The organism is Streptomyces sp. NPDC058375 (assembly GCF_042723425.1).
Lineage (GTDB): Bacteria > Actinomycetota > Actinomycetes > Streptomycetales > Streptomycetaceae > Streptomyces > Streptomyces durocortorensis.
The window spans coordinates 1-45867 of record NZ_JBHXJG010000025.1 but is presented as its reverse complement, the minus strand read 5'-3'; the positions used below and the strand labels follow the sequence as shown (position 1 = coordinate 45867).

The 45867-nt window shown below is 72.7% G+C and carries 43 protein-coding genes, 1 tRNA gene and 1 pseudogene; 30 read left to right on the top strand and 15 right to left on the bottom strand.

The window, feature by feature from the left end:
- Positions 1–90: 90 nt before the first annotated feature.
- Positions 91–819 carry a DUF461 domain-containing protein gene (locus tag ACFWM7_RS07040; protein WP_383256067.1) on the bottom strand — a complete coding sequence of 243 codons (729 nt, stop codon included), beginning with the start codon at positions 817–819 and terminating at the stop codon, positions 91–93.
- A 698-nt stretch (positions 820–1517) separates the two neighbouring features.
- Between ACFWM7_RS07040 and ACFWM7_RS07035 the strand changes: the two genes are divergently transcribed.
- The 11 genes from ACFWM7_RS07035 to ACFWM7_RS06985 all read left to right on the top strand — a co-directional run bounded on the left by ACFWM7_RS07035 (position 1518) and on the right by ACFWM7_RS06985 (position 14131).
- Positions 1518–2000, top strand: a complete 483-nt coding sequence (locus ACFWM7_RS07035; RefSeq protein WP_003953493.1) for a CarD family transcriptional regulator — start codon at positions 1518–1520, stop codon at positions 1998–2000.
- Between the two features lie 354 nt (positions 2001–2354).
- A complete protein-coding gene (ispD, locus tag ACFWM7_RS07030; RefSeq protein WP_383256065.1) occupies positions 2355–3122 on the top strand; it encodes a 2-C-methyl-D-erythritol 4-phosphate cytidylyltransferase in 768 nt (255 codons plus the stop codon).
- Positions 3112–3630: a 2-C-methyl-D-erythritol 2,4-cyclodiphosphate synthase gene (gene ispF / locus ACFWM7_RS07025; RefSeq protein ID WP_383256063.1), complete on the top strand. Its 519-nt coding sequence runs from the start codon at positions 3112–3114 to the stop codon at positions 3628–3630. The genes ispD and ispF overlap by 11 nt, the downstream gene beginning before the upstream one ends.
- Before the next feature lie 112 nt (positions 3631–3742).
- Positions 3743–4360 carry a GNAT family N-acetyltransferase gene (locus ACFWM7_RS07020; protein ID WP_383256071.1) on the top strand — a complete coding sequence of 206 codons (618 nt, stop codon included), beginning with the start codon at positions 3743–3745 and terminating at the stop codon, positions 4358–4360.
- A 31-nt stretch (positions 4361–4391) separates the two neighbouring features.
- Positions 4392–5915, top strand: a complete 1524-nt coding sequence (locus ACFWM7_RS07015) for an ABC transporter substrate-binding protein (protein ID WP_383256061.1) — start codon at positions 4392–4394, stop codon at positions 5913–5915.
- A gap of 4 nt (positions 5916–5919) precedes the next feature.
- Positions 5920–7650, top strand: coding sequence for an ABC transporter permease subunit (locus tag ACFWM7_RS07010; RefSeq protein ID WP_383256058.1), 1731 nt, complete (start codon positions 5920–5922; stop codon positions 7648–7650).
- Positions 7647–9146: an MDR family MFS transporter gene (locus ACFWM7_RS07005; RefSeq protein WP_383256056.1), complete on the top strand. Its 1500-nt coding sequence runs from the start codon at positions 7647–7649 to the stop codon at positions 9144–9146. Before ACFWM7_RS07010 ends, ACFWM7_RS07005 begins: the two co-directional genes overlap by 4 nt.
- Positions 9147–9287: 141 nt before the next feature.
- Positions 9288–9692, top strand: coding sequence for a PPOX class F420-dependent oxidoreductase (locus ACFWM7_RS07000; RefSeq protein WP_367572663.1), 405 nt, complete (start codon positions 9288–9290; stop codon positions 9690–9692).
- Between the two features lie 166 nt (positions 9693–9858).
- Positions 9859–11259 carry a cysteine--tRNA ligase gene (cysS, locus tag ACFWM7_RS06995; protein WP_383256054.1) on the top strand — a complete coding sequence of 467 codons (1401 nt, stop codon included), beginning with the start codon at positions 9859–9861 and terminating at the stop codon, positions 11257–11259.
- Positions 11260–11357: 98 nt separating this feature from the next.
- Positions 11358–12314: a 23S rRNA (guanosine(2251)-2'-O)-methyltransferase RlmB gene (rlmB, locus tag ACFWM7_RS06990; protein WP_383256052.1), complete on the top strand. Its 957-nt coding sequence runs from the start codon at positions 11358–11360 to the stop codon at positions 12312–12314.
- Between the two features lie 173 nt (positions 12315–12487).
- Positions 12488–14131 (top strand): DoxX family membrane protein, encoded by a 1644-nt coding sequence (locus ACFWM7_RS06985; protein ID WP_383256050.1) that lies wholly within the window; start codon positions 12488–12490, stop codon positions 14129–14131.
- Positions 14132–14277: 146 nt separating this feature from the next.
- Here ACFWM7_RS06985 and ACFWM7_RS06980 read toward each other — a convergent pair whose 3' ends face one another.
- The 3 genes from ACFWM7_RS06980 to ACFWM7_RS06970 all read right to left on the bottom strand — a co-directional run bounded on the left by ACFWM7_RS06980 (position 14278) and on the right by ACFWM7_RS06970 (position 16854).
- Positions 14278–14994 carry an NDP-sugar synthase gene (locus ACFWM7_RS06980; protein WP_383256048.1) on the bottom strand — a complete coding sequence of 239 codons (717 nt, stop codon included), beginning with the start codon at positions 14992–14994 and terminating at the stop codon, positions 14278–14280.
- Positions 14995–15071: 77 nt separating this feature from the next.
- The gene (locus tag ACFWM7_RS06975) at positions 15072–15485 is read right to left on the bottom strand and encodes a hypothetical protein (RefSeq protein WP_383256045.1); all 414 of its coding nucleotides are present in this window, start codon (positions 15483–15485) and stop codon (positions 15072–15074) included.
- 232 nt (positions 15486–15717) lie between these two features.
- Positions 15718–16854, bottom strand: coding sequence for an ABC transporter ATP-binding protein (locus ACFWM7_RS06970; RefSeq protein WP_383256042.1), 1137 nt, complete (start codon positions 16852–16854; stop codon positions 15718–15720).
- Positions 16855–17091: 237 nt separating this feature from the next.
- Here ACFWM7_RS06970 and ACFWM7_RS06965 point away from each other — a divergent pair.
- Together ACFWM7_RS06965 and ACFWM7_RS06960 are read left to right on the top strand one after the other, a co-directional pair.
- Positions 17092–17165, top strand: a tRNA-Thr gene (locus tag ACFWM7_RS06965).
- A gap of 152 nt (positions 17166–17317) precedes the next feature.
- The gene (locus ACFWM7_RS06960; protein ID WP_383256040.1) at positions 17318–18343 is read left to right on the top strand and encodes a MarR family transcriptional regulator; all 1026 of its coding nucleotides are present in this window, start codon (positions 17318–17320) and stop codon (positions 18341–18343) included.
- A 38-nt stretch (positions 18344–18381) separates the two neighbouring features.
- On the opposite strand, the gene ACFWM7_RS06955 is transcribed toward ACFWM7_RS06960, so the two are convergent.
- Positions 18382–18702, bottom strand: coding sequence for a hypothetical protein (locus tag ACFWM7_RS06955; protein WP_383256037.1), 321 nt, complete (start codon positions 18700–18702; stop codon positions 18382–18384).
- Between the two features lie 323 nt (positions 18703–19025).
- Here ACFWM7_RS06955 and ACFWM7_RS06950 point away from each other — a divergent pair, with 323 nt between their 5' ends.
- From ACFWM7_RS06950 to ACFWM7_RS06925, 6 genes are all read left to right on the top strand, one after another.
- Positions 19026–19550 (top strand): toxin-antitoxin system HicB family antitoxin, encoded by a 525-nt coding sequence (locus ACFWM7_RS06950; RefSeq protein WP_383256035.1) that lies wholly within the window; start codon positions 19026–19028, stop codon positions 19548–19550.
- Positions 19551–19686: 136 nt separating this feature from the next.
- A complete protein-coding gene (locus ACFWM7_RS06945) occupies positions 19687–20577 on the top strand; it encodes a DUF4097 domain-containing protein (RefSeq protein WP_383256033.1) in 891 nt (296 codons plus the stop codon).
- Positions 20578–20771: 194 nt separating this feature from the next.
- Complete coding sequence (locus ACFWM7_RS06940; protein ID WP_383256031.1) at positions 20772–21773, top strand: ATP-binding cassette domain-containing protein; 1002 nt, start codon at positions 20772–20774, stop codon at positions 21771–21773.
- Positions 21770–22561: an ABC transporter permease gene (locus tag ACFWM7_RS06935; RefSeq protein WP_383256029.1), complete on the top strand. Its 792-nt coding sequence runs from the start codon at positions 21770–21772 to the stop codon at positions 22559–22561. Before ACFWM7_RS06940 ends, ACFWM7_RS06935 begins: the two co-directional genes overlap by 4 nt.
- A 225-nt stretch (positions 22562–22786) precedes the next feature.
- Positions 22787–23701, top strand: a complete 915-nt coding sequence (locus ACFWM7_RS06930) for a diiron oxygenase (protein WP_383256027.1) — start codon at positions 22787–22789, stop codon at positions 23699–23701.
- 9 nt (positions 23702–23710) lie between these two features.
- Complete coding sequence (locus ACFWM7_RS06925; protein WP_383256025.1) at positions 23711–25387, top strand: FAD-dependent oxidoreductase; 1677 nt, start codon at positions 23711–23713, stop codon at positions 25385–25387.
- A gap of 124 nt (positions 25388–25511) precedes the next feature.
- Here ACFWM7_RS06925 and ACFWM7_RS06920 read toward each other — a convergent pair whose 3' ends face one another.
- Positions 25512–26993 carry an MFS transporter gene (locus ACFWM7_RS06920; protein WP_383256019.1) on the bottom strand — a complete coding sequence of 494 codons (1482 nt, stop codon included), beginning with the start codon at positions 26991–26993 and terminating at the stop codon, positions 25512–25514.
- Positions 26994–27156: 163 nt separating this feature from the next.
- Between ACFWM7_RS06920 and ACFWM7_RS06915 the strand changes: the two genes are divergently transcribed.
- Positions 27157–27603: a MarR family winged helix-turn-helix transcriptional regulator gene (locus ACFWM7_RS06915; RefSeq protein ID WP_383256015.1), complete on the top strand. Its 447-nt coding sequence runs from the start codon at positions 27157–27159 to the stop codon at positions 27601–27603.
- A gap of 69 nt (positions 27604–27672) precedes the next feature.
- A complete protein-coding gene (locus ACFWM7_RS06910) occupies positions 27673–28302 on the top strand; it encodes a class E sortase (protein WP_383256013.1) in 630 nt (209 codons plus the stop codon).
- A gap of 15 nt (positions 28303–28317) precedes the next feature.
- Here the strand turns inward: ACFWM7_RS06910 and ACFWM7_RS06905 are convergent, their stop codons facing one another.
- Positions 28318–29718 (bottom strand): NAD(P)/FAD-dependent oxidoreductase, encoded by a 1401-nt coding sequence (locus tag ACFWM7_RS06905; protein ID WP_383256011.1) that lies wholly within the window; start codon positions 29716–29718, stop codon positions 28318–28320.
- Positions 29719–29872: 154 nt separating this feature from the next.
- Here ACFWM7_RS06905 and ACFWM7_RS06900 point away from each other — a divergent pair, with 154 nt between their 5' ends.
- Entirely contained in the window at positions 29873–30787 is a 915-nt protein-coding gene (locus ACFWM7_RS06900; RefSeq protein WP_383256009.1) for an aminoglycoside phosphotransferase family protein, read from the top strand.
- Between the two features lie 164 nt (positions 30788–30951).
- Positions 30952–31440 carry a GNAT family N-acetyltransferase gene (locus tag ACFWM7_RS06895; protein ID WP_383256007.1) on the top strand — a complete coding sequence of 163 codons (489 nt, stop codon included), beginning with the start codon at positions 30952–30954 and terminating at the stop codon, positions 31438–31440.
- A 1-nt stretch (position 31441) separates the two neighbouring features.
- Here ACFWM7_RS06895 and ACFWM7_RS06890 read toward each other — a convergent pair whose 3' ends face one another.
- Together ACFWM7_RS06890 and ACFWM7_RS06885 are read right to left on the bottom strand one after the other, a co-directional pair.
- A complete protein-coding gene (locus ACFWM7_RS06890; protein ID WP_383256005.1) occupies positions 31442–32443 on the bottom strand; it encodes a zinc-binding dehydrogenase in 1002 nt (333 codons plus the stop codon).
- A gap of 72 nt (positions 32444–32515) precedes the next feature.
- Entirely contained in the window at positions 32516–33754 is a 1239-nt protein-coding gene (locus tag ACFWM7_RS06885) for an FAD-dependent oxidoreductase (protein ID WP_383256002.1), read from the bottom strand.
- A 103-nt stretch (positions 33755–33857) separates the two neighbouring features.
- Between ACFWM7_RS06885 and ACFWM7_RS06880 the strand changes: the two genes are divergently transcribed.
- A complete protein-coding gene (locus ACFWM7_RS06880; protein ID WP_383256000.1) occupies positions 33858–34553 on the top strand; it encodes a pentapeptide repeat-containing protein in 696 nt (231 codons plus the stop codon).
- Positions 34554–34568: 15 nt separating this feature from the next.
- Here ACFWM7_RS06880 and ACFWM7_RS06875 read toward each other — a convergent pair whose 3' ends face one another.
- A complete protein-coding gene (locus tag ACFWM7_RS06875; RefSeq protein WP_383255999.1) occupies positions 34569–35066 on the bottom strand; it encodes a hypothetical protein in 498 nt (165 codons plus the stop codon).
- A 217-nt stretch (positions 35067–35283) separates the two neighbouring features.
- Between ACFWM7_RS06875 and ACFWM7_RS06870 the strand changes: the two genes are divergently transcribed.
- Together ACFWM7_RS06870 and ACFWM7_RS06865 are read left to right on the top strand one after the other, a co-directional pair.
- On the top strand, positions 35284–35433 hold the full coding sequence (locus tag ACFWM7_RS06870; RefSeq protein ID WP_383255998.1) for a hypothetical protein: 150 nt from the start codon (positions 35284–35286) through the stop codon (positions 35431–35433).
- Positions 35434–35469: 36 nt separating this feature from the next.
- Positions 35470–36051 (top strand): hypothetical protein, encoded by a 582-nt coding sequence (locus ACFWM7_RS06865; RefSeq protein ID WP_383255996.1) that lies wholly within the window; start codon positions 35470–35472, stop codon positions 36049–36051.
- Between the two features lie 33 nt (positions 36052–36084).
- Here the strand turns inward: ACFWM7_RS06865 and ACFWM7_RS06860 are convergent, their stop codons facing one another.
- From ACFWM7_RS06860 to ACFWM7_RS06845, 4 genes are all read right to left on the bottom strand, one after another.
- Positions 36085–37143: a methyltransferase gene (locus ACFWM7_RS06860; RefSeq protein ID WP_383255994.1), complete on the bottom strand. Its 1059-nt coding sequence runs from the start codon at positions 37141–37143 to the stop codon at positions 36085–36087.
- A 108-nt stretch (positions 37144–37251) separates the two neighbouring features.
- A complete protein-coding gene (locus tag ACFWM7_RS06855; protein WP_383255992.1) occupies positions 37252–38079 on the bottom strand; it encodes a helix-turn-helix domain-containing protein in 828 nt (275 codons plus the stop codon).
- Positions 38080–38186: 107 nt separating this feature from the next.
- Positions 38187–38831 carry a response regulator transcription factor gene (locus ACFWM7_RS06850; RefSeq protein ID WP_030808711.1) on the bottom strand — a complete coding sequence of 215 codons (645 nt, stop codon included), beginning with the start codon at positions 38829–38831 and terminating at the stop codon, positions 38187–38189.
- Positions 38828–40189, bottom strand: coding sequence for a sensor histidine kinase (locus ACFWM7_RS06845; protein WP_383255989.1), 1362 nt, complete (start codon positions 40187–40189; stop codon positions 38828–38830). The genes ACFWM7_RS06850 and ACFWM7_RS06845 overlap by 4 nt, the downstream gene beginning before the upstream one ends.
- Before the next feature lie 245 nt (positions 40190–40434).
- Between ACFWM7_RS06845 and ACFWM7_RS06840 the strand changes: the two genes are divergently transcribed.
- The 4 genes and pseudogenes from ACFWM7_RS06840 (at position 40435) to ACFWM7_RS06825 (ending at position 44014) form a co-directional block, all read left to right on the top strand.
- Positions 40435–40989, top strand: a complete 555-nt coding sequence (locus tag ACFWM7_RS06840) for a heme-binding protein (protein ID WP_383255987.1) — start codon at positions 40435–40437, stop codon at positions 40987–40989.
- 32 nt (positions 40990–41021) lie between these two features.
- A pseudogene (locus ACFWM7_RS06835) lies at positions 41022–41333 on the top strand (ankyrin repeat domain-containing protein); the annotation flags it as partial.
- Positions 41307–42542 (top strand): hypothetical protein, encoded by a 1236-nt coding sequence (locus tag ACFWM7_RS06830; protein ID WP_383256069.1) that lies wholly within the window; start codon positions 41307–41309, stop codon positions 42540–42542. The pseudogene ACFWM7_RS06835 and the gene ACFWM7_RS06830, both read left to right, overlap by 27 nt.
- 71 nt (positions 42543–42613) lie before the next feature.
- The gene (locus tag ACFWM7_RS06825; protein ID WP_383255985.1) at positions 42614–44014 is read left to right on the top strand and encodes a M1 family metallopeptidase; all 1401 of its coding nucleotides are present in this window, start codon (positions 42614–42616) and stop codon (positions 44012–44014) included.
- Positions 44015–44043: 29 nt separating this feature from the next.
- On the opposite strand, the gene ACFWM7_RS06820 is transcribed toward ACFWM7_RS06825, so the two are convergent.
- Positions 44044–45657 carry a M4 family metallopeptidase gene (locus tag ACFWM7_RS06820; protein ID WP_383255983.1) on the bottom strand — a complete coding sequence of 538 codons (1614 nt, stop codon included), beginning with the start codon at positions 45655–45657 and terminating at the stop codon, positions 44044–44046.
- Between the last annotated feature and the right edge of the window lie 210 nt (positions 45658–45867).

Below are 45867 nucleotides of genomic sequence, written 5' to 3'. Positions count from 1 at the left end.
GCCGGGAAGCGCCCCCTTCGGCGTACGTGGTGCGTGCCGCTGTGCCGGTGTGTGCGCCGGCGTTACGGGGCCGGAGCCCCGAGCGGCGGGTCAGTCGGCCGCGGGCACCGAAGCGGCGTCGCCCGTGCCCTGCGTGGCCGCATCGCCCTGCGCGCCCGTCTCACCCTGGCCCGTGGCGCCCTCGGCGGTCGCGCCGTCCGCCGGCGTGCCGCCCGTCGCGCCCTCGGCCGCACCGGGGGTCTCCGCGTCGCCGGTCGCGCTGCCGGACGGCGTCGGGGTCGGCTCGGGGGCGGGAGCCTCGGCCTGCGGGCTGGGGCCGAAGTCCTTGAAGAAGCCCTCGGCCGGGAAGACGCTCGCGCCGAGGCCGACGTCGCCGGTCCGGCTGAGCTTGAAGACGACCTGCTGGACATCGCCGTTGCGCGCGGCCTCGCCGCTGTTCTCGATCACGGCGGCGGCGTTGCCCTTGCCGCCGATGATGACCTGACCGCCGGCCGGGACCACGATGGGGCCCTTGCCGCCGGCCGCCTGGAGCTTCACCTCGACGTCGCTGCCGGGCAGCGTGATCGCCTCCAGCACCTCGCGCTCGGTGCCGGCGTTGAACAGCGTCGCGGCCACGACGGCGGGGCCGTCCGCGCCGGCGCCGGGCTGCGTGATCACGTTGGCGTTCTGGACCTTGATGTCGCCCACCGTCGTGGCCGGGTTGTCCGGGCGGATCTTGAGCGTCTCGGCGTTGTTGCCCGCCGCACAGGCGGACAGGGAGAAGATCGAGAGCGCGGTGGCGGTGGCGGCGAGAGCGCCGTGTCGAAGGCTGCGGCTCACGGCGGCGGCAACTCCTTGAACGTTCGGACTGCGGGCTTCGGACGTCGGGCGTCGAGCGGTGGTGTAAAGCCGCCCTAAGGGTGTGTCAGCGGCCTTAGGCTACCGAGCCGCCGCGCCCGCCCTGCACCCGACCCGCCTCTTGGCGGGGTCTCGTCCCGCCTGCAGGGGCAGTCTCGTCGATCAAGGGCGGGTCCGCGCCGCCTGCCGGGTGTTCTACCGGTCGGTAGGTCGTGTGCCGTTCACATAATCCGCGTGATCAATTCTTCCGGACGTCCCGCCGCTTCTCCCATTCCTGCTTACCTTCCCTGCTTCGCTTCCCCGCTGTGCGGCTTCTTCGCCTTCGTCTTCGCGGCGGAAAGCGCCGTCCGGTGCGTGGCTTGATCAATTTCATTGCGTCCGGGCAGTTGCGTCCGTACGGGTGAGCGGTCACCGAACGGAGTACGGAATGATCGCCATCTTGAAACCGACAAAACGGGACTTTCGCCCTCTTCTGTAGGGCTTCCGGGCCGTGTGACGTGGATGTTTCGCTCCGGGTGCACAGTGGCTCCGACCTGCGAATACCGTCTTCCGGAAGCCTTCCGCAGCACGTTCGTGTTGCTGTTGTCAAGCCCCGAGATATGCCCTGACCTGCGAAAACGCCATTCAGGAGATGCAGTTCTCGTGTTACTCTGGATAGCCACGGAAGGGGTACCTGTCACATGACGTTCAAGGTTGGCGACACCGTGGTCTATCCCCATCACGGGGCCGCGCTGATCGAGGCTATCGAAACTCGCCAGATCAAAGGCGTGGACAAGACCTACTTGGTGCTCAAGGTCGCCCAGGGCGACTTGACGGTTCGTGTGCCGGCGGACAATGCGGAGTTCGTGGGCGTGCGCGACGTGGTCGGGCAGGACGGGCTGGACCGGGTCTTCGAGGTGCTGCGCGCACCGTATGCCGAAGAGCCGACGAACTGGTCCCGGCGTTACAAGGCAAATCTCGAAAAGCTCGCCTCCGGCGATGTCATCAAGGTCGCGGAAGTCGTCCGTGACCTGTGGCGTCGGGAGCGCGAGCGCGGTCTCTCCGCCGGAGAGAAGCGCATGCTCGCCAAGGCCCGCCAGATCCTGGTGAGCGAGCTCGCCCTCGCGGAGAACACGAACGAGGACAAGGCCGAGGCTCTGCTCGACGAGGTCCTCGCGTCCTGAAACCGGATCACCCGGTCGTATGAATGTGCCGCGGTGCCCGCTGACCAGTCGTTTTCACGCTGTGTCGTCGGGCGCTGCGGCATGTTCGGACCCGAATCCGGTGCCCGACTGCCGGTAACCCCGTGCCCGCGGTGGTGATTCCGCGTACGTGGTGGCCGCCGGTGAGGCGACCCCCGGTGCTGCGTTGAGCATCGGTGTTGCGTGAGCGCGCGTTGCGACCTGTGCTCGACCGGGCGGGCGGTCACGGAAGGGGCCCGGTGCGAGTCAGGGCGTCACGCCCGGCTCGCTGGGCCTCTACCCATGTCGGTCGTGGAAACAAACCTGCCGAACCTTCGGACCTTCGGAGTGCAACCGATGTCATCGACGCCACCCCCGACCGACCGGCCGCGCCCTCCCCGTACCGCCGCGGTGATCCCCGCGGCCGGGCGGGGCGTGCGGCTCGGGCCGGGCGCGCCCAAGGCCCTCCGGGTGCTCGGCGGGACGCCCATCCTGATCCACGCCATCCGCGCCATGGCCGCGTCCCGCGCCGTCTCCCTCGTCGTGGTCGTCGCCCCGCCGGACGGCGCGCCCGAGGTGAAGCACCTGCTCGACGAGCACTCGCTGCCCGAGCGCACCGACTATCTGGTGGTGCCGGGCGGCGAAACCCGCCAGGAGTCCGTGAGCCTGGGCCTCGACGCGCTGCCCGAGGACGTCGCCGTCGTCCTGGTCCACGACGCCGCCCGCCCGCTGGTGCCGGTCGACACGGTCGACGCCGTCGCCGCCGCCGTACGGGACGGAGCGCCCGCCGTCGTCCCCGCGCTGCCCCTCGCCGACACCGTCAAGGAGGTCGAGCCCGCCAGAACGCCCGGGGAACCGGAGCCGGTGCTCGCCACCCCCGTACGGGCCAGGCTGCGCGCGGTGCAGACGCCGCAGGGCTTCGACCGGGACACGCTGGTACGGGCGCACGCCGAGGTCGCGGTCGACGGCGAGGGTGCCACGGACGACGCGGGCATGGTGGAACGCCTCGGCGCGCCGGTCGTCGTCGTCCCCGGCCACGAGGAGGCGTTCAAGGTGACCCGCCCGCTCGACCTGGTGCTGGCCGAAGCGGTACTCGCCCGCAGGAGGGCCAACGATGGTTTCTGAGATCCCCGGCGCGGGAAGCCCCGCGGTCCCCGTCATCCCGCTCGTCGGGATCGGCACCGACATCCACGCCTTCGAGGAAGGCCGCGAGCTGTGGTGCGCGGGCCTGAAGTGGGAGGGCGAGGGCCCCGGCCTCGCCGGCCACTCGGACGCCGACGTCGTCGCGCACGCCGCCTGCAACGCGCTCTTCTCCGCCGCCGGTCTCGGCGACCTCGGGCAGCACTTCGGCACCGGTCGCCCCGAGTGGTCCGGGGCCGCGGGCATCACGCTGCTCACCGAGGCCGCCCGGATCGTCCGCGCCGAAGGTTTCGAGATCGGGAACGTCGCCGTCCAGGTCGTCGGCCTCCGCCCGAAGATCGGCAAGCGGCGCGAGGAGGCGCAGAAGGTGCTGTCCGCCGCGGTGGGCGCCCCGGTCTCGCTCTCCGCCGCCACCTCCGACGGCCTCGGCTTCACCGGTCGCGGCGAGGGCGTCGCCGGCATCGCGACCGCCCTGGTCTACCGGACCCGCTAGCCGTACGCCGTACGGCCGCCGCCTGCTGCACATCACTTGCACGTACGCTGAAGGTGCAAGCGATGTGCGGTACGAGGCGGGAGTGGCACCGGTGACCAGCGCGACCACGGTGATGACGGGGACGACGGTCGACCGGACAGTCGGCCGGGCCGATGCCGGCAGCGGTCACGGGGGCGCCGGGTACGCCCTGCGCACCGCCACCGCCGACGACCTCGGCGGGGCGCGGGCCGTGATGCTCGACACCGTCTACCGCGACCTGAAGTCCGGCTACGTACCCCGCTGGCACGCCGACATCATCGACCCCGAGACCGCCTACCTCCGCCCGGAACGCTGCACCCTGCTCGTCGTCGAGCACCTCGGCGAGATCGTCGCCACCGGGGCCGTACGCGACCGGGGGCCGCAGGCGCCGCCCAATCCGCAGTGGGTCGCCGACCGCTTCCCCTCCGGGACCACCGCGCAGCTCTGCCGGATCTATGTGCGCCCCGAGCACCGCAGGCACGGGCTCGCCCGGCAACTGGTGCGCGAGCTGGGGGGGTTCGCGGCGCGAGCGGGCGGCTACACGGCCCTGTACCTGCACACCGACCCCGCCGTGCCGGGCGCCGAGCCCTTCTGGCGCTCGCTGGCCCGTGAGGTGTGCGACGAGCGGACGCTGCCCGGGGGCGGGCAGGGGATCGTCCACTTCGAGCTGCCGATGCCGCTCCTGGGCGCCGCCCGCACCCCCGCCCAATAGATGACAATCGTTTTCATATAAGGTCGCTCCCATGCTCACGCCCCGCCGCCTCCACCGCGCCGCCCTGCCGCTGGCCGCGACCGCGCTCCTCGCCGCCGCCACCGCCTGCACCTCGTCGGGAGGGCCCAGCGGCTCCGGCGGCGACGAGCGGCTGAAGGTGGCCCTGGCCTTCCCGCCCGCCCAGGCCATGTCCCCGTACGGCGACGACGCCGTCATCCTGAGCCGGCTCGCCGTCGTCGAGGGCCTCACCCGGCTCGACGAGAACGGCGAGGCCAAGCCCGCGCTGGCGACGGCCTGGAAGCGCGACGGCGACCGGGCCTGGGAGTTCACCGTCCGCGGGAACACCGTCTTCCAGGACGGCAGCAAGCTCGACCCCACCGCCGTGGCCCGCTCGCTGACCGCCGCGCAGACGGCGTCCCCAAAGCCCCGGGTGCTCTCCGACACCACCCTCACCGCCACGGCCGAGGGCGCGGACACCGTACGGATCACGACGAAGGACGCCGACCCGCTGCTGCCCCAGCGGCTCGCCAACCCCTCGCTGAGCATCCTGTCCGCCGCCGCGTACGGGAAGGGCGGCGACAAGGCCAACCCCGCCGGGCACGCCACCGGACCCTTCACCCTCGCCAAGGTCAACGGCGCGGTCAGCGCCACCCTGGAGCGCAACGACACCTACTGGGGCGCCAAGGCGAAAGCTCCCGGCGCCGACGTGAAGTTCGTCGCCGACGGCACCGCCCGCGCCAACGCGCTGCGCACCAAGGACGTCGACGTCGCCGAGTACGTCCCGATCTCGCAGGCCTCGCTGCTCGGCGACGGCATGGTCCACGAGTTCCCCTCCGCCCGCACCAACGGCCTCTCCCTCAACACCGAGCGCGGCGTCTTCGCCGACCCGGCGATGCGCGCCGCCGCCCGCGAGGCCATCGACTCGGGGGCGCTGGTCGACGGCGTCTACGAGGGCCGCGCCGACACCGCACAGGGGCTGCTCGGCCCCGGCGTCCCCTGGGCCGCCGACCTGCGCACCGCCCCCGCCGGCCGCGCGAAGGCCGCAGCCCCGGCCGAGGTGAGGAAGACGCAGCAGATCGTGCTCGCCACCTACACCAACCGGCCCGAGCTGCCCGAGGCCGCCACCGTCGTCCAGCAGCAGCTGGAGAAGCGCGGCTTCACCGTCAAGCAGGTCGTCCGCGACTACGCGCAGATGGAGGCCGACGCGCTCGCCGGGAAGTACGACGCGTTCATCCAGGCCCGCAACACCCTCCTGGACACCGCCGACCCGGTCTCCTACCTGGCCTCCGACTTCACCTGCGACGGCAGCTTCAACATCACCCAGCTCTGCGCGAAGCCCGTCGACACCGCCGTCGGCAAGGCCGCGGCCCTCGCCGACACCGACGCCCGCCACCGCGCCGAGATGACCGCCGAGGCCGCGATCCTCGGCTCCGACGCCCTCGTCCCGCTCGTCCACGAACGCTTCGTGCAGGGCTACGACGAGGCCCGCGTCCAGGGCGTCGCCCTCGACCCCATGGAGCGCACCCTCATCACCGCCGACACCCGCATCGGGTGACCGCGTGAAGTACCTCGCCGGACGGCTCGGCACGCTGTTCGCCGTCGTCGCGGTGATCGGGCTGCTGCCCCGGCTGACCCGGACCGACCCCGCCCGCACGATCCTGCACGCCCGGTACGCCGACGGGGCCCCCACCCCCGAGGCCCTCGCCGCGATCCGCGCCGAGACCGGACTCGACGGCGGGCCGCTCCAGGTCCTGGGCGACTGGCTCGGCGGGCTCGTACGCGGTGACCTCGGCACGTCCTGGGTCTCCGGAGAGCCCGTCGGGCCGGACATCACGGCCGCCCTCGGCAACTCCCTCACCCTGATGGGCGTCTCGCTCGCCGTCGCCGCCCTGCTCGCCCTGGCGCTGAGCGCGGCCACCCTGCGGCGCGGGGCCGCGCGCCGGATCGTGCGCGTGCGCGCCGGAGTGGGCGCGGCGGTGCTCGCCGCACTGCCGGAGTTCCTGCTCGCCGCCGTGCTGGCCACGGTGTTCGCCGTGCACCTCGGGTGGCTCCCGGCGCTCGGCTGGGGCGCGCCCGACCAGCTCGTGCTGCCCGCGCTCGCCATGGGCGTACCGGCGGGGGCGCTGCTCGGCCGGCTGCTGGACGACGCCCTGCCCGGCGCGTTCGCCGAACCCTGGGCCCGGGCCGCCGCCGCGAGCGGGATGCCGCCCCGGCTCGTCGCCCGCCACGCCCTGCGCCGTACGCTGCCGGGCCTGCTGCCCCAGCTCGGCCTGGTCGCGGTCGGGCTGACCGGCGGGGCGGTCGCCGTCGAGACGCTGTACGCGATCCCCGGCCTCGGCGGTACGGCGCTGGCCGCCGCCCTCGCCCAGGACCTGCCCGTCCTTCAGGCGGCCGTGCTGGTGCTCCTGCTCCTCGGGGTCGCCGCGGGCCTGGCCTCCCGCCTCGCCGCCCGCGTCCTGCTCGGCCCCGCGCTCACCGACCGCGCGCTCCCCGCCCTTGTCGCGCCCCGCCTCCCCGGCCGCCGCGCACTCACCGTCGCCGCCCTCGTGCTCGGCGGCCTGCTCATGGCGGTCACCGTCGCGGGCCTCCTGCGCGACCCGCTCCACGTCGACACGGCCGCCCGCCTCGCGGGCCCGTCCGCCGGGCACCCCTTCGGCACCGACAACCTCGGCCGCGACGTCCTCGCCCGCCTCGGCCACGGCGCCGCCCGCACCGCGCTGGCCGCCGTGGCGGTCGGGGCCGTCACCCTGGTGCTCGGCCTGCTGCTCGGAGCCCTGCGCGCCGGGGCGCTCACCGAGACCGCGAACGCGCTCCCCGCCGTCCTCGCCGGACTCGTCGTCGCGGGCATCGCCGGACCGGGCCCCTGGGGCACCGCCGCAGCCGTGGCCGCCGTCGCCTGGGCCCCGCTCGCCGCGCACACCGCCGCCCTGTACACCCAGGAGAAGGCGGCCCCGCACCTCGCCGCCGCCGTCGCCCTCGGCGCGGACCGGGCCCACCTGCTGCGCCGCCACGTCCTGCCCGGCGTCCTGCCGCCGGTCGCCCGCCACGCCCTGCTCCGCATCCCCGCCATCGCGCTGGCCCTGGCCTCCCTCGGCTTCCTCGGCCTCGGCACACAGGCGCCCGCGCCGGAGTGGGGCCGGATGCTGTCGGAGAACATGCCGTACGCGGAACGCGCCCCCTGGGCCGTCCTCGCCCCGGCCGCAGCCCTCGCCGTCCTCGGCGCGCTGGCGGTCCTGACCTCGGCGGCCGTGCGCGGGCGCACCCCGGCGGGCCTGAGGGGCCTGAAGTGAACCGGCCCGCGTCCGCGCCCGCGCACAGTGACACACCCGCCGAAAGCCGCCGGTTCCGCCCCCGGCTCGCGAGCGCCCCCACCCCCTACCTCCGGCTCCTCACCGCCACCCAGTTCGCCTTCAACATCGGCTTCTACGCCGTCCTGCCCTACCTGGCCACCCACCTCGGCAGCGGCCTCGGCATGGCGGGCTGGCTCGTCGGACTCGTCCTCGGGCTGCGCACCTTCAGCCAGCAGGGCCTGTTCGTCGTCGGCGGCGCGCTCACCGACCGGTACGGCCCCCGGCCCGTCGTGCTCGTGGGCTGCGCCCTGCGGATCGCCGGGTTCGGCTGGCTCGCCTTCGCCGGATCCACGGCCACCGTCATCGCCGCCGTCCTCCTCATCGGCTTCGCCGCCGCGCTGTTCTCCCCGGCCGTCGAGTCCGAGGCCGCCCGCGAGGCCGTCCGGCACGAACGCGACACCGGCGCCCCGCGCGCCCATGTCCTCGCCCTGTTCTCCGCCGCCGGACAGGCCGGGGCGTTCCTCGGGCCGCTGCTCGGCTCGCTGCTCCTGCTGCTCGGCGGCGGCTTCCGGGCCGCTTGTCTCGCCGGGGCCCTCGTCTTCGTCGGCGTACTGGCCGGGCACGCCCACCTGATGCCGCGCGCGGAGCGCGTACCGGAACGGGCCCCGGAAGCCGACCGCGTACCGGAACGGGCCCCGGAAGCCGACCGCGTACCGGAACGGGCCCCGGAAGCCGACCGCGTACGGGAACAGGCACAGGCACCCGACGCCCGCACCCGTACGGCTCAACCGGGGCGGTCGTCCTGGCGCGCGGTGTTCACCAACCGGGCGTTCCTGCTGCTCTGCCTCGCGTACAGCAGCTATCTCGTCGCCTACAACCAGCTCTACCTCTCGTTGCCCGTCGAGGTGGAGCGGGCCACCGGGTCGCAGGCGGCGCTCGGCTGGCTCTTCGCGCTGTCCTCGCTGCTCGTCGTCGCCGCCCAGCTGCCGCTGACCCGCTGGTCCGCCCGCCGGATCGCGCCGCGCACCGCGCTCGTCACCGGCCTCGCGGTCGTGGCCGCCGGGTTCGCCGCCGTACCGCTCACACCCGGCGGGCCCGGCGGACTGCTGCCCGGCGCCGCGCTCGTCGTCCTGCTGACCCTGGGCCAGATGCTCCTGGTCCCCGCCGCCCGGGGCCTCGTCCCGGACCTGGTCGAGGACCGGCAGCTCGGGCTGGCCACCGGGGCGCTCTCCTCCGTCTCCGGGATCGCCGTGCTCGGGGGCAGCGCGGCGACCGGCGCCCTGCTGGAGGCGCCCGCGCCCGTGCGGTGGGCGGTGCTCGCGGCGGTCCCGCTGGCCGGGGCGGCGCTCGGGGGTGTCTTGCCGATCAGGGCCGGGTCCACGACGTCTGGCACGGCACCTCGCGGCGTTGCCGAAACGCCCGAATCGCTCCGCGATGAGGACGTTCCAGCGCCTTGCGATGCACCGCACCAGACGCCGCGGCCTATCCGACCCTGACCGGCAAGACACCCCCTGGCGTTCACCCTTCCGGCGGGACGCGGAGGGAAGGAACCGGGAGCGCGGGCGGTTGCCGGGTAGGAGCAGCATCGGAACACCGGACAGCTCCGACCGAACCGCAGCGCACAGGAGGACGTACGCATGACCGCCCCACTCTCCACCGAGCTCAAGAACCTGCTCGACACCCCCGTGTTCGTCAACATCGCCACCATCCAGCCCGACGGCAGCCCCCAGGTCTCCCCGGTCTGGGTCAAGCGCGACGGTGACGACGTCCTCATCTCCACCACCGTCGGCCGGCGCAAGGAGAAGAACCTCCGCCGCGACCCGCGCGTCACCGTGGTCGTCCAGCCCTTCGACGCCCCGTACAGCTACGCCGAGATCCGTGGCGAGGCGACGCTGACGACGGACGGCGGGCAGGAGCTGATCGACGAGCTCTCGGTGAAGTACACCGGCAAGCCGTACGCGGAGTTCAACCCGAACTCCGGCGCCGACGACCCCCGCGTGGTCGTCCGGATCTCGCCGCGCAAGGTCGTCGGCAGCATCTGAGGCGCGGACGAGGGGCGTCCCGGACGGTCCGTATGGCCCGTCCGAGGCCTCCCGTACCGCCGGAGACCGCTCTCCGGACCGGTCCGGGCCATCCCGGTACCAGAAAGTTGTCCCCGCGATCCCCAAGGGTCGCGGGGCACTGCTGCGGGCCTACTACCCTTGAGGCGTGACTATTCGCCTGCACGACACCAACGCCCGGCAGATCCGTGACTTCGTACCGCTCACCGCGGGCTGTGTCTCGATCTACCTCTGTGGCGCCACTGTCCAGGCAGCACCGCACATCGGCCACATCCGCTCGGGCCTGAACTTCGACATCATGCGCCGCTGGTTCACCTACCGCGGCTACGACGTCACGTTCATCCGGAACGTCACCGACATCGACGACAAGATCATCGCGAAGTCCGCCGAGCAGGGCCGCCCCTGGTGGTCGATCGGCTACGAGAACGAGCGCGCGTTCAACGACGGCTACGACGTGCTCGGCTGCCTGCCGCCCACCTACGAGCCGCGCGCCACCGGCCACATCCCCGAAATGATCGAGATGATGCGCGGCCTGGTCGAGCGCGGTCACGCCTACGAGGCCGACGGCAACGTCTACTTCGACGTGCGCTCCCTCCCCGGCTACCTGTCGCTCTCCAACCAGGAGCTGGACGACCTGCGCCAGCCCTCCGGCGAGGGCGAGACCGGCAAGCGCGACCAGCGCGACTTCGCCATGTGGAAGGCCGCGAAGCCCGGCGAGCCCAGCTGGGAGACGCCCTGGGGTCGCGGCCGGCCCGGCTGGCACCTGGAGTGCTCCGCGATGGCCCACAAGTACCTGGGCTCCGCCTTCGACATCCACGGCGGCGGCATCGACCTGATCTTCCCCCACCACGAGAACGAGATCGCCCAGGCCAAGGCCTACGGAGACGAGTTCGCCAACTACTGGGTGCACAACGGCTGGGTCACCATGTCCGGCGAGAAGATGTCGAAGTCGCTCGGCAACTCCGTCCTCGTCAGCGAGATGGTCAAGCACTGGCGCCCGATCGTCCTGCGCTACTACCTGGGCACCCCGCACTACCGGTCGATGATCGAGTACAGCGAGGAGGCCCTGCGCGAGGCCGAGTCCGCGTTCGCGCGGATCGAGGGCTTCGTCCAGCGCGTCACCGAGAAGGCGGGGGAGCCCGTCGCCCCCGCCGCCGAGGTGCCGCCCGCCTTCGCCGAGGCGATGGACGAGGACCTGGGCGTGCCGCAGGCGCTGGCGATCATCCACACCACCGTCCGCCAGGGCAACAGCGCGCTCGCCGCCGACGACAAGGAAGCCGCCGTCGCCCGCCTCGCCGAGGTCCGGGCCATGCTCGGCGTCCTCGGCCTCGACCCGCTCGACCCGCACTGGGCGGGCGAGAGCGACCGGGGCGAGGATCTGCACGGCGTCGTCGACACCCTCGTCCGCCTCGTCCTCGACCAGCGGCAGTCGGCCCGCGCCCGCAAGGACTGGGCCGCCGCCGACGCCATCCGTGACCAGCTGGGCCAGTCCGGCCTCGTCATCGAGGACAGCCCCACCGGCCCCCGGTGGACGCTGGGACCGCGCTGAGCACCCGCTCCGAGCAGCGAGATGGTGCCGCCCGACGATCCGGGCGGCACACTTTCCTTATACGTACGTACGTCTGAAAGCAACGAAACAGGTAGATCATGGCCGGGAACAGCCAGCGCAGGAACCGCCGCACGTCCAACAAGAAGGGCATGCAGGTCGGCAGCGGTGGCCAGCGACGCCGTGGTCTCGAAGGCAAGGGACCGACGCCGCCCGCCTCCGCCCGTAAGGGACACAAGAAGAACCGGGTCGCCAACGCCCAGGCCAAGCAGGCCGCGGCCCGCCGCCCCGCGCCACGGCGCGGCGGCGTCAAGGGCACCTCGGAGATGGTCGTCGGCCGCAACCCGGTCTACGAGGCCCTGCGCGACGGCGTGCCCGCGACCACGCTGTACGTCCAGCAGTACATCGACAACGACGAGCGCGTCCGCGACGCCCTCAAGCTCGCGGGCGAGCGCGGCAACATCAACCTGATGGAGGCCCCGCGCCCCGAGCTGGACCGGATGACGAACGGCCTGAACCACCAGGGCCTCGTCCTCCAGGTCCCGCCGTACGAGTACGCGCACCCGGAGGACCTCACCGCCGCCGCGTACGACAACAACGAGGACCCGCTGATCGTCGCCCTCGACGGGGTGACCGACCCGCGCAACCTCGGCGCCATCGTCCGCTCGGTCTCCGCGTTCGGCGGCCACGGCGTCGTCGTCCCCGAGCGCCGCGCGGCCGGCATGACCGCGGGCGCCTGGAAGTCCTCGGCCGGCACGGCGGCCCGCACGCCCGTCTCCCGGGTCACCAACCTCACCCGCGCACTGGAGGGCTACCAGAAGGCGGGCCTCACGGTCGTCGGCCTGGCCGCCGACGGCGAGCACACCGTGGAGGACCTCCAGGAGCTGGCGGGCCCGGTCGTCATCGTCATCGGCAGCGAGGGCAAGGGCCTCGGCCGCCTCGTCGGCGAGACCTGCGACTACCGGGTGCGGATCTCGATGCCGGGCGGCGCGGAGTCGCTCAACGCCGGTGTCGCGGCGGGCATCGTGATGTACGAGGTGGCGCGCCGCCGCGCCTAGAACCCGGCCCCACGGGTGCGGCGTTCGCGCGGCAACCGGCTCGCCCTCCGGGCGAGTTGAAGCGCGAACGCCGAACACCCATCCAGGATGCCCGAGTTTGGCCGGATCTTGACGGGTCTCGGACACATCCGGTGCGGTCAAGGCAGTGTCCTAAACACACATCACTCGGTTAGATGAGTGTGGACACCAGAACGCCTCGGTTCGACGAGCAACCCGCCCTGAGCATGACCAAGGTGGACAGCGACCCCGCGCAGGTCATCGTCAACCACGCCAGCTTCCGGGTGCAGCTCGCCCCGGGCCAGCGCGCACGGCTACGCGGTGCCCCCGCGGATACGGCCCGCATCCCCGCCATGAGCGGCGCCGGCGGAGGCCGCAGGCGGGCACCCGTCGTCTGGAGCGGCAAGTCCGCCCCCGGCGACCCCGGAGCGACGGGCCTCCTCCAGGCCGTGCGCAACTCCACCGCCGGACACCTCGACGCCGGACTCGGCGCGGCCCCCGGCGGCGGACACGGCCACGAAGCGGGCGCGACGCAGGTCATCCCGCTCCTGGAGGAGACGCAGCCCAACCCCGTACTGCCCGCCCCCCACCGGCCGGGACGCACCGGCCCCCTGCTGCCGCCCATGCGGCAGGCCGTCGGCGCGTACGACGACCCGCTCGACGGGCCCGAAGGACCCGGCGACGACTACGACGACACCGACTCCCCGGAATCCGACGAAGCCGACTCCCGCGCCCGGCGCGGCACGGGCGACCCCGTCCGGCACGCCTACTACCCCGGCCACCGGATGAACCTGGGCGTCGTCCTGCTCCCCATGCGGGTCCTCCTCGGCTTCATCTCCATCTACGCCGGCATGGGCAAGCTGTGCGACCCCGTCTACTTCGACGGCGGCGAGCGCGGCTCGATGGTCAAGTGGCTGACCTCCCTGCACCCGTGGGCGGTGGCCGAGCCGCTGCGCGACTTCGCCCTCTCCCACCCGGTCGGCGCCGGACTCACCGTCGCCTTCCTCCAGGTCGTCGTCGGCGTCCTCACCGTCCTCGGCCTCTGGCAGCGGGTCGCCGCCGCGTTCGGCGCCCTGCTCTCCGCCGCGCTGCTGGTCACCGTCAGCTGGCGCACGGTCGCCGTGTACGACGCCCCCGACATCATCCTGCTCGCCGCCTGGAGCCCGCTGATCATCGCGGGCGCCCCGGTCTACTCCGTCGACGGCCGACTCGCCGGGGAGGCCTGGCGCAAGCTCGGCCCCCGCTCGGAACTCTGGGACCTGCGCCGCCGCGTCCTGCGCCGGGGCACCGTCGTCGCCACGGTCGTCGTCGGCCTCACCCTGCTCATCGGCTCCATCCTCGGCGGCGCGGTCCGCTCCACCGAGGTCGTCACCGTCCCCGGCCGCAACGACAACCCCACCAACCGCCTCCCCGGCATGCCGCTCCCCCAGGAGTCCACCGGCGAACGCCAGGCCTCCCGTACGCCGGAACAGCAGCGGCAGCCGGAACCCACCAGCTCGGGAGCGGCCACCGCACCCGAGGGCGGCCAGGCCGGCCCCGGCGCGACCCGCGACACGGGCGGCGGCCAGAGCACCGGCTCGGGCAGCACCCAGCCCAGCCAGACCCAGGGCACGGGCCAGGCGCCCCCGCAGCAGACCACCCCGCAGCAGCCCCCGGCCGCCACCAGCGCCGGACCCGACGCGTCGTCCGGCTCCACCGGCGGCGACGCCTCCTCCGGCGGCGGCGAACCGGCCCCCACCGGCGGGTCGACCTCCTCCGGCGGCGAGGGATCGACCTCGGGCGGCGGTGGCCGGAACCCCATCGGCGGCCTCCTCGGCTGACCCGTACGACAGCGGCAACGACAGCAACGACAGCAACGAGGGCGGCGCCCACCCGGCGGAACAACCGGGAGGGCGCCGCCCTTCTTCGTGCGCGCGCCTGTGGGTGACGCTCAGGCGGTGGGAGAGCCGAGCTCGCGGGGTGACGCTCAGGCGGTGGGGGAGCCGAGCTCGCGGGCCGCCTCGGTCAGGTCCTTCGCGGTGTCGATGGCCCGCCAGTACGCCCCGTGCGGCAGCGGATACCCGGCCAGCCGGCGCTCACGGGCGAGCCGCGGGAACGTGGTCCGCTCATGGTCGCCCCGGTCCGGCAGCAGCTTCGTGAACGCCGGCGAGAACACGTACACCCCGGCGTTGATCAGATACGGCGAGGGCGGCGACTCGATGAAGTCGGTGATGTGCCCGAACGCATCCGTCTCCACAGCGCCCCAGGGGATCCGGGGCCGGGCGAGGGCGAGGGTGGCGGTGGCATCGCGCTCCGCGTGAAAGGCGGCCATCTCCCGCAGGGAGAAACGCGTCCAGATGTCACCGTTGGTGGCGTACCACGGCTGATCGGCGTCCGGCAGGCGCTCGGCCGCGTACTTCAGCCCGCCGCCGCGCCCGAGCGGTTCGGTCTCCACGACGGTGGTGACCCGGAGCGGCAGGGCGGCCCCCTCCAGCCACTCCTGGAGCACCTCGGCGAGATGCCCGCAGGAGACCACGGCGTCGGTGACTCCTTCAGCGGCCAGCCAGGACAGCTGATGACCGATGATCGGAGTCCCGGTCCCGGGGATCTCGACCATCGGCTTGGGGCGGTCGTCGGTGTACGGCCGCAGCCGCGACCCCTGGCCACCGGCAAGGATCACGGCCTGCGTCGGATACGTATGCATGGCAGGCACGATATGCGGTGCCCGCCGACGGCAGCCGGCGCTCGACGCGACCGCCTGCCGGGCTCAGCCTCCGGGGCTCAGCTGAACTGCGCGACGCCGGAGGCGAACGAGGTGTCGCAGACGGGCCGGGAGAAGCGGTGCGCACGAGTCGGGCCGTACTGCTCGACGGCCGCCTTGCCGAGCGCCTTCGCGATCGACATGCAGTGGCGGGCGAGCGACGGGCGCTGCTCGACGGCGCGCTGGAGACCCGTGAGCGCGGCGCCCGGGTCCTTCTCCTGGAGCTCCACGAGCAGCTTCTCGCGCAGGACGTCCTGCGGGGCGTGCGGCTTCGCGGGCTTGGACACGGTCTCCGAGGAGGCGGCCAGCAGCTTGGAGTCGTTGTCCGACGCCGCCCACGGAACGCTGGTGACCGCGAGGGTCCCGGACAGAACCATGACGACGGGCAGGACGAGAGCGAGGGATCGGCCGATGCGGCGCGCGGTGTGGGTCACGCAGCGAGCGTAGCGGCCGGTGATGACTTGGCGACAATTCGTCACCCTCGCGGGGGATGGTTCGACGCGTCCTTTCGAATGCGAGGTTGACGACCCGGGGTGAAATGCCCAGTGTGCCGGGGTATTTGACACCGCGCGACGCCGAAACCCAAACCCGCCGGGACCACGCAAACGGCCCCGCACCGCCGGGCGTTGCCGGAGGTGCGGGGCCGTGCGTACGGCAGGGGGCGGGTCAGTTGGTGAGCCGCTCGCCGGTGGAGGTCGCGAAGACGTGCAGCTCGTCCGGGCGCGGGACGACGTGCAGCTCGGTGCCCTTCTCCGGGACGGCACGGCCGCCGACGCGGACGACCAGGTCCTTGTGCTCGCCGCCGACCTGCGTGGAGCCGTAGACGAAGCCGTCGGCGCCGAGCTCCTCGACGACGTTGACGGAGACGGCGAGACCGGCCGGCGCGTCCGAGGTGTCCTTGGTGAGCGACTTCGCGGCGGCGCCGCCGTGCTCGACGATGTCGAAGTGCTCGGGGCGGATGCCGACCGTGACGGTGGTGTCACCGCGGTCCGCGGCGGCGGAGAGCGCCTCACGCGACACCGGCACCACGCTGTTGCCGAACTTCACGCCGCCGTCGGTGATCGGGACCTCGACGAGGTTCATCGCGGGCGAGCCGATGAAGCCGGCGACGAAGAGGTTCGCGGGGCGGTCGTACATGTTGCGCGGCGAGTCGACCTGCTGGAGCAGCCCGTCCTTCAGCACCGCGACCCGGTCGCCCATGGTGAGGGCCTCGACCTGGTCGTGGGTGACGTACACGGTGGTGATGCCGAGACGGCGCTGCAGCGAGGCGATCTGCGTACGGGTGGAGACACGGAGCTTGGCGTCGAGGTTCGACAGCGGCTCGTCCATGAGGAAGACCTGCGGCTCACGCACGATGGCCCGGCCCATCGCCACACGCTGACGCTGACCACCGGAGAGCGCCTTGGGCTTGCGGTCCAGGTACTCGGTGAGGTCCAGCATCTTGGCGGCCTCTTCGACCTTCGCCCGGATCTCGGTCTTGTTCACACCGGCGATCTTGAGCGCGAAGCCCATGTTGTCCGCGACGGACATGTGCGGGTAGAGCGCGTAGTTCTGGAACACCATGGCGATGTCCCGGTCCTTCGGCGGCAGGTGTGTGACGTCGCGGTCACCGATGCGGATCGCTCCGCCGTTGACGTCCTCAAGACCCGCGAGCATGCGCAGGGAGGTCGACTTGCCACAACCGGAGGGACCGACGAGGACGAGGAACTCGCCGTCCGCGATGTCGATCTCGAGCTGGTCCACGGCCGGCTTCGTGGAGCCGGGGTAGACGCGGGATGCCTTGTCGAACGTGACACTGGCCATGCGGAATCTTCTCCTCAACCGGCAGGAACGTGCCGGACGATCCGAGTAGGGAGTGGTCTGGTCCACTGAGTGAACCTGCGGTGACGCTACCTGGCGTTCATGTGTTCTGTCAGTACCTCTTGGGTCACGAAAAACGCTTCGCGAACATGAGGGACGGCAGAGCAACGAACTGTCGGTGGGGGATCGGGGCTGTGTAGAGTTGTGGCGTACTGGCGCACGTCTGTGGCGTGTGTCCTTGCCTCCTTAGCTCAGTTGGCCAGAGCGCCGGCCTTGTAAGTCGGATGTCGTCGGTTCGAATCCGACAGGGGGCTCACCGTGAAGCCCAGGCCGGATCTTCTCCGGCCTGGGCTTCTGTCGTCGGTCTGCCGTGGGCGGCGCAGGCTCGTTCATGCGTCGTCCATCAGACTCTTATCGCGTTTCCCTACGGTCGCGGGCGAGGTCCGAACTCCCCGGGGGGAACCACATGCTCCGCATCCACTTCGATGACGCGGATCTGGCCAGGACCCGGCTCGCCCCCGCTCCCGACCCGCTGTTCGAGGTGGCCGCGAGCATGCACCGGCTGCAGTCCAGCCGGGGTCGCTGGGCCTACGCCGGGTGGTATCGGGCGGCGCGGCAGGATCTGCGGGAGAAGGGGTTGGAACGGGTCCTGCGGGGTGTTCTGTTGCCTCTGTATCCCAGGGCCGCCTATTACCCGGACTTTCTGACGCCGTCCTCCGGGGTGGAGGGCCTTGAAGCGGGGCTGGACGCGTTGCTGGCCACGCCGGCCGAGCGGGTTGCGGAGGAGGTCGGGATTCTTGACCGGCTCATCGGGGCGCCCGGGTGGGTCGGGCGGTTGGCTGAGTATGAGGTGCGTCGGGAGTTCGTGGGGATGCTGCGTGCTTATTACGGTGCCGTCGTCGTGCCCCATCAGGAGCGGGTCCAGGCGCGGATCGAGGCTGAGCAGGCGGTGCGGGGGCGGGGGCTGCTGCACGGTGGGGTGGAGGGCATGCTCGCCGGGCTCGGGCCCATGCTGCGGTGGTGTCCGCCTGTGCTGGAGGTCGCGTATCCGCGGCAGACGCAGGATCGGGATCTGTACCTGAACGGGCGGGGGCTCACCCTTGTCCCGTCGTATTTCAACTGGGGTGAGCCGGTCGCGTTCGCCGATCCGGGGCTGCCGCCGGTGCTGTGGTACTCGTTGCTGCATGAGCCCGCGGCTCGTCCTCTGCGGGACGAGGACCCCGGGCGTCCGCTGGCCAATCTGCTCGGGCGGGCCCGGGCGATCGCCTTGCAGGCGGCGGCCGGCGGTGCCACTACGGGGGAGATCGCCCGGGCCGCCGGGGTTTCGGCGTCCGCGGCCAGTAGGCATGCCACCGTGCTGCGTGATGCGGGGCTCGTGACGACCGTCCGTAACGGGCCCTCTGTTCTGCATACGCTCACCCCTGCCGGTGCGTCCGTCCTGCGCGCCGCCCGGAGCGAGGTGGGCGAGGAGACTGCGGACGGGGTGCGTTGAGTGGGCGTGGAGACTCCCGACGGGGCGCTCAGGGGCGCTCAGGGGCGGTTCGGGGCGCCGATGGTCAGTTCCACCTCGTCCTCGTTCCGTGCGACGCCCTTGACGGCCCAGGTGCTGTCGGCGATGGGAGTGCCGGCCGCGGTGGTGTAGGCGGCGACCGTGAGGGTCGGGCCGGTCGGGGGCTCGGTGTGGAGCTCTGCCGCGGTGGCCGTTCCGTCGGAGAAGCGCAGGTGGACCTCGATCGACTCCGGGGCCGCCGCGAAGGCCGCTGGGTGGGGCAGGCCCTGGAGGCGGCAGCGCGCGCCCGGGAACAGGTGGGTGTGCGTGCAGAGGGCCAGGTAGGCCTTCGGGTGGGGCATGTGGGGCCTCCGGGTGGTGCTGGGGGCGGGTGTCGGGCGGCCTGGTGTCGTGCGCGTGGCGCTTGCCGTCAGTACATCCGGCTCGGCGGCGGGGCGGGTGGTGCCACGCGGAGGCGCTGATGCATCGGGTGGCGCCACGTGGAGGCGATGATGCGCCGAGTGGTGCCATGTGGTGTCGGTGTGGTGCCACGCCGGGGTGATCGGAGGGCTTCGGTGTTGCCATTGCGGTGTTTCTGGGTGGAACTTTGCAGGTCAGAGGCGTCTTTGCGAGTCGTGCGCCAAAGTGGCTCGACGTGATGCCATTCATGTGCCATGATGGCGTCATGGACCTCACCCCCTACGTCGACAATCTCCGGCGGGAACTCGCCGTCGCCGCGGATGCCAGCGGTGACGAAGCCCGCGCCCTCGCCGAGCGGCTCAGCGCTCCCCTGGAGTCCGCCGCCCGGCTGACCCTGCTCAACGTGCTCTCCGCGGCCATGGGCGACGTCACCCGGGAGCTGGCGCCCGGTTCGGTCGACGTACGGCTGCGCGGGCTCGATCCCGAGTTCGTGGTGACACCGCCGCCGGTGCCCGAGCCGGTCCGGGAGGCGCAGGAGCCGGCCGTGGCTCCCGTCGTGTCCGCACCGCCGGCCGCGGAGGCCGACGACGGCACCATGGTGCGGATCAACCTCCGTCTCCCCGCCCACCTCAAGGGCCGCGCCGAGAGCGCCGCGGCGGCGGAGGGCCTGTCGGTCAACGCCTGGCTCGTGCGGGCCGTGTCCGTCGCTCTCGACGGCGGGGGGCGCGCGAGCGTACCGGGCCGGGGCAAGGACTCGGGCGGCCGCGGCTTCACCGGCTGGGTCCGCTAGCGACCGGGCCTGCCGGCACCACCCAGCACCACTTCACCGGCGGATCGCCGATCCGGCCGACGTAACCGATCGCTCATCACTGATCGCTCACCGCTGATCGCTCATCAACTCACCGAGCCAAGAGGACGGGACAGCCATGCCTTCTTTCGACACTCCTGAGCCGATCTCCGCCGTCATCGAGCTGGACGCCGGCACCGCCCGCATCACCGCAGGCAAGCGCACCGACACGGTCGTCGAGGTGCTGCCGGCCAACGGATCCGACGAGGACGACGTACGCGCCGTGCGGCAGACCCAGGTCTCCTGCTCGGGCGGTCGCCTCACCGTCAAGACCCCCAGGAAGCGGTCCCTGTTCGGCAAGCCGGGCGCCGTTCTCGTGAGCATCGAACTGCCCACCGGATCCGACGTGCGGGGCACCACCGCCCTGGGCAGCTTCACCTGCGAGGGGCCTCTCGGCGAGGTGCAGCTCAAGACCTCGCTCGGCGACCTCCAGGTGGACGAGGCGGCGCGCGCCGAGCTCAGGACCGATCACGGCGACATCCGGCTGGTCCGCTCCACCGGGGACGCCGAGGTCACCGGCGCGGGCCGGGTCGAGGTCGGGTCCGTCGCCGGGGCGGCGGTCGTCAAGAATGGCAACGGCGTGATCGGGATCGACGAGACCGGCGGCGAGCTGAAGGTCAGCGCGGCCAACGGCGACATCTCCGTGGGTGTCGCCCGCGGCGACGTCAGCGCCCGGTCCGCCAACGGCCGCATCGAGGTCGGCGTCGCCCATGCCGGGGTCGACGCGGTGTCCTCCAACGGCCGCATCCGGATCGGCGATGTGATCCGGGGCCGCGTCATCCTGCGTACCTCCGTCGGCGACCTCGACGTGGGCATCCACGAGGGCACCGCCGCCTGGCTCGACCTGAACCCCAAGTTCGGCACCGTACGCAACGAGCTCGGCGGTGCTGCGGGGCCCGAGGGCTCCGACGAGACCGTCGAGGTGCACGCCCGGAGCGGGGCCGGCGACATCATCATCCGCCGCGCCTGAGCCGCCGCCCCGGGCCCGGTCGCGCGAAGCCCGGCCCGGGTCAGCTCAGTTCGGCCCTGCCCTGCCCTGCCCAACCCCCGCCCCCTGTCATGCGCAGCTCAGCTCAGCCCTGTGCTGCGCAGCTCGGCCCTGCCCAGTTCAGCCCTGCACAGCTCCGCCCCCGTCCGACTCACCGCTTGTGAAAGGGAACCAGCATGACTGTCACCCGGGCCTCCGCGCCGCGTGCCGCCCAGGCCGCGACGCAGGCGATCACCGCCACCGGACTGCGTAAGTCCTACGGCGACCAGGTCGTGCTCGACGGCATCGACCTGTCGGTGCCGCAGGGCACCGTCTTCTCCCTGCTCGGCCCCAACGGCGCGGGCAAGACCACCGCCGTCAAGATCCTCTCCACCCTCGTCACCGCCGACGCCGGTGAACTGAGCGTCGGCGGCCACGATCTGACCGTCGACCCGCAGGCCGTGCGTGCCGTGATCGGTGTCACGGGGCAGTTCTCGGCCGTCGACGGGCTGATCACCGGTGAGGAGAACATGCTGTTGATGGCGGACCTGCACCACCTGTCCAGGCGGGAGGGGCGCCGCGTCGCCGCCGAACTGCTGGAGCGTTTCGACCTCGCGGAGGCGGCGAAGAAGCCCGCCGCGGGCTACTCCGGTGGCATGAAGCGCCGCCTCGACATCGCCATGACGCTGGTCGGCGGGCCGCGGATCATCTTCCTCGACGAGCCGACCACCGGGCTGGACCCGCGTTCGCGCCACACCATGTGGGGGATCATCCGCGAGCTGGTCGCCGGCGGCGTCACCGTCTTCCTCACCACCCAGTATCTGGAGGAGGCCGACGAGCTGGCCGACCGTATCGCCGTCCTCAACGACGGGAGGATCGCCGCCGAAGGCAGCGCCGAGGAGCTGAAGCGGATCGTCCCGGGCGGGCATGTCAGGCTGCGGTTCACCGACCCGGAGGGCTACCGGTCCGCCTCCTCCGCCCTGCGCGAGGCCGCCCGGGACGACGAGGCGCTGTCGTTGCAGATCCCCAGCGGCGGCACCCAGCGCGAACTGCGCTCCATCCTCGACTGGCTGGATTCGGCCGGCATCGAGGCCGACGAGCTGACGGTGCACACCCCCGACCTCGACGACGTGTTCTTCGCCCTCACCGCCTCCACCGTCCCGGCTCAGAACGACCAGCCCAAGGAGAACGCCCGATGAGCTCCCTCGCCCTCGCCGTACGTGACTCGAACACCATGCTGCGCCGTAACCTCCTGCACGCCCGGCGCTATCCCTCCCTCACGCTCAACCTGCTCCTCACGCCTGTCATGCTCCTGCTGCTTTTCGTCTACATCTTCGGCGATGTGATGAGCGCGGGCATCGGTGGTGGCGGGGCCGACCGCTCCGCGTACATCGCCTACATCGTGCCGGGGCTGCTGATGCTGACCATCGGATCCACGGTGGTCGGGACCGCGGTGTCCGTCTCCAACGACATGACCGAGGGGATCCTCGCCCGCTTCCGCACCATGGCGATCCATCGCAGCTCCGTACTCGTCGGGCATGTCGTCGGCAGCGTGCTGCAGAGCGTGCTGAGCGTGGTCGTGGTCGGCGCGGTCGGTGTGGCCATCGGCTTCCGGTCCACGGACGCCACGGTCCTGGAGTGGCTGGCCGCGTTCGGGCTGCTCGTGCTCTTCTCCGCCGCCCTCACCTGGGTCGCCGTCGGCATGGGTCTGATCAGCCCGAACGCGGAGGCGGCCAGCAACAACGCCCTGCCGATGGTCCTGCTCCCGATGCTGTCCAGCGCCTTCATCCCGGTGGAGACGATGCCGGGCTGGTTCCGGCCGATCGCCGAGTATCAGCCCTTCACCCCGGCCATCGAGACGCTGCGCGGCCTGCTGCTCGGCAGCGAGATCGGCCACAACGGCTGGCTGGCTGTCGGCTGGAGCGTCGGGCTCGTGGTGCTCGGCTACTTCTGGGCGACCGCCAAGTTCGGTCAGTATCCTCGGTAGTTGGCGCAAAAATACCTTGGCGGGGTGAGGAGATGTGGTGAGGTCCCGGGCCGATTCCTACCGAGGGGTAGGCGGCCCGGGATCCTTGTTATACCTTGCGTCTAACAAGCGGGTGGGCGCCCGGCCGGTGTCAGGTCCGGCGCGGCCGCCCCGTACGGCAGGGGCGTCGTCGTCCGCAGCTCACCACCACCAAGGATCACCGCACTCGACCCAAGGAGCCGCAGCATGGCCGGCAGCACCGTTCCGTCGAAGGTCCAGGAGAGCCCCGAGGGCGACGACGTCGCGCGGCGGCTGCTCGACTCGGCCGCGCAGCTGGCGTACGACCCGGCCACCGAGGTGGACTGGGAGACGCCGCTGGACAAGGAGTTCCACGGCGCGAGCCCGGAGTGGAGCAGTCTCTACGGGACCGCGTACTGGGGCGAGTTGACCGAGGGGCAGCGCAAGGAGCTGACCCGGCAGGAGGCGGCCTCGGTCGCCAGCACGGGGATCTGGTTCGAGATGATCCTCCAGCAGATGGTGCTGCGGGACATCTACATGAAGAACCCGGCCGGTGCGGAGTTCCAGTGGGCGCTCACCGAGATAGCCGAGGAGTGCCGCCACTCGATCATGTTCGCGCGCGGTGCGCAGAAGCTGGGCGCGCCGCACTACCGCCCGCGCCGCGCGGTGATGGAGCTGGGCCGGGCGTTCAAGACGCTGGCGTTCGGCGAGGCGGCGTACGCGGCGATCCTGGTCGCCGAGGAGGTCCTCGACGTGATGCAGCGGGACTGGATGCGCGACGAGCGGGTCGTGCCGTTCGTCCGCACCATCAACAACATCCATGTGGTGGAGGAGTCCCGGCACATGAAGTTCGCCCGGGACGAGACCCTCAAACGGCTGGAGGGCGCGGGGTGGGCGCGGCGGCAGATCAACGCGTTCGTCGTCGCCGTCGCCTCGTACTTCATCGTGACCAGCATGGTGAACCCGGAGGTCTACCGGAAAGCCGGCCTCGACAAACGGCGTGCGCTGGCCGCCGCCAAGGCCAATGAGCACCACAAGTCGATGATGCGCTCCAGCTGTTCGGGGCTGATGGACTTCCTGGCCTCCGCCCGTCTCCTCACCAAGCCCGCCCTCGCGTTCTACAAGCGCGCGAACCTGATCTGAGCCGGGGCCATGACCTACGCCATCACCCAGACCTGCTGCAACGACGCCACCTGCGTGGCCGTGTGCCCGGTCAACTGCATCCACCCGACGCCGGAGGAACGCGCCTTCGGCTCCACGGAGATGCTGCACATCGACCCGCGTGCGTGCATCGACTGCGGGGCCTGCGCGGACGCCTGCCCGGTGGACGCGATCTTCCCGGTGGACTCCTTGTCCGCCGGGCAGCGGGAGTACGCGGACATCAACGCCGCCTATTACGAGGGCGGGGAGCCGGCCGCCGAGGCGGAGGGGCCGAACTTCCACGTCTGGGGCGAGCCGGTCTTCGAGCGCAGCCTGCCGTCCGACTTCGGGCCGCTGCGGGTGGCGGTGGTCGGGACCGGGCCCGCCGGGATGTACGCGGCGCAGGACCTGTTGCTGCACACCGCCGCCGAGGTGACCCTGATCGACCGGCTGCCGGTGGCGGGCGGGCTCGTCCGGTACGGGGTGGCCCCCGACCACCCCGCGACGAAGAAGGTCGGCGACACCTTCTCCCGTTTCCACTCCCATCCCCGGGTCCGGATGCACCTGGGGATCGAGGTGGGCCGGGACGTCACCGCCGAGGAGCTGTCCGCCCACCACGACGCGGTGATCTACGCGGTCGGCGCCTCCACGGACAAGCGGCTCGGGGTGCCGGGGGAGGACAGCCCGGGGTGTGTCTCCGCGACCTCGTTCGTGGCCTGGTACAACGCCCATCCGGAGGCCGTCGCGCAGGACGTCGACCTGTCCGCCGCCGAGCGGGTCGTCGTGGTGGGCAACGGCAACGTCGCCCTCGACGTCGCCCGGATCCTGGTCGCCGACCCGGAGGCGCTCGCGGGCACCGACATCGCGGCCCACGCGTTGGACGCCCTGCGGGCGAGCCGGGTGCGGGAGGCGGTGGTGCTGGGGCGGCGGGGGCCCGAGGACGCCGCGTACACCCGTTCCGAACTGCTCGCGCTGAAGCATCTGCCGGGCGTGGAGCTGGTGGTGGACGACCACGATCCGCGTACGGCTGCGGCGATCGACGCGGCCGGGGCGGGCGACCGGGCCGGGGTGCTCAAGGGGCTCGCACGGGTACGGACGGACGCCGCGTCCCCTGCGGGCGGTGAGCGGCGCATCGTGCTGCGCTTCCACTCCGAGGCGGTGGAGGTCCTGGGCGAGGGCGGCGGAGTGCGCTCCGTACGCGTCACGGACGGCGGCGGGCAGCGCGACGAGGGCGGCACGGCCGACCTGAGCGCCGGGCTGTTGCTGCGGGCCATCGGGTACCGCGGACTCCCGGTCCCCGGGCTGCCGTTCGACGAGGTGTCGGGCACCGTCCCGCACGAGGGCGGCCGGGTGGCGGGGCTGCCCGGCAGCTATGTGGTCGGCTGGATCAAGCGGGGGCCGTCCGGCGGGATCGGCGCCAACCGCACCTGCGCGGCCGAGACGGTCGGCACGCTCCTGGCCGACGCGGTCGCCGGGACGCTGCCCGCCCCTTCGGGCGATGCCAAGGCGTTCCGGCGCCTCGCCCGGCAGCGTAACCGCCGGGTCGTGGACGCCCGGGGCCTGGCCGCGATCGACCGGGCCGAACGGGACCGGGGGCGGCGCGACGGCCGGCCCCGGGTGAAGCTCGCCACCGTCGAGGAGCTGGTGGCCACGGCGAGGTCGGGGCGGTTGCTGCGGCTGACGCGCTGACCGTACGCCGGTAGCGGGAGCGGCATGGCACGAGCCGCGCCGGGGCCGGACGCCGTACGAAGTCCGGCCCGGGGTAGGGCGGTTCGGCCGCCGGGCCCCGGGCCGTGCTCCGTTCCGGTGACGCTCAGGCCTTCGCCTCCGACGCCTCCGATGCCTCCGGCATTCCCGCCGCCGGTCCGGTCGCGGCGGCAGGCGGGAGGAGTGCGGTCGCCGGGCGTACGGGGATGAGCGCGGCGACGACCGCCGCCGCCAGGCCGACTCCGCAGCCGATCAGCATCGCGAGCCGGAAGCCGTCCTGCGAGGGCAGCGGGAAGCCGCCGAAGTCCGTGGTCATCCGGGCCAGGACCACACCGATCACGGCCGCCGCGAACGACGTGCCGATCGAGCGCATCAGGGCGTTGAAGCTGTTCGCCGACGCGGTCTCGGACTGCGGCACCGCGCCCATGATGAGCGCGGGCATCGCCCCGTACGCGAAGCCGACGCCCGAGTTGCAGACGAGGGTGACGATCAGCAGGCTCCACGGGGAGTCCGCGCCGATCAGCGGTACGGACAGGCCGTAGCCGGCCGCGATGAGGAGGCTGCCCACGGCCAGGGTGACCTTCGGGCCCTTGGCGGCGGAGAGCTTCGCGCCGACCGGGGACATCGCCATCATCATCAGGCCCGCCGGGGCCATCCACAGGCCCATCGCGAGCATCGACTGCCCCAGGCCGTACCCGGTGGCCCCGGGCAGCTGGAGCAGCTGGGGCACGACGAGGGACTGGGCGTACATCGCGAACCCGACCAGGATCGAGGCGGTGTTCGTCATCAGGACCTGGGGGCGGGCGGTGACGCGCAGGTCGACCAGCGGGTCGGTCAGCCGCAGCTCCCACCAGCCCCAGGCGGGCAGCAGCACCAGGACGGCGGCGAAGAGGGTGAGCGTGGTGGCGCTGCCCCAGCCCCAGTCGGCGCCCTTGGAGACGGCGAGCAGCAGGCAGATCAGGGCGGCGCCGAGGCCCACGGCCCCGGGCAGGTCGAAGCTCCCGGACCGGGTGGCCGGGCGGTCGCCGGGGACCAGGGCCAGGATCAGCGCGCCGACCGCGACGGCCAGCACGGCGACCACCCAGAACAGCACCCGCCAGCTGGTGTTCTCCGCGATGGCGGCGGCGAACGGCAGGCCCAGCGCGCCGCCCACGCCCATCGAGGCGCTCATGATCGCGATGGACGCGCCGAGCTTCTCGGCCGGGACCACGTCGCGCAGCAGGCTGATGCCGAGCGGGACCACGCCCATGCCGAGGCCCTGGAGGCCGCGCCCGGCGATCATCGGAACCACCGAGGAGGACAGGGCGCAGACCACCGAGCCGAGGACCAGCGGGAGGAGCGAGAGCAGCAGCATGCGCCGCTTGCCGTACATGTCGCCGAGCCGGCCGGCGACGGGCGTGGCCACGGCGGCGGCGAGCAGGGTGGCGGTGATGACCCAGGAGGCGTTCGACGCGGAGGTGTCGAACAGCTTCGGCAGCTCCGCGATGAGCGGCACCACCAGGGTCTGGGTGAGTGCTGCCACGATGCCGGCGAAGGCCAGGATGCCGACCACGCCTCCCGGGCGGGGTGCGGGGGGTGAACTCTCCACGGGTGCTGCTCCCTCTCGCCCTTCCCGGGCGGGTCGATGCGCCTTCGGCGGCCGGCTATGCAAGATACATGGAATATGCATCATGCATAGCATATGTATCATGCACATCTATCGTGATAGGCCTGGTGAACGCAGGAAGAAACGAAGGAGAGCGGAAGCGCGCGTGGACAAGCCCATCGACCGGATCGAACGCGAGACGATGCTGCTCGGCCGGTACATGCACCTGCTCACCCCGCGCGTGGAGTGGCGGCTCGACCGCAGCGCCTACATCCTACTGAGCCGGATCCGGGCGGAGGGCCCGATGTCCATCGGCCAGCTCGGTGACGCCTTCGGCCTGGACGCCTCCACGCTCAACCGGCAGACCGCCGCGATGCTGCGGGCCGGGGTCGTCGAGCGCATCCCGGACCCCGACGGCGGGATCGCCCGGAAGTTCGCCATCACCGAGGAGGGCGCGCGCCGCCTCGACAGCGACCGGTCGCGGAACGTGGCGGGCCTCGCCAAGGTCCTCGCCGACTGGACTCCGGAGGAGGCGGAGCAGCTCGCCGCCTCCCTCAGCAGGCTGAACCTCTCGATCGAACGGCTCGACGGACGGCCCTGGCCCCGCGACTGATCCCCGGGCGCTCCCGGCGGTGGCCTGGTCTACTGGAGGTGCGGGCCCTGACCCGGGATGGGGATGCTCATGCGCCGCCGTCGACCCCGTACACGTACGCTCCTCCCGGCTGCGGCCTGCGCCGGCGCCGCAGTCCTGCTGACGACCGCCTTCGTCTCCGGCGCTCCCGCCGACCGCACGGACCCGCGCACCGAGGTCGCCGTCCTGGACATTCCCGCGATCGGTGTCGAGGACCTGGACGTCGTGCCGTACGAGGGGACCACCGACGACCGGCCCGGCAGCAGGATCCAGGACGGGGGCGTCGCGGCCGGCCCGTACGGGGAGCGCGGCGGCGTCGGACCCGGCGACGTCGGCAACTACCTCGTCACCGCACACCGGTTGAGCGCCGGAGGGGTGCTGCGCGACCTGCCGGAGCTCGACAAGGGCGATCCCGTGTACGTGACGGAGAGCGGCACCCGCTACACCTACGAGATCACCGCGACCCGGCAGACCTCCTTCCGCAGCGAGAGCTCGCTCGCCGAGCAGCGGGCCGAGGTGCCGGGCCGGCCCGGTGCGGAGCCGACCCGGGCGATGATCACGGTCTCCACCTGTGCGACGCCCGAGGACGACGCGGCCGGGAACTTCTGGCGGGACGAATTCGGCAACCCCGAGCACCGGATCGACAAGGTGGGTGTGCTGGTGGCGGAGGAGAAGTCCTAGGGAGTGTCCTGCCGGTCAGTGGCGGCCCGCGATGCGGTCCGCCGCCTTCGCGATGGGGTCCGTGCCCGGGCGCGGCGAGGTGGTCTCGCGGCGGTCGGCGGCGCGGTAGGCCGCGTACATGCCGTGCACGCCGAGCCAGCGGAAGGGCTCCGGTTCCCAGCGGCGGACCTTGTGGTTCACCCACGGCAGGGTGGTCAGGTCGGTGGGGCCCGCCTGGCCGGAGTCCTGCTGGATCAGGTCGCGCAGGGTGCGGGCGGCGAGGTTGGCGGTGGCGACGCCCGAGCCGACGTAACCGCCCGCGTATCCCAGGCCCGTGGAGCGGTCGAGTGTGACGGTGGCGCACCAGTCGCGCGGGACGCCGAGGACGCCGGACCAGGCGTGGTCGACGTGGACGCCCGCCGTGACGGGGAAGAGCCGGACCATCAGGTCGCGCAGGGCGGAGACGGTGGCGGGCTGGGTGCGGCCGTCGTTGTCGGTGGCCGAGCCGAAGCGGTACGGGTAGCCGCGGCCGCCGAGGGCGATGCGGTCGTCGGCGGTGCGCTGGGCGTAGAAGTAGGCGTGGGCCATGTCGCCGAGGGTCTCGCGGCCCTCCCAGCCGATCGCGTCCCAGATCCGGGCGGGCAGCGGCTCGGTGACGATCATGGAGGAGTTCATCGGGAGCCAGGTGCGCTTCTGGCCCTTGAGGCTCGCGGTGAAGCCTTCGGTGCAGCGCAGGACGTACGGGGCGCGGACCGTGCCGTACGGGGTGACGGCGTGCTTGGGCTTGATCTCGGTGACCGGCGTCGACTCGTGGATGGTGACGCCGAGCGCCTCCACCGCGTCCGCGAGGCCCTTGACCAGCTTGGCCGGGTGCAGCCGGGCGCCGTGCGGGGTCCAGGTGGAGCCGACTGCCCCGGTGACGTGGATGCGCTCGGCGGTCTCGCGGGCGCCGCGCAGAACGCGGTCGGTCTCCCCGAAGGCGATCTCGACGCTGTGGAAGTCCTTGAGACGGGCGAGCTGGGCCGGGGTGTGGGCCACCTCCAGGACGCCGCCCTGGTGGATGTCCGCGTCGATCTTCTCCTCGGCGGCGGTCCTGACGACCTCGCCCACGGTCTCGTTCATCGCCTTCTGGAGCCGTACGGCGGCCTCGTGGCCGTGCAGCTTGGCGTACCGGTCGCGGCCGGCGATGCCGTTGTACAGCCAGCCGCCGTTACGGCCGGAGGCCCCGTAACCGCAGAACTTGGCCTCCAGGACGGTGATGTTGAGGAAGGGGACGGCCTGCTTCAGGTAGTACGCCGTCCAGAGGCCGGTGTAGCCGCCGCCGACGATGCAGACGTCGACGCTCGTGTCGCCGGGGAGGGGTTCGCGCGGGGCGGGGGTGCCCTCCTGCGCGTACCAGAACGATATGCCGCCGACGACGGTACTGACGGTGCTCATGATGCCCCTGGTGTCCCTGCCCGGTCCGGTGAGATGCCGAGCGTACGTGTGGCGGGACGTTACTGCGCGCGGGGCCGTTTCGTCTCCTGCGGCCGGGCGGCCCCCCGGGGAATGCGGGCGCCCCGGGGAGGCGCGCCTCCCTAGGATCGGCTGCGTGATCGACATCCCCGAAGAACTGGCCGCCACGCAGTCCCGCTTCAACGGAGCGGCCGGGCGGGCCTTCGTCGCCGGACTGCCGGACCTCGCCGCGCGGCTGCTGGAGCGGTGGGGGCTGCGGCCGGACGGCCCGTCGATGTACGGGATGTGCGCGCTGGTCCTGCCGGTGGTGCGGGAGGCGGACGGGCGGCCCGCCGCGCTGAAGCTCCAGGCGGTGGACGAGGAGACGGCGGACGAACCGGTCGCACTGCGGGCGTGGGCCGTCGCGGGGGCCGGGGCGGTGGAGCTGCTCGACCATGACCCGCAGAGCGGTGCGCTGCTGCTGGAACGGCTCGACGAGCGGCGGCCGTTGTCCGGTGAGGCCGACGTGCGGGAGGCCGTGGGCATCCTCGGCGGGGTGCTGGCCCGGCTGGTGGCGGTGCCCGCGCCGGACGGGCTGCGCACGCTGGGCGGGGTGGCGGAGCGGATGCTCGCGGCGGTGCCGGAGCGGGTGGGCCTGCTGCCCGACGCGGCGGACCGGCGGCTGCTCGCGGACTGCGCGGCGGTGGTGCGGGAGGTCGCGGGCGAGCCGGGGGACCGGCTGCTGCACTGGGACCTGCACTACGACAACATCCTGGCCGGGCGCGCGGACGCGGGGCGGGCGGGGGAGTGGGTGGCACTCGACCCGAAGCCGCTGGCGGGGGATCCGGGCTTCGAGCTGTTCCCGGCGCTGGACAACCTCTTCGACGCGGACGAGGTGGTGTGGCGCTTCGACGCGCTGACGGAGGCGCTGGGCCTGGAGCGGGACCGTGAGCGGGCGCGGGCCTGGACGCTGGGCCGGGTGCTCCAGAACGGGCTGTGGGCGGCCGGGAGCGGGGAGGGGCGCGTCTCCCCGGACCATGCGGAGATCGCGCGGCGGCTGCTGGGGCGGTGAGGGGGCGGGGTGGCCGAGGGCCCGGGGGTTGGGCGGGGAGCCGGTGCGCCCGGGCGGCGGGAGCCGTTGTGGTGGCCAGCGCCCGGGCCGGACAACCGGCCGTCCATGGGCCCGTGTAAACGCGATGCCGGGCCGCCCGTGATCAATACACCTAGGCTGCGCTCATGATTCGTACCGCCACCCCTGACGACATCCCCGTCCTGCACTCCCTCGTGCGGGAACTCGCCGCGTACGAGAAGGCCCTGGACGAGGTGGTCGCCTCCGAGGAGCAGCTGAGGGAAGCGCTGTTCGGCGACCGGCCCGCCGCGTACGCGCACGTGGCGACGGCCGACGACGGCGGCGAGGTGATCGGCTTCGCCCTGTGGTTCCTCAACTTCTCCACCTGGCGCGGAGTGCACGGCGTCTACCTGGAGGATCTGTACGTCCGCCCGGACCGGCGCGGCGGCGGCCACGGCCGGGCGCTGCTGGCGGAGCTGGCGCGGATCTGCGTGGAGCGCGGCTACGGGCGGCTGGAGTGGTCGGTGCTGAACTGGAACGCCCCGTCCATCGCGTTCTACGAGTCGCTGGGCGCGCGCCCGCAGGACGAGTGGACGGTGTACCGGTTGACGGACGGGGCGTTGGCGCGCCTCGGGGCCGGCGGCGCGGAGGCCTGACTCACGGCTCCAGGATCACCTTGCCCATCGTGCCCCGGGTCTCCAGCGCGCGATGCGCGGCGGCGGCTTCGGCGAGCGGGAATCGCTGTACGGCGGGTCGCAGCCGGCCGGCGGCCGCCTCGGCGAGGGCGCGGGTCTCCAGAGCGCGCAGGCCGCCGGCCCGCTCGACCATCTGCGGTCCGAGGGGGGAACCGGATGTGATGGAGCGTTCGGCCAGCTCCTCGGCGGTGAAGGTGAGCGGGCCCCCGGCGCCGGGGCCCTCGCCGGACCAGCCGTAGACGACGTGGTGCCCGCCGGGGCCGAGGAGGTCGACGGCGGCGCGGGCGGTGGTCCCGCCGACGGAGTCGTAGAGGACGGTGGCCCGCCGGCCCTTCGCGTCGAGATACGCGCGGGCCTCCCGCGGCCAGTCGGGGCGGGTGTAGTCGAGGGCGAGGTCGGCCCCGTTGTCCGTCGCCCGTGCCACCTTCGCGGGACCTCCGGCCAGCGCGATCACGGTGGCCCCGGCGTCCTTCGCGTACTGGACGACGAGGGTGCCGATCCCGCCCGCCGCCGCGGTGACGACGACCACGGAGCCCGGGCCGAGCGGGGTGAACCCGAGGATGCCGAGGGCGGTGCGGCCGGTGCCGATCATCGCGACGGCCCCGGCGGCGTCGAGCCCCTCGGGGATCTCGTGGAGCCGGTCGGCCTCGGTGACGGTGAGTTCGGCGTACCCGCCCGGCGCCATGCCGATATGGGCGACGACCCGCTTGCCGAGCCACTCGGCGCCGACGCCCTCGCCCACCGACTCGACGGTCCCGGCGACCTCGCGGCCCGGGACGGTGGGGAGGGTGACGGGCGCCGGGTAGGGGCCGCTCTCCCCCTCCCGCAGGACCGTGTCCAGAAGATGCACGCCGGCCGCCGCGACAGCGATACGGACCTGGCCGGGGCCGGGGACGGGCTCCTCGGCCTTCTCGTACACGAGGTTCTCGGCAGGGCCGAAGGCGTGCAGGCGTACGGCGTACATGGAGGGCTCCCAAGGGTGGCTGGTCCGGCGTTCCCCCACCGCTCCGGCGGGCTCGCACCCCACCCTCGTACGTCAAGTCTGGTTGAGGTCAACCCCGGATCCGGAGCGCAGCCCGGCGGCCTTCAGGGCGAGCATCGCGGCTTCGAGACCGCTGGTGAAGGAGACCTCGCTGAGGAGTCCGGGGGCGGCCACCTGGTCGCCCGCCAGGAAGATCCCGTCGCCCCGGACGACGGAGGGCCGGTCCCGCCAGGTGGTGCCGGGGCGGTCGACGGCCCCGGTGCGGCCGTCGGCGAGCGCCTCCACGCGCCAGGCGGTGCGCTCCCGCCAGCCGGGGAAGCCGAGGTCGAGGAGGGCCTCGGCGCGGACGGTCCCCTCCGCCCGGCGGGCGTCGGGGCCGATCGGGAACTGGCCCTGGAGCAGCTGTTCGCCGGCCGGGGCGAGGCCGGGGTCCTGGGCGGTGAACCGTTCCAGCCAGCCGGGCGCGTCCAGGTCCGACACGACGAACGCGTCGCCGCGCCGGGTGCGCAGCGCCAGGTCCACGAGGACGGTGCGGCCGCTCTCCCAGGTGAGGGACGCGTCGTCGAGGAGGACGCGGGCGGAGTCGAGGGAGGCGGCGACGATCACTGGTCCGGTACGGGCCAGCTCGCCGAGCGTACGGGTGTCGACGCGGGCGGCCGTCTCGATCCGGACCCCGAGGCCGCGGGCGTGGCCGGCCATCCGCTCGACGAGCGCCGCCCAGCCGCCGACCGGGTAGCGGGCCTCGGGCGGGAACGAGGCGAGACGCCGGAACCGCTCCTGGACGAACCGGGCGGAGAGCGCGCCGGGGTCGTGGTGGAAGAGCGCGGTGGCGGCGAAGTTCGCGGCGGCGCGGGCGCCCTCCTCGCCGACCTGGCCGGCGGCCCACTCCAGGAAGGCGCTGTCCACCGGGGCCGTGTGGGGGCCCCGCCGGGCGAGCCGCAGCAGGGCCACGGGCGGGGTCCGGCGGGCGGCCCCCGCGCGGCGGAAGCGGAAGCGGAGGCCTTCGAGGGGCGGTACGGGGACGACGGGCCCGACGAGACCGCGCCGGGCCAGCCAGGTCCAGTGCGGCCCGCGCCGGTACAGGGCGTGCGGGCCCTCGTTGGCGCGGTACGGCCCGTCCGCGGTCCTGGCCCGGCCGCCGAGGGTCCGGTGGCCCTCGTGCAGGGTGACCCGGGCGCCGGACTCGGCCGCGGTGATCGCGGCGGTGAGCCCGGCGAGGCCGCCGCCGACGACGTGGATGTGGGTGTGGGTGTTGACGTGGCCTGTGTGTCCCGTGCGTCCCATGTGTCCCATGGCTGGATCTCCTTCGCGTCTTTGATGATGCGACGGATCGGGGGTGGCCGCTCGTGACACGGTCGGCGGGGCGTTGTCAGTGGGGTGCGTCACGATGGGGGGCATGGCAGCGAGCAGGAAAGCGGGCGGCGGGAAGAAGAGCACCACGGGCGTGACGGCGGCGCGGCGGCCGGAGGTGCGGCTGCCGCCGCTCGTTCCGTACGACGGGGACGGCCTGGAGCCGGACGGGGACTACGACGGGGTGCGGTTCGACGGGACGGACCTGGCGGACGCGTCGGGCCGGGGAGCCCGGTTCATGGACTGCGCGCTGGACGGCTGCGCCCTGGACCGGGCGGAGCTGGCGCGGGCCCGCTTCATCGACGCGGTGCTGACGGGCGTACGGGGCGTGGGCACGGACCTCGCGGAGGCGTCGCTGCGGGACGTGGAGGTGGTGGACGCCCGCCTGGGCGGGGTGCAGCTGCACGGGGCGGTGCTGGAGCGGGTGGTGGTGCGGGGCGGCAAGATCGACTACCTGAATCTGCGCAAGGCCCGGCTGAAGGACGTCGTCTTCGAGGGCTGCGTGCTGTCCGAGCCGGACTTCGGGGACGCGCATCTGGTCCGGGTCGAGTTCCGGGACTGCGTGCTGAAGGGGGCGGACTTCAGCGGTGCCCGGATGGAGTCGGTGGATCTGCGCGCGGTGGCCGAGCTGGACATCGCCCGGGGCGTGGACCGGCTGGCGGGTGCGGTGATCAGCCCGTTGCAGCTGATGGAGCTGGCCCCGGCGTTCGCGGCGCAGATCGGGGTGCGGGTGGAGGCGTGAGGGGGGCGGCCCCGGTCAGAGGCGGGGGAAGCGGGCCTGGAGGTCCCAGATCACGGGGTTGTCGGCGAGGCCGTCGTGCATGTCGGCCAGGTCGGCGATCAGGTCGTGCAGGAAGTCGCGGGCCTCGCGGCGCAGGAGGGAGTGGCTGAAGGTGAGCGGGGGCTCCTCGCCGGGCATCCAGTCAGCCTCGACGTCGACCCAGCCGAAGCGCCGCTCGAAGATCATGACGTCCGAGGACTCGGTGAAGTCCAGCTCCGCGTACTGCCGCCGGTGCGAGCGGTTGCCGCGCGGGTCCTGGTCGATCTGCTCGACGATGTCGCACAGCGCCCACGCGAAGTCGAGCACCGGCACCCATCCCCAGGCTGTGGACACCTCGCGGTCCGCCTTGGTGTCCGCGAGGTAGACGTCACCGGAGAACAGATCGTGCCGCAGCGCCCGGACGTCCGCGCGGCGGTAGTCGGTCTGCGGGGGATCGGGGAAGCGACGGGAGAGGGAGTAGCCGATGTCGAGCACGGATCGATGGTGTCATGCCTGTTCGGGGCGGGCCGCCGCGAACGGGTGAACCGCCTCGGGTTTGCCGGACGCATATGCGCCCGGCTTCTAGTGTCCGGCCCATGGTCAGTTCGCCGCACGAGGCTCATCACCGGATCTTCCAGAAGAATCCAGGTCTGTTCACGAGCGCCTTCCGCACCCTGGGCATCCCTTCCCGGATCCCGTAGCCGTTTCGCTCATGGATACGGATCTCACGGAGATCAGACCGCTGGGACGGCACGTGGACACGCTGATGCGCATCGATGTGGCGAGTGGGGACTCCCTGTTGCTGGCGATCGAGGCGCAGAGCAAGAAGGACCCGGACAAGCGCAGCAGTTGGGCGTACTAGCTCGCCCACCTCTATGCGAAGTTCCGCTACCCGTGCGTGCTCCTGGTCGTCTGCCGGGACAAGGGGACGGCGGAGTGGGCGGCCGAGCCGATCCGTATCGGCCTGGACAAGCACCCGAGCCTGGTCGTCTTCCCGCTGGTGCTTGGGCCGCACAACGTCCCCATGGTCATGGAGGCCGCCAGGGCGGCCGAGGACATCCCGATGGCCGTCTTCTCGGCGATCACCCATAGTAACGATCACGACATCGCTGCCATACTGGAGGCTCTCGCCGAGGCGCTCCGGGCCACGGACGCCGATGCCGCAGCGGTCTTCGCCGAATTCACCGAGGCGGGTCTGGGAGCCTCCCCGGCCCGTGAGATCCGGAGGAACCTGATGGGCACTGGTCTCAGCCACTTCCGCGGCTTCGTCGCCGAGAGCTTCCGTGACGAAGGGCGTGTCGAGGGACGTCTCGAAGGGCGTGCCGAGGACATTCTGCGGATTCTTGAGGTGCGCGGGGTCGCGGTGCCGGAGGAGGCGCGAGAGCGCATCAGCTCCTGCACGGACCTCGCCGTGCTCGACGTGTGGTTCGAGCGGGCGGTCACCGCGCCGACCGCAGGCACGGTGATCGACGACGGCTGACCGCCCGCTCCACGCCGGAGGCCCCGCCCACGGTCAGGCGGCCACGGCCTCGATGAGGGCGAAGGGTGCGGCCCCGGCGAGCGGGGTGACGGAGGTGAGGGTCAGGCCGGCGCGGCGGCACACCTCCTCGAAGTCCGCGCGGGTGCGCTCCCGGCCGCCCACGTTCACCAGCATGTTGAGGTCGCTCAGGTAGGTGATGCCGCCGTCGGTGACATCGGCCGTGGTGTCGACGACCTCGGGAAGCACGGGCTCCACGATCAGTACGAGACCGCCGGGCGGCAGGGCCTCGCGGCAGTGGCGCAGGATCGTGACCGCCTGCTCGTCCGACCAGTCGTGCAGGACGCTCTTCACCACATAGAGGTCCGAGCCCTCGGGCACCGCGAGGAAGAAGTCCCCGGCGAGGAGGGAGCACCGCCCCTCCACCCCGTGCCGCGTCACCGTGCTCCGGGCCTCGGCCAGGCCCTCCGCCGTGTCGAGGACGACGCCCTTGAGGCCCGGATGTGCGGCGAGCACGCCGGCCAGCAGTGTCCCGTCGCCTCCGCCGACATCCGTGACCGCGGTGAACCGGCCGAAGTCGAAGGCGCGCGGCAGCGCGGTGGCGGTCTCGGACGATGCCTGGCTCATCGCCGCGTTGAACGCCGAGGACAGCTCGGGGTCCTGGGCGAGATGGCTGAAGAAGTCGGTGCCGAAGACCGAGTCGAACGCGATCTCGCCGGTGCGGACGCTGTCGTCCAGGTGCTCCCAGGCGCGGACGATCGCGGGCTCGGTGAACATGCCGGCGAACGAGGCGAGCGAGTCGGGGCGGCAGGGATGCAGCAGCGCGCCCGCGGACGTCACCGAGAAGGAGTCGGGGGACACCTCCCGCAGCAGGCCGAGCCCGGTCAGTGCGCGTAGCAGCCGCGTCATGGGCTGGGCCTCGGCTCCGGCGTCGGCGGCCACCTCGTCGGCGTGACGAGGCGTATCGCCCACCAGCTCCATCACGCCCAACCGGACGGCCGCACGCAGGGTTTGGGCCGCCATGCTCCCGAACGCGAGCCGGGCGATCAGATCGCGGTCGGTCGGGTTCGTAGACGTGGCCTCGGAGTTCGTCATGGGTGATACCTCTCTTGTCTCTTGTTCTTCTCGTTCGGGCGCGTACGTGCACCGGCGCGGGCACGTGTGTACGGGGCCGGGCGTGGCGGTGGTGATGGGGGGTACGGGTCAGCCGGCGGACGTGGCCCTGCCGGCCAGCGCTCCCGGGGTGCATCCGGCCAGGGCCAGCACATCGCGGTGGAGGTGGGACTGGTCGGCGTATCCGCCGGCCAGGGCGACATCACCGGCGTTCCCGCCCGCGCAGAGCGCCCGGGCCGCGTGGTCGAAGCGGACCAGCATGGCGGCCCGCTTCGGGGTGACGCCGATCTGGTCGGTGAACCTGGACCACAGCCGCTTACGGCTCCAGCCGAAGGACGCGGCGAGGTCGGCGACCCGCACCCGGCCTCGGCGGGCGACGATGGTGTCCCAGGCGGCGGCCACCTCGGGCCACATCGGCGGTGCCCCCGCAGCCCGCCCCGCGAGGAACGCGTCCGTCAGGGCGAGGCGTTCCTGCCACGTCGTCGCGTCCGTCAACTGCTCGCCGAGGCGTCGTGCGTGTTGCCCCCACAAGTCTTCGAGCCCGTTGACGGAGCCTTCCAGTTCGCGCGGGGAGACCCCCAGCAGCGCATGGGCGGCCCGGGGTGACAGGTTCACCTCGACACACTCGACGCCCTCGCCCCGGATACGGGCGGGGCCGGGCGACAGCGAGGCGATGAAGCTCCTCAGGGGCCGGGGCCCGTCGGCGCTCTCCACCGTCATCCGGGCCTCCCCGACAGCGAGGACGACGACCACGGCGGGCTGGGGGAGCACCTGCATGTCCAGTCCGGCCCCCGCGCCGTCACGGAATCCGGCCATCCGGACGCCGTCCAGCGATGTGCCGCCGAGGAGGCCGGTGACCTCCCAGCCGTTCTCGGCATCGCGATCCAAGGGGGCGGCGCCCACGTGATGTCTGCGCATGCCTCCACGGTCGCCGAATCCGACGCTCCTGTCTTGGACGAATGTTCCGCGACATCACCCGCGACATCACCCGTGCCAGTGCCAGTGCCCGTGCCCGTGCCCGTGCTCTACGGCAGCAGCCGCTGCTCCTTCGCCACCGACACCGCGCCCGCGCGGGTGTCGACGCCGAGCTTGTCGTAGATCCGGCCCAGGTGGGTTTTGACCGTGGCCTCGCTGATGAACAGGGCGCGCGCGATGTCCCGGTTGCCGAGGCCCTGGGAGAGCTGGGCCAGGATGTCGCGCTCGCGGTCGGTGAGGCTGGGGCGGGGGCTCCGCATCCGGGCCATCACCCGGCTGGCGACCGGGGCGGAGAGCGTGGTGCGGCCCTGGGCGGCGGACCGGATCGCGGCGAACAGCTCCTCCGGGCGCTCCGCCTTCAGCAGATAGCCGGTGGCCCCCGCCTCGATGGCCCGGGTGATGTCGGCGTCGGTGTCGTACGTGGTCAGCACCAGGACGTGGACCGTGCCGTCGGCCGCGATGCGGCGGGTCGCCTCGACGCCGTCGATGCCCTCGCCGAGCTGGAGGTCCATGAGGACGACGTCCGGGGTGAGGCGCGCGGCGAGCACCACGGCCTCCTCGCCGCTGCCCGCCTCGCCGACGACCTCGATGTCCGGTTCGCTGCCGAGGAGCGCGAGCAGCCCGGCCCGGACGACCACGTGGTCGTCGCAGAGCAGGATGCGTACGCGGGCGGGAGACGGGGATGCCTCGGTCATGTGGGGTCCTCCGTGGTGGTGAGCGGAACCTCTGCGGAGAGCACGGTGCCCTCGCCCGGCGCCGACTCGATGGTGAGCGTTCCGCCGAGCTGCCGCACCCGGGCCCGCATCGCCGGAAGCCCGTGGCCGCGTACGGTGCCGGCGCCGCGTACGCCCTCGGGCTCGGCGGTGAAGCCCCGGCCGTTGTCGCCGATGTCCAGGACCACCCGGTCGTCGAGGTGGGTCAGGGTCAGCCCGGCGGCCGTCGCCCCGGCGTGCTCCCGCACGTTGGCCAGGGCCCCCTGGGCGATGCGCAGGAGAGCGGACTGCACCCGGTCCGGCAGCGGGGCGTGCGGGGTGCCCTCCACATGGCAGTGGACGGTGAGCGCGCCCGCCGCCTGGGCGCTCTCCCGGGCCGCCAGCGCCTGCAGGGCCGCCTCCAGGCCGCCGCCCTCCGCCAGGTCGGCGGGGGCCAGGTCGTGGACGAAGCGGCGGGCCTCGGCGAGGTTGCGTTCCGCGATGCCGGTGGCCGTACGGACGTGGCGGCGGGCGGCGTCCGGGTCGGCGCTCCAGGTGCGGTCGGCGGCCTGGAGCAGCATCTGCTGGCTGGACAGGCCCTGCGCCAGGGTGTCGTGGATCTCCATGGATAGCCGCTGGCGCTCGGCGAGGGTGCCCTCGCGCCGTTCGGTGGCGGCCAGTTCGCGCCGGGTCCGCAGCAGGTCGTCGATCAGCTCGCGCTGTCGGGCCGCCAGTTCCCGTTGGCGTACCGCCTGGCGCTGCATATGGACGAAGACCGCCGTCGCCACGGCGGCGACCGCGGGCGGGGCGAGCACCAGGTTCGGGTCGAACCCGTCGGCCAGGCGCAGTTGCGCGGCCACGACGAACACGGTGAGCAGGGCGACCAGCGCGAGCGCCGCGCGCGGCGGCAGGATCCGCAGCCCGGTGTAGAACAACGGCACCGCGCACCACGCGAAGCTCGGCGCGAGGACGACCAGCACCATCCAGACGAGGACGAGCACCCCGAGCCAGGTGAGCCGGCGGGGAGTGGGGCGCGAGCCGAGGACGGGGCCGAGGAGGTACAGCACCGCCAGGGTGATCGACAGGGCGATGATCCACGGGGTGCGGGCCTCGCCGGGGTGCCGCATCAGGAACCGGGTCAGCGAGGCGCCGAGCAGCAGGAAGAACGCGGCGTGCATGAGGAACGCGAGCCAGCGGGCGTCGGGGTCGGACCCGGAGATCCAGGAGCCCGCGGCCTCCGATTCGGCGATCCCGGGGCTCTGGGCCTGGGAACCGGAGGTCCCGGAGCCCTCGGAACCGGCGATCCCGGAGCCCTCGGCCTCGGCCCCCTCCGCGTCCGGGGAACCGCTGCGGTGCTCCACCCCGTACCTCATTCCATCGCTGACCTGCGTAAACCCCTCCATGGTGACCCGATCCGGCCACCCCCGCATCAACCGATCGGCTGACGGCGGCGTCGACCGTCCCGCCCGCCGCTTCCAGCCCGTACGTCGACCGTACGGGGCCGGATCCGCCGGGAGGATCGATACCAGAGCGAAACGCCCGGACCCCTCCGGACCGCCTCGCACCTCGAAGCCACCGGGCCGCCCCGGATCACCAAGGAGCCACCATGAAGAAGCTGTCGCCGCGCACCCGTGTCGTCACCGGCGCCGTCGTCGTCGCCCTCGGGGCGGGCACGTTCGGCGCGATGTCCGCCAGCGCCTCCTCCCCGGCGGCCGCCCCCGCCGCCGCGGTCAAGGCGGACACCAGCAACCGCAACCTCCAGCAGACCACGCACCTGACCGTCGCCGCCGCCACCAAGGCCGCGCAGGCCACGCTGGACGCGGCGAAGAAGGAGAACCAGCGGGTCTCCGTCGCGGTCGTCGACCGCAACGGCAACACCATCGTCTCCCTGCGCGGCGACGGCGCGGGCCCGCAGTCGTCCGAGTCCGCGGTGAAGAAGGCGTACACCGCCGTCTCCTGGAACGCCCCGACCTCCGAGCTGGTCAAGCGCCTGGAGCAGACCCCGAACCTGAAGGACATCCCCGGCACCCTGTTCCTCGGCGGCGGCGCCCCGGTCCAGGTCAAGGGCGCCCCGGTGGCGGGCATCGGCGTGGCCGGCGCGCCCAGCGGCGACCTCGACGAGAAGTTCGCCCAGGCGGGCGTCGCCTCGCTCGCCCGGTAGTCACCCCCGCACGGCCGACGAACGGAGTACCCATGAACGCCCTCGATCACGACCTGCTCACCGCCGCACGCACCGGCGACACCGACCGTGTGCGCACCGCGATCGAGGGCGGGGCACGGGTCGACGTCCGCGACGAGGAGTTGCGTACGCCGCTGCTCCTCGCCGTCCTCGGCGACCACGTCGAGGCGGCCCGGCTGCTCGTCGCCGCCGGGGCCGACCCGAACGCCCAGGACCGGCGCGAGGACAGCCCGTGGCTGGCCACCGGGGTCACCGGCAGCGTCGCGATGCTGCACGTGCTGCTGCCGGCCGGGCCGGACCTGACCCTGCCCAACCGGTTCGGCGGCGGCCCCCGCGCCGCCTCCCGCGCTGAAGGCCCCCGCGCCGCCCGCCGCGCCCGCCGCCTCACCCTCGCCCTCATCGCCGCCGCCCTGCTCGCCGGATGTGCCAACGGCACCACGGAAGCGGCCCCGGACTCCGCCGCCGGCCCGGACGCAGCGTCCGCCGCGACCGGCACCGTGGCGACCCCCGACCCCTCCCGCGCCCCCACCGACCGCACCCCCGAAGGCACCCTCCTCGTCGCCGACTTCGGCAGCGACACCGTGACCTTCGTCGACCCCGGCCGGGAGGGGGCCGGTGAGGGCGGCGGCCCCATCGCCTCCGTCGAGGTCGGCACCGCCCCCTACGGACTCGTCGTCGGCGAGGACGGACGCGCCTGGGTCGCCACCGCCGAGGGCGTCGCGGTCGTCGACACCCAGCAGCGGACCCGGCTCGCGCTGATCCCGTACGAGACGGAGTCCGGCCCCGTCGCCACCGGCGAGTACCGGGGCGGCGGCATGGGCATCGCCCTGGCCCCGGACGGGAAGCACGTCTACGCCGGGGTCAACGTGCCCGGCGAGGACGGCACGGTCGAGGTCATCGACACCGCGACCCGCGAGGTCACCGGCACCGCGCCGGTCGGGATGCGCCCCTTCGACGTGGATGTGTCCCCGGACGGCCGCGAGGTGTACGCCACCGATCACGACTCCTTCGACGTGACGGCGGTCGACGCGGACACGCTGAAGACCCGGCGCATGGAGGTCGCCCCGTACGGCACGGAGGGCGGGCTCGGCTCCTGGCTGAAGCCGCACTACGCCGTCGTACGCCCCGGGGACGGCAAGCTGCTGCTGCCCTTCGAGGGGGAGCGGCTGGCCGTGCTCGACCCGCGCACCGGGGAAGTGACGATCGAGCGGATGACGGCCGACACCCACCAGCACGGTGCGACGCTGACCCCCAACGGCACCCTCCTCGTCGTCGGCACCGGCCCGATCGGCTCGGACGACGAGGAGCCGTCGCTCACCGTCCGCGCCCCCGGCGGTGCGGAGCGGGTCGTCCCGCTGGACGGGCCGCACGAGGACGTGGCGGTGTCGGAGGACGGCCGCACGGCGTACGTCACCGGCGGCTTCACGCGGGACGGCTACTGGAACGGGATCACGGTCGTCGACCTGGCCGACGAGGAGAGCGAGTCCGTCCGCCTGACAGCAGGCAACCGGCCCCTCGGTATCGCCGTCCTCTGAGCTGGAGCCGCCCGCTCTCCCCCCGAGGCGGGCGGCTCCTTGCCAGCGCAGTACACGCCTAAAATCGACCGGTGAACCCCCGCACCCCCACCGCCGCCCCCCTCCTTCTCGCCCTGGCCCTCGCCCTCCTCGGCTCGGGCTGCACCGGCGGGGTCGAGGGCACCCCGGGCGCGGTCGGGGTGCGCGATCCGTACTTCCCCGGGCTCGGCAACGGCGGCTACGACGTCACCCACTACGGCCTGGAGCTGGACGTCGACCCCGCCGCCGGCCGGCTGCGCGGCACGGCCACGATCACCGCCCGCGCAACCCAGCACCTGAGCGCCTTCCACCTGGACCTCGCCGGACTCGACGTGGAGGGCGCCACCGTCGAGGGGCAGCCCGCCGCCGTGAACCGGGCGGGCAAGGAGCTGACGATCCGCCCCGACGCGGCGGTGGACGACCGGATGCGCAAGGGGCGCACGTTCACCACCGTCGTGCGCTACTCCGGCTCCCCGGAAGCCGTCACCGACGCGGACGGCGAACAGGAGGGCTGGCTGCGGACCGCGGACGGGTCGGTGGCCCTCGGCGAGCCGACCGGCTCCATGGCCTGGTTCCCCGGCAACCACCACCCGAGCGACAAGGCCGCGTACGACATCGAGGTCACCGTCCCCGATCCGCTGAGGGCCGTCTCCAACGGGGAACTGGTCGCCCGGCGTACGGAGAACGATCGCACCGCCTACCACTGGCGGACCACCGAGCCGATGGCGAGCTATCTGGCGACCGTCGCCGTGGGGGAGTTCACCACCGAGCAGTCACGCACGCCCGACGGCATCCGGCTGTTCACCGCCGTGGACCCCGAGTCGGCGGCGGCCGGCGAGGACGTGCTGGCGGAGATCCCGGCGGTGCTGACGTGGTCGCGGGCCAGGTTCGGGCCGTACCCCTTCACCTCCGCCGGGGCGATCGTGGAGCGCACGGGCGACTCGACGTACGCCCTGGAGACCCAGAACCGGCCCGTCTTCCCCGGCCCGCCCGGCACCGCCCTCCTCGTCCACGAGCTGGCCCACCAGTGGTTCGGGAACTCCGTCACGCCGAAGACCTGGCGGGACATGTGGCTGAACGAGGGCTTCGCCACGTACGCGGAGTGGCTCTGGGCCGCCGACCACGACGGCGTACCGGTCGGGGAGAGCTTCGAGGAGGCGTACGAGGACGAGGCCAACTGGGCGTTCCCGCCCGGCGATCCGCCCGCCGCCCTCGACCTCTCCGACCCGCCGGTCTACGGGCGCGGGGCCATGGTCGTGCACCGGATCCGGCTCGCCATGGACGACGACGAGGCGTTCTTCGCCCTGGTGCGGGGCTGGACGAAGAAGTACCGGCACGCCAACGCCTCCACCGGCGACTTCACCGCGTACGTGGAGGAGGAGACGGGCCGGGACCTCACCGGGCTGTGGGACGCCTGGCTGTACGGCGGAAGCCGGCCGCCCCTGGAGGGCTGACCGGCTCCCGTACTTCCTTACGTGAGGCGTTACTTGACGTTGACCCCGGTCCAGGTGGCCGAGACCGCCTTCAGCTCCTCGCTGTCCGCGCCGAACAGGTCGGTCGCCGCCTTCTCGGTCGCGACGCGCGCGCCCGCGTAGTCGGTGGTGGAGGTCATGTAGACGGAGAGCGCCTTGTACCAGATCTGGTACGCCTTCTCCCGCCCGATGCCCGTCAGCGTCGAGCCGTCGGAGGTCGGGGAATCGTACTCGACGCCGTTGACCGTCTTCTTTCCGCTGCCCTCGGCGAGCAGGTAGAAGAAGTGATTGGCGACGCCGGAGGAGTAGTGGACGTCCAGGTCGCCGAGGTTCTCGTCCCAGAAGTCGGCGGAGTTGCCGTCCTTGCTCGGCTTGTCCATGTAGCGCAGCGGGGTGCCGTCGCCGTTGATGTCGATCTTCTCGCCGATGAGGTAGTCCCCGGCGTCCGAGGCGCTGTCGGCGAAGAACTCCACCGAGGCGCCGAGGATGTCGCTGGTCGCCTCGTTGAGGCCGCCGGACTCGCCCGCGTAGTCCAGGTTGGCGGTGGCGGAGGTGAGGCCGTGGGTCATCTCGTGGGCCGCGACGTCGATGGAGGTGAGGGCGGCCTTGTTGCCCTCGCCGTCGCCGTACGTCATGCAGAAGCAGCTGTCGTCCCAGAAGGCGTTGACGTAGTTCTCGCCGTAGTGGACCCGGGAGTAGGCGGCCTTGCCGTCGCCCGCGATGCCGTCCCGCCCGAGCGCGCTCTTGTAGAAGTCCCAGGTCTTCGCCGCGCCGTAGTGGGCGTCGACGGCGGCGGTCTGCCGGTCCCCGCCCGTGCCGTCGCCCCAGGTGTCGTCGTCGTCCGTGACGAGGTCGCCGGTGCCGGAGGAGCCCTGGTTCAGGTCGTACGTCTTGTGGCCGCCGCGCTCGCCGTCGGTCAGCTCGAAGCCCGCGTCGGACTTCGTGGTGGTGATCTCGACCTCGCCGCTGTACTGGCTGTTGCCGGTGCCGGTCTCGATCGCCTCGTAGCTGTGCAGTTTCTTGCCGGTGGTGGCGTCGGTGATGGAGTGGACGCGGCTGGGCGTGCCGTCCTTCTGGACGCCCTTCTTGACGGTCTCCCAGGCGAGGACGGGGTTCTCGCCGCTCGCGTAGATCACCTTGCGGGCGCTCGCCGCGGCCTTCAGCTTCGGCGTCGTCGACGCCACGGCTATCTTCGCGTCGGTCGCCTTGTCGACGCTTCGGAGCTTGCCGGCGGCGGTGGTGTGGGTGACCAGGTCGCCGCCGAGGACGGGCAGGCCGTCGTAGGTGCGCTCGTAACGGGTGTGGACCGTGCCTTGGGCGTCCTTGATGACGTCGCGGGCGATCAGCTTCTCCTGGCCGCCGAGCTTCAGCGCCTTCGCCGCCGAGGAGGCGTCCGCCTGGGCCGACTTGATGGCCGTGGCGCGCTGCGCCGAGGGGTTCACGCCGAGCGCGGCGGCCGTGGAGGGCTGCGCCGTGGTGGTGCGGGCGTCGTCGTCGCCGGGCGTGGCGACGGCGGATCCGGCCTGGACACCGGCGACGACCATCGCGGCGGTCGCCGCGAGCGCTGCGAGCCGTCGAGTGGTGCGCGGAGCGCGGGAGTTGTGGGGGGTGGTGTGGAGGTTCATGTGTGTTCTCCGTCGGTCGTCCTGTGGGGGGACTACGAGCGGAGAGCGTGCCATCGAATGAGCGAAGTTGATGGTGTGCTGACAATTGCCTCACAAGTTTTTGACCAGTTCTTGTACGAATGGGGTGCCGGGCTGTCCGGTATTCGGTGAAGTGGCGGGTTTCAGTGGTGCGGGGGAGGCGGCTTGACGGCTGCTCACGCACACCGGAGC

Bases quoted from the DNA above. Each gene is read 5' to 3' on its own strand.
- ACFWM7_RS07035 (WP_003953493.1), top strand. From the start codon at position 1,518: ATGACGTTCAAGGTTGGCGACACCGTGGTCTATCCCCATCACGGGGCC.
- ispD (WP_383256065.1), top strand. From the start codon at position 2,355: ATGTCATCGACGCCACCCCCGACCGACCGGCCGCGCCCTCCCCGTACC.
- ispF (WP_383256063.1), top strand. From the start codon at position 3,112: ATGGTTTCTGAGATCCCCGGCGCGGGAAGCCCCGCGGTCCCCGTCATC.
- ACFWM7_RS07020 (WP_383256071.1), top strand. From the start codon at position 3,743: ATGACGGGGACGACGGTCGACCGGACAGTCGGCCGGGCCGATGCCGGC.
- ACFWM7_RS07015 (WP_383256061.1), top strand. From the start codon at position 4,392: ATGCTCACGCCCCGCCGCCTCCACCGCGCCGCCCTGCCGCTGGCCGCG.
- ACFWM7_RS07000 (WP_367572663.1), top strand. From the start codon at position 9,288: ATGACCGCCCCACTCTCCACCGAGCTCAAGAACCTGCTCGACACCCCC.
- rlmB (WP_383256052.1), top strand. From the start codon at position 11,358: ATGGCCGGGAACAGCCAGCGCAGGAACCGCCGCACGTCCAACAAGAAG.
- ACFWM7_RS06985 (WP_383256050.1), top strand. From the start codon at position 12,488: ATGAGTGTGGACACCAGAACGCCTCGGTTCGACGAGCAACCCGCCCTG.
- ACFWM7_RS06980 (WP_383256048.1), bottom strand. From the start codon at position 14,994: ATGCATACGTATCCGACGCAGGCCGTGATCCTTGCCGGTGGCCAGGGG.
- ACFWM7_RS06970 (WP_383256042.1), bottom strand. From the start codon at position 16,854: ATGGCCAGTGTCACGTTCGACAAGGCATCCCGCGTCTACCCCGGCTCC.
- ACFWM7_RS06960 (WP_383256040.1), top strand. From the start codon at position 17,318: ATGCTCCGCATCCACTTCGATGACGCGGATCTGGCCAGGACCCGGCTC.
- ACFWM7_RS06955 (WP_383256037.1), bottom strand. From the start codon at position 18,702: ATGCCCCACCCGAAGGCCTACCTGGCCCTCTGCACGCACACCCACCTG.
- ACFWM7_RS06950 (WP_383256035.1), top strand. From the start codon at position 19,026: ATGGACCTCACCCCCTACGTCGACAATCTCCGGCGGGAACTCGCCGTC.
- ACFWM7_RS06945 (WP_383256033.1), top strand. From the start codon at position 19,687: ATGCCTTCTTTCGACACTCCTGAGCCGATCTCCGCCGTCATCGAGCTG.
- ACFWM7_RS06940 (WP_383256031.1), top strand. From the start codon at position 20,772: ATGACTGTCACCCGGGCCTCCGCGCCGCGTGCCGCCCAGGCCGCGACG.
- ACFWM7_RS06935 (WP_383256029.1), top strand. From the start codon at position 21,770: ATGAGCTCCCTCGCCCTCGCCGTACGTGACTCGAACACCATGCTGCGC.
- ACFWM7_RS06930 (WP_383256027.1), top strand. From the start codon at position 22,787: ATGGCCGGCAGCACCGTTCCGTCGAAGGTCCAGGAGAGCCCCGAGGGC.
- ACFWM7_RS06925 (WP_383256025.1), top strand. From the start codon at position 23,711: ATGACCTACGCCATCACCCAGACCTGCTGCAACGACGCCACCTGCGTG.
- ACFWM7_RS06910 (WP_383256013.1), top strand. From the start codon at position 27,673: ATGCGCCGCCGTCGACCCCGTACACGTACGCTCCTCCCGGCTGCGGCC.
- ACFWM7_RS06905 (WP_383256011.1), bottom strand. From the start codon at position 29,718: ATGAGCACCGTCAGTACCGTCGTCGGCGGCATATCGTTCTGGTACGCG.
- ACFWM7_RS06895 (WP_383256007.1), top strand. From the start codon at position 30,952: ATGATTCGTACCGCCACCCCTGACGACATCCCCGTCCTGCACTCCCTC.
- ACFWM7_RS06890 (WP_383256005.1), bottom strand. From the start codon at position 32,443: ATGTACGCCGTACGCCTGCACGCCTTCGGCCCTGCCGAGAACCTCGTG.
- ACFWM7_RS06885 (WP_383256002.1), bottom strand. From the start codon at position 33,754: ATGGGACACATGGGACGCACGGGACACACAGGCCACGTCAACACCCAC.
- ACFWM7_RS06880 (WP_383256000.1), top strand. From the start codon at position 33,858: ATGGCAGCGAGCAGGAAAGCGGGCGGCGGGAAGAAGAGCACCACGGGC.
- ACFWM7_RS06870 (WP_383255998.1), top strand. From the start codon at position 35,284: ATGGATACGGATCTCACGGAGATCAGACCGCTGGGACGGCACGTGGAC.
- ACFWM7_RS06860 (WP_383255994.1), bottom strand. From the start codon at position 37,143: ATGACGAACTCCGAGGCCACGTCTACGAACCCGACCGACCGCGATCTG.
- ACFWM7_RS06855 (WP_383255992.1), bottom strand. From the start codon at position 38,079: ATGCGCAGACATCACGTGGGCGCCGCCCCCTTGGATCGCGATGCCGAG.
- ACFWM7_RS06850 (WP_030808711.1), bottom strand. From the start codon at position 38,831: ATGACCGAGGCATCCCCGTCTCCCGCCCGCGTACGCATCCTGCTCTGC.
- ACFWM7_RS06840 (WP_383255987.1), top strand. From the start codon at position 40,435: ATGAAGAAGCTGTCGCCGCGCACCCGTGTCGTCACCGGCGCCGTCGTC.
- ACFWM7_RS06820 (WP_383255983.1), bottom strand. From the start codon at position 45,657: ATGAACCTCCACACCACCCCCCACAACTCCCGCGCTCCGCGCACCACT.